The organism is Streptomyces cyslabdanicus (assembly GCF_052663305.1).
The window spans coordinates 1-40,542 of record NZ_JBQRUW010000011.1 but is presented as its reverse complement, the minus strand read 5'-3'; the positions used below and the strand labels follow the sequence as shown (position 1 = coordinate 40,542).

Annotated in this window: 29 protein-coding genes and 1 rRNA gene; 11 read left to right on the top strand and 19 right to left on the bottom strand. The window is 73.4% G+C overall.

Annotated elements, in window-relative coordinates; genetic code table 11:
- Positions 1-61 (bottom strand): 16S ribosomal RNA (locus tag ACTYVM_RS08435); the annotation flags it as partial.
- Positions 62-623: 562 nt separating this feature from the next.
- Here ACTYVM_RS08435 and ACTYVM_RS08430 point away from each other — a divergent pair.
- Positions 624-1,073 carry a PTS sugar transporter subunit IIA gene (locus tag ACTYVM_RS08430; RefSeq protein WP_445525292.1) on the top strand — a complete coding sequence of 150 codons (450 nt, stop codon included), beginning with the start codon at positions 624-626 and terminating at the stop codon, positions 1,071-1,073.
- 91 nt (positions 1,074-1,164) lie between these two features.
- Positions 1,165-2,835, top strand: coding sequence for a phosphoenolpyruvate--protein phosphotransferase (gene ptsP, locus ACTYVM_RS08425; protein WP_445525291.1), 1,671 nt, complete (start codon positions 1,165-1,167; stop codon positions 2,833-2,835).
- A gap of 70 nt (positions 2,836-2,905) precedes the next feature.
- Here ptsP and ACTYVM_RS08420 read toward each other — a convergent pair whose 3' ends face one another.
- Together ACTYVM_RS08420 and ACTYVM_RS08415 are read right to left on the bottom strand one after the other, a co-directional pair.
- Positions 2,906-3,814 carry a DUF8829 domain-containing protein gene (locus tag ACTYVM_RS08420; protein WP_445525290.1) on the bottom strand — a complete coding sequence of 303 codons (909 nt, stop codon included), beginning with the start codon at positions 3,812-3,814 and terminating at the stop codon, positions 2,906-2,908.
- A 128-nt stretch (positions 3,815-3,942) separates the two neighbouring features.
- Complete coding sequence (locus ACTYVM_RS08415) at positions 3,943-5,919, bottom strand: acetoacetate--CoA ligase (RefSeq protein ID WP_445525289.1); 1,977 nt, start codon at positions 5,917-5,919, stop codon at positions 3,943-3,945.
- Between the two features lie 214 nt (positions 5,920-6,133).
- Here ACTYVM_RS08415 and ACTYVM_RS08410 point away from each other — a divergent pair, with 214 nt between their 5' ends.
- Positions 6,134-8,500, top strand: coding sequence for a glycoside hydrolase family 31 protein (locus ACTYVM_RS08410; protein ID WP_445525288.1), 2,367 nt, complete (start codon positions 6,134-6,136; stop codon positions 8,498-8,500).
- A 68-nt stretch (positions 8,501-8,568) separates the two neighbouring features.
- Here ACTYVM_RS08410 and ACTYVM_RS08405 read toward each other — a convergent pair whose 3' ends face one another.
- Positions 8,569-9,105: an NUDIX domain-containing protein gene (locus tag ACTYVM_RS08405; RefSeq protein ID WP_400031397.1), complete on the bottom strand. Its 537-nt coding sequence runs from the start codon at positions 9,103-9,105 to the stop codon at positions 8,569-8,571.
- Between the two features lie 144 nt (positions 9,106-9,249).
- On the opposite strand from ACTYVM_RS08405, the gene glpK reads away from it, so the two are divergent.
- Positions 9,250-10,779 (top strand): glycerol kinase GlpK, encoded by a 1,530-nt coding sequence (glpK, locus tag ACTYVM_RS08400; RefSeq protein WP_445525287.1) that lies wholly within the window; start codon positions 9,250-9,252, stop codon positions 10,777-10,779.
- A gap of 66 nt (positions 10,780-10,845) precedes the next feature.
- On the opposite strand, the gene ACTYVM_RS08395 is transcribed toward glpK, so the two are convergent.
- The 5 genes from ACTYVM_RS08395 to ACTYVM_RS08375 are packed head-to-tail and all read right to left on the bottom strand — an operon-like array spanning position 10,846 to position 18,801.
- Entirely contained in the window at positions 10,846-11,451 is a 606-nt protein-coding gene (locus tag ACTYVM_RS08395; RefSeq protein WP_445525286.1) for a GTP-binding protein, read from the bottom strand.
- Positions 11,432-15,079: a hydantoinase B/oxoprolinase family protein gene (locus tag ACTYVM_RS08390; RefSeq protein ID WP_445525285.1), complete on the bottom strand. Its 3,648-nt coding sequence runs from the start codon at positions 15,077-15,079 to the stop codon at positions 11,432-11,434. The genes ACTYVM_RS08395 and ACTYVM_RS08390 overlap by 20 nt, the downstream gene beginning before the upstream one ends.
- A 24-nt stretch (positions 15,080-15,103) precedes the next feature.
- A complete protein-coding gene (locus ACTYVM_RS08385) occupies positions 15,104-15,496 on the bottom strand; it encodes a DUF742 domain-containing protein (RefSeq protein WP_445525284.1) in 393 nt (130 codons plus the stop codon).
- 18 nt (positions 15,497-15,514) lie between these two features.
- Positions 15,515-15,958: a roadblock/LC7 domain-containing protein gene (locus ACTYVM_RS08380; RefSeq protein ID WP_400031405.1), complete on the bottom strand. Its 444-nt coding sequence runs from the start codon at positions 15,956-15,958 to the stop codon at positions 15,515-15,517.
- Positions 15,955-18,801, bottom strand: a complete 2,847-nt coding sequence (locus tag ACTYVM_RS08375) for a sensor histidine kinase (protein WP_445525283.1) — start codon at positions 18,799-18,801, stop codon at positions 15,955-15,957. The genes ACTYVM_RS08380 and ACTYVM_RS08375 overlap by 4 nt, the downstream gene beginning before the upstream one ends.
- A 422-nt stretch (positions 18,802-19,223) precedes the next feature.
- On the opposite strand from ACTYVM_RS08375, the gene ACTYVM_RS08370 reads away from it, so the two are divergent.
- A complete protein-coding gene (locus ACTYVM_RS08370; RefSeq protein WP_445525282.1) occupies positions 19,224-19,685 on the top strand; it encodes a hypothetical protein in 462 nt (153 codons plus the stop codon).
- A gap of 44 nt (positions 19,686-19,729) precedes the next feature.
- On the opposite strand, the gene ACTYVM_RS08365 is transcribed toward ACTYVM_RS08370, so the two are convergent.
- The 9 genes from ACTYVM_RS08365 to ACTYVM_RS08325 form a co-directional block, all read right to left on the bottom strand.
- The gene (locus ACTYVM_RS08365; RefSeq protein ID WP_445525281.1) at positions 19,730-24,409 is read right to left on the bottom strand and encodes a hypothetical protein; all 4,680 of its coding nucleotides are present in this window, start codon (positions 24,407-24,409) and stop codon (positions 19,730-19,732) included.
- Between the two features lie 83 nt (positions 24,410-24,492).
- On the bottom strand, positions 24,493-25,371 hold the full coding sequence (locus ACTYVM_RS08360; protein WP_445525280.1) for a hypothetical protein: 879 nt from the start codon (positions 25,369-25,371) through the stop codon (positions 24,493-24,495).
- Positions 25,372-25,437: 66 nt separating this feature from the next.
- Positions 25,438-26,964, bottom strand: coding sequence for a hypothetical protein (locus ACTYVM_RS08355; RefSeq protein ID WP_445525279.1), 1,527 nt, complete (start codon positions 26,962-26,964; stop codon positions 25,438-25,440).
- Between the two features lie 512 nt (positions 26,965-27,476).
- Positions 27,477-28,337, bottom strand: coding sequence for an SGNH/GDSL hydrolase family protein (locus tag ACTYVM_RS08350; protein ID WP_445525278.1), 861 nt, complete (start codon positions 28,335-28,337; stop codon positions 27,477-27,479).
- Positions 28,334-29,497, bottom strand: a complete 1,164-nt coding sequence (locus tag ACTYVM_RS08345; RefSeq protein WP_445525277.1) for a glycosyltransferase — start codon at positions 29,495-29,497, stop codon at positions 28,334-28,336. Before ACTYVM_RS08345 ends, ACTYVM_RS08350 begins: the two co-directional genes overlap by 4 nt.
- On the bottom strand, positions 29,494-30,621 hold the full coding sequence (locus tag ACTYVM_RS08340; protein WP_445525276.1) for a glycosyltransferase family 4 protein: 1,128 nt from the start codon (positions 30,619-30,621) through the stop codon (positions 29,494-29,496). The genes ACTYVM_RS08345 and ACTYVM_RS08340 overlap by 4 nt, the downstream gene beginning before the upstream one ends.
- Before the next feature lie 128 nt (positions 30,622-30,749).
- Positions 30,750-30,974: a hypothetical protein gene (locus tag ACTYVM_RS08335; RefSeq protein WP_445525275.1), complete on the bottom strand. Its 225-nt coding sequence runs from the start codon at positions 30,972-30,974 to the stop codon at positions 30,750-30,752.
- Positions 30,971-32,389 carry a HEAT repeat domain-containing protein gene (locus ACTYVM_RS08330; protein ID WP_445525274.1) on the bottom strand — a complete coding sequence of 473 codons (1,419 nt, stop codon included), beginning with the start codon at positions 32,387-32,389 and terminating at the stop codon, positions 30,971-30,973. The genes ACTYVM_RS08335 and ACTYVM_RS08330 overlap by 4 nt, the downstream gene beginning before the upstream one ends.
- Positions 32,390-32,712: 323 nt before the next feature.
- Positions 32,713-33,105 (bottom strand): ankyrin repeat domain-containing protein, encoded by a 393-nt coding sequence (locus ACTYVM_RS08325; RefSeq protein WP_445525273.1) that lies wholly within the window; start codon positions 33,103-33,105, stop codon positions 32,713-32,715.
- A gap of 311 nt (positions 33,106-33,416) precedes the next feature.
- On the opposite strand from ACTYVM_RS08325, the gene ACTYVM_RS08320 reads away from it, so the two are divergent.
- Both ACTYVM_RS08320 and ACTYVM_RS08315 read left to right on the top strand, forming a co-directional pair.
- Positions 33,417-33,611, top strand: a complete 195-nt coding sequence (locus ACTYVM_RS08320) for a hypothetical protein (RefSeq protein ID WP_400031427.1) — start codon at positions 33,417-33,419, stop codon at positions 33,609-33,611.
- A 49-nt stretch (positions 33,612-33,660) separates the two neighbouring features.
- The gene (locus ACTYVM_RS08315; protein ID WP_445525272.1) at positions 33,661-35,238 is read left to right on the top strand and encodes a P-loop NTPase family protein; all 1,578 of its coding nucleotides are present in this window, start codon (positions 33,661-33,663) and stop codon (positions 35,236-35,238) included.
- Between the two features lie 91 nt (positions 35,239-35,329).
- On the opposite strand, the gene ACTYVM_RS08310 is transcribed toward ACTYVM_RS08315, so the two are convergent.
- Positions 35,330-36,829: an SCO1417 family PLP biosynthesis transcription factor gene (locus tag ACTYVM_RS08310; RefSeq protein WP_445525271.1), complete on the bottom strand. Its 1,500-nt coding sequence runs from the start codon at positions 36,827-36,829 to the stop codon at positions 35,330-35,332.
- Positions 36,830-36,929: 100 nt separating this feature from the next.
- Here ACTYVM_RS08310 and yczE point away from each other — a divergent pair, with 100 nt between their 5' ends.
- From yczE to ACTYVM_RS08290, 4 genes are all read left to right on the top strand, one after another.
- Entirely contained in the window at positions 36,930-37,580 is a 651-nt protein-coding gene (yczE, locus tag ACTYVM_RS08305; protein ID WP_445525270.1) for a membrane protein YczE, read from the top strand.
- Positions 37,577-38,344 (top strand): glycerophosphodiester phosphodiesterase family protein, encoded by a 768-nt coding sequence (locus tag ACTYVM_RS08300; protein WP_445525269.1) that lies wholly within the window; start codon positions 37,577-37,579, stop codon positions 38,342-38,344. Before yczE ends, ACTYVM_RS08300 begins: the two co-directional genes overlap by 4 nt.
- A 73-nt stretch (positions 38,345-38,417) precedes the next feature.
- Positions 38,418-39,767: an MFS transporter gene (locus ACTYVM_RS08295; protein ID WP_445525268.1), complete on the top strand. Its 1,350-nt coding sequence runs from the start codon at positions 38,418-38,420 to the stop codon at positions 39,765-39,767.
- Between the two features lie 279 nt (positions 39,768-40,046).
- Positions 40,047-40,421, top strand: coding sequence for an RNA polymerase-binding protein RbpA (locus ACTYVM_RS08290; RefSeq protein ID WP_003977404.1), 375 nt, complete (start codon positions 40,047-40,049; stop codon positions 40,419-40,421).
- Positions 40,422-40,542 lie beyond the last annotated feature (121 nt).

Here is a 40,542-nt window from a genome sequence, read left to right as displayed (position 1 = left end):
CTTGCATGTGTTAAGCACGCCGCCAGCGTTCGTCCTGAGCCAGGATCAAACTCTCCGTGAATGTTTTCCCGTGATCGGGATGAACACCACGAGAGCGGAACCGGGAGGAGGAATAGTCCTCTCGGTTCACAGCGTCCTCGCTGTGTTTTTCAAAGGAACCTCGTCCCAGCAGATGCTGGAGACGGGGTATCAACTAATCTGGCGTTGATTTTTGGCACGCTGTTGAGTTCTCAAGGAACGGACGCTTCCTTCGTACTCACCCTCTCGGGCTTTCCTCCGGGCGCTTCCCTTCGGTGATCCACACTCTATCAGGCTTTTCCGGTCTCTCTGACCACCATCCTGCGGGCATGCAGAAGATGATCCCGAGATAGGATCTGACAAGTATGGGTGCTGCCCGGGCAAAGACGCCTGGTGACGTCACTCGCCCCGAGCAGGGGTACGACTGTACATGGCACCGCGGAGCGGGTGCAAATCGTTTCGATTGGTGGTCTAGACCACCAACGTGAGCTGTGTAAGCTCTCGCCCGTAACCGGTACGTACCGTGACACAGCCTGCCGCACACTGCGCCGTCTCCGGCCTGGCAGTGACGGCGCACACGAATCTCCACCCCCGGGAGGCTTCCCATGACCACCGTGACGTCACCCGTCGCAGGACGCGCCATCGGACTGGCGGCCGTGCCGGATCCGGTCTTCGCCGGAGCCATGGTCGGTCCCGGAACGGCGCTCGACCCGGTACGTGAGCCCGCCGAGGCCGTGGCCCCCGTGGACGGAGTCATCGTCTCGCTGCACCCGCACGCCTTCGTCGTCGTCGACGAGCACGGGCGCGGGGTGCTCACGCATCTCGGCATCGACACCGTGCAGCTCAACGGCGAGGGCTTCGAGCTGCTGGTGAAGAAGGGCGACACGGTGGTGCGCGGCCAGGCGGTGGTGCGCTGGAACCCCGCGGCCGTCGAAGCCGCCGGCAAGTCCCCCGTGTGCCCGGTCGTGGCCCTGGAGGCCACCGCAGACTGCCTCTCCGAGCTGCGTGACAGCGGAGAGGTGAAGACCGGCGACAGCCTCTTCACCTGGAAGTGACATCCCTGCCCCCCGGGGACGTCCTCCCGAGGGGCGGCGCGCAACAACCACCGCGGCGGTGGGACCCGCCGCACTAACGGAGACGGGTGAGATGGAGACAACCCTGCGAGGCGTCGGCGTGAGCCACGGTGTGGCGATCGGCGAGGTTCGCCACATGGGCACGGCGGTGCTGGAGCCGCCCGCCAAACAGATCCCCGCGGAAGAGGCGGAGCGTGAACAGGGGCGCGCCCGTCAGGCGGTGGAGGCCGTGGCGGCCGATCTGATGGCGCGCGGCAATCTGGCCGGAGGTGAGGCGCAGGCGGTGCTCGAGGCACAGGCCCTGATGGCGCAGGACCCCGAGCTGATCGCGGACGTGGAGCGGCGCATCGCGGTCGGCAGCACGGCCGAGCGCGCGGTGTACGACGCGTTCGCCGCCTACCGGGACCTGCTCGCCGGCGCCGGTGAGTACTTCGCGGGCCGGGTGGCCGACCTGGACGACGTGCGGAACCGTATCGTCGCCCGTCTGCTCGGTGTGCCGATGCCGGGTGTTCCGGACAGCGACGAGCCGTACGTACTCGTCGCCCGTGACCTGGCGCCCGCGGACACGGCTCTGCTGGACCCGGCGCTGGTCCTCGGCTTCGTCACGGAGGAGGGCGGGCCGACGAGTCACAGCGCGATTCTGGCGCGGGCGCTCGGCGTGCCGGCCGTCGTGGCACTGCCCGGCGCCGTCGAGCTGGCCGAGGGCACGGTGATCGCCGTCGACGGCAGCACCGGCGAGATCTTCGTGAACCCCGGTGAGGAGAGGAAGGCGCAGCTGGAGGCCTCGGCCGCCGAGCGCAGGGCCGCGCTGGCCTCGGCGACCGGTCCCGGTGCCACGTCGGACGGCCACAAGGTGCCGCTGCTCGCGAACATCGGCGGTCCTGCGGACGTGCCGGCGGCGCTCGAGGCCGGTGCCGAGGGTGTCGGTCTGTTCCGGACCGAGTTCCTGTTCCTGGACGACAGCAAGAACGCGCCGTCCGAGGAGAAGCAGGTCGCGTCCTACCGGCAGGTGCTGGAGGCCTTCCCCGAGGGCCGGGTCGTGGTGCGGGTGCTGGACGCGGGCGCGGACAAGCCGCTGGACTTCCTGACGCCGGCCGACGAGCCGAACCCGGCTCTCGGTGTGCGGGGGCTGCGGACCCTGCTCGAACACCCCGAGGTACTGCGCACCCAGCTGACGGCGCTCGCCAAGGCCGCCGAGGGCCTGCCGATCTACCTCGAGGTGATGGCCCCGATGGTCGCGGACCGGACGGACGCCAAGGCGTTCGCCGACGCGTGCCGTGACGCGGGGCTGCGGGCGAAGTTCGGTGCCATGGTCGAGATCCCGTCGGCCGCGCTGCGGGCGCGCTCGATCCTTCAGGAGGTCGAGTTCCTGTCGCTGGGGACCAACGACCTCGCGCAGTACACCTTCGCCGCCGACCGGCAGGTGGGCGCGGTGTCGCGCTTGCAGGACCCGTGGCAGCCCGCGCTGCTCGACCTGGTCGCGACCGCCGCCGAGGCGGCGAGGGCCGAGGGCAAGAGCTGCGGGGTCTGCGGTGAGGCCGCGTCCGACCCGCTGCTCGCCTGTGTGCTGACCGGTCTGGGGGTCACCTCCCTCTCCATGGGTGCGGCGTCGCTTCCCTACGTACGCGCGACGCTGGCGAAGTACACGCTGGCGCAGTGCGAGCGTGCGGCGGCGGCGGCGCGTGCCGCGGACAACGCGGACGAGGCGCGCGACGCGGCGCGGGCGGTGCTGTCCGGCGAGTGACCCGGACTCGCCGTCGCCGGCTGGTCTTCGAGGGGCGCTCCACCTGTGTGGTGGGGCGCCCCTCGGGTGTTCAGCAGTGCTGCGCGGCCGGTCCTTCTTCTCCGAGGTCGGGCGGAACTCCGTAGTCGACGCCGGATTCCGGGGAGATCAGGTCGCCGGACTCGATGTCGGTGCAGTAGGCGTCGAAGACCTCGCCGGCGGTGAGGGGTTCGAGGCCGCCGCCGCGCAGGCGCCAGCCGTAGACGCGGTCGGCGGTGCCGCGTGCGGTGGTGCGCATGACGAGTCCGCCGGGTCCGTCGGTGGCGATGCCGAGAGCGAGGACCGTGGTGAACTCCAGGGCTTCGGCCTCGTCGAGCTGTGTGGTCCCGCCGTCCTCCCCGTCCAGGTGGCGGTCGTCGTCGGCGTGCAGGACGGCGACGAGGCTCTCGGGTGTGCCGGTGACACTGCACACCAGGTGCCGGTTGCCGGGCGGGGCCGTGTCGAGGATGCGGACGAGGAGGTCCGCGGCGCGGGCGAAGGCGGCGCGGCCGATGTTCTCGCCGCAGGAGGCGCAGGGGCCGAGTCGGGCCAGCAGGGTGGAGGCGTACTCCCAGGTGGCCTGGCGGACGGCCGTGTCGACGAGGTCGGGGACGAGTTCGGCCAGGGGCCGGCCGTCGTAGGGAAGGCTGGGGCCCGTTCCGGCGAGTTCGGCGGTGAAGCGGGCGCGGCTGGACGGGATGTCGGGGTCGAGGCCCGTCGCCGCGCAGTATTCGGCGTACTCCTCGGGGTCGAAGAGGGCCACCGTGGTGTGGCCGCCCTGAGCGGCCACGAGTCGGAGGAGTTTCTCGACCTGTTGGAGGTAGGTGGTGTGGTCGTCGAAGGTGAAGCTGCGGTAGCGCCGCATGGCGCGGAAGTCCTGTTCGTCGGTGAGCAGGCCGATGGTGCCGGCGATCTCCCGGCGCAGGACGCGCCGCATGGTCAGGTGGTCGGTGTGCGCCATGTTTCCCCCTGTGAGCGCAGTCGATCTGTGCTCACTCACCGTAACCGGGGCCACTGACAACGGGGCCGGGCAGGCGTTCAGGGAGCCCGCGGGTCCCCCACGCCGTGGGTGGTGGGGGACCCGGGCGCTCAGGCGCGCTTGCGGGCCAGTTCCTCGTAGAAGCGCAGCAGGCCGATGTCGTCGACCGAGCCGGGGTTGACCGCCTTGTCCAGCGGCGCGCCCTGGAGGAGGCGTTTGACCGGGACCTCGATGCGCTTGCCGGTGAGCGTGTGCGGGATGCCCGGCACCTCGACGACCTCGTCGGGGACGTGGCGTGGGGAGAGCTGTTCGCGGAGCGTCCGCTTGATGCGGCCGAGCAGCGCGTCGTCGAGGGTGGCTCCGGGGGCCAGGTGCACGAAGAGGGGCATCCAGTAGCCGCCGTCGGGCTGTTCGACGCCGATGACGAGGGATTCCTTGATCTCGGGAAGCCGTTCGACGACTTCGTAGATGTCGGCGGAGCCCATCCGCACGCCCTGGCGGTTGAGGGTGGAGTCGGAGCGGCCGTGGATGATCACCGAGCCGCGGGAGGTGAGCGTGATCCAGTCGCCGTGCCGCCACACGCCGGGGTACATGGCGAAGTAGCTGTCGTGGTAGCGGCTGCCGTCGGGGTCGTTCCAGAAGCGGATCGGCATGGACGGCATGGGGTTGGTGACCACGAGTTCGCCGACCTCGTCGACCAGCGGTGTGCCGTGCGGGTCCCAGGACTGGAGGTCGGTGCCCAGGCACGGGGCCTGGAGCTCGCCGATGTGGACCGGGAGGGTCGGTACGGCTCCGGCGAAGCAGGAGCACACGTCGGTGCCGCCGCTGACGGAGGCGATCCACAGGTCCGCCCCGCTCTCGGCGAACTCGTCGTGCAGCCAGCGGAATCCGTCGGGTGGCAGCGGTGATCCGGTCGTCGCGACGCAGCGCACCGTCGAGAGGTCGAAGGCGCGCGCGGGGTGCACTCCCGCCTTGCGGCAGGCCATGACATAGGCGGCGGAGGTGCCGAACAGGGTGGCTCCGGTGCGTTCGGCGATACGCCACTGGGCGCCGGTGTCGGGGTACCCGGGGCTGCCGTCGTACAGGACGATCGTCGTGCCGGTCAGGAGTCCGGAGACGAGGAAGTTCCACATCATCCAGCCGGTCGACGTGTACCAGAAGAAGCGGTCCTCGGGACCGAGGTCGCAGTGCAGGCCGAGCTGCTTGAGATGCTCGACGAGGATGCCGCCCTGGGACTGCACGATCGCCTTGGGCAGGCCGGTGGTGCCCGAGGAGTACAGCACCCACAGGGGGTGGTCGAAGGGCACCGGTTCGAAGACGGGGTCGACGTCGGCGGACGTCAGGTCGGACCACTCCAGGGCGCCCTCGGGGGCTTCGGTGCCGAGGAGCGGGATGTGAACGACCGCGCGCAGGGTGGGCAGTTCGCGGCGCAGTTCGGCGACGGCGTCGCGGCGGTCGTGCTCCTTGCCGCCGTAGCGGTAGCCGTCGACGGTGAACAGGACGACCGGTTCCACCTGCTGGAAGCGGTCGAGGACGCTGCGGGCGCCGAAGTCGGGGGCGCAGGACGTCCAGACGGCGCCGACCGCGGCCGTGGCGAGGAGGGCGACGACCGCCTGGGGGATGTTGGGCAGATAGCCGCTGACCCTGTCCCCCGGGCGTACGCCGCGGGCGCGCAGCTCGGCGGCCAGGGAGCCCACCTGGCGCCGCAGCTCGGACCAGGTCACCGGGCGCGGTTCGTGGGTCTCGTCGACGTGGAGGAGGGCGGGTTCGTCCGCGCGCGTGGCGGCCGCGCGCAGGGCGTGTTCGGCGTAGTTGAGGGTGGCGCCTGGGAACCACTCGGCGCCGGGCATCGTCCGGTCGCCGAGGACGCGCGCGTAAGGGCTGGTGAACCGCACGTCGAACCACTGCGTCACGGCTTTCCAGAAGGTCTCCAGCTCCTCCACGGACCAGCGGTGCAGGGCCGGGTAACCGCCCAGGGCCGGAGCGCCGTGGTGCTCGGCCGCCCAGGCCTGGAACTCCGTGATCTGCGCCTCGGCGATCCGCTGCGGATCGGGCTGCCAGAGCGGCTGGGGCTTCGCGGTCGACATGGGGCGGCTCCCGGACTGTGCGCGTCGTGTGCGTCGGTCCGCGCACGTGCTGGGGTGTGCGCGTGACGCGGCTGACACGGACGATGCCATGTGATCGACTTCTGCACCAGGGTGCACCGCACATAGTCCGCATCGTGAAGATGTGGTCGCGGCATGGATGAACGGCAGTTGAACGCGACACGCGCTCACCGCCGGCGATGGCAGGGTGAGCAGCATGGACGGTCGTGACCTGGTGCGTTCGGTGAAGGCGGTCGGCTCGGCGGGGGTGGCCCAGGGGCTGCGCACCGTGCGGGCCGCGTGGCGCCGGCGGCTTGCGGACGCCGGCGGCCTGCCGTCGCGCGGGGCCGAACGCGCGCGGGTGCCCGGTGCGGTGCTGGACGTGGAGCCCGGGCCCGGGGGCGGGGTCGTCCGCTTCGCCCGCTCGGAGCTCCGTATCGCCGTGGCCGGGAACGGGGCGGTCTTCTGGGGCTGGGACGGCGCCGGGCCCGAGCCGTCGTACGCGCTCGCCGGCCGGTGCCCGGAGCCGGACCCGCGCGCGGTGCTGGAGCCGGACAAGGACGGTGGCTGGCGGGTCGTGGCCGAGCGGGTCACCGTCGGCATCTCGCGGCACGGCGCGATCGAGGTCCGTACGCCCGGGGGCGTGCCGTTGCGCCGTGATCTGCCGCCCCGGTGGTGGGAGCCGGTCGGCGGGGGGCCCGCACGGTGGTCGCAGCGGTCGGAGGTGGCGGCCGACGCGCGGTTCTTCGGTCTCGGCGGCCGAGCGGGTGGTCCCCGGCTGCGCGAGGGCACCTATCGCCTGTGGAACACCGATCCCGGCCGTGCGTTCGGTCCCGGTGACGATCCGCTCTACGTCACCATGCCGGTCCAGTGGGTCGTGGCCGACGCGGGCACGCACCTGGTCTTCCACGACAACTCCTGGGACGGCACGGTCGCGCTGCGGGAGGGTGCGGAGGGCGCCGGCTCGGGCCACGACCGGGCCGGGGCGAGCGAGCTACGGATGGAGGGCGGTCCGCTGCGCTGCTGGGTGATCGTCGGCACGCCCGCGCGCGTGGCGCACGTCTGGTCCCTGCTCACCGGGCCGGCCGCGCTGCCGCCCGCGTGGGCCCTGGGGCATCATCACGCGCGGTGGGGCTTCGGCAGTGAACAGGAAGTGCGGCGGATCGTCGCGGGCTACCACGAACACGGGCTGCCCCTGGACGCCGTGCACCTGGACATCGACCACTACGACGCGCACCAGGTGTTCACCGTCGACGAGGACCGCTTCCCCAAACTTCCGGTGCTGGCACAGGAGCTGCGGCGGGACGGGATCCGGCTGGTGTCCATCGTCGACCCGGCGGTGAAGGCCGCGCCGGGCAACGCCGTGTACGACGGCGGAACGGCCGAGGACGCCTTCGTGCGGGACGCCTCGAAGCGGGTGGTGCGGGGCGTCGTCTGGCCCGGTGAGGCGGTTTTCCCGGACTTCACGCACGCGCGCGTGCGGCAGTGGTGGGGCGGCCTGTACCGGGAGCGGCTCGCTCAGGGGTTCGCCGGTTTCTGGCACGACATGAACGAGCCGACCTCCTTCGCCGCGTTCGGTGAGACGACCCTGCCCCGGTCGGCCCGGCATGCCCTGGAGGGCCGGGGCGGCGACCATCGCCAGGCGCACAACGTGTACGCCCTGTGCATGGCCGAGGCGGCGTACGAAGGGCTGCGCGATCTGCTGCCCGAGGAGCGGCCGTTCCTCTTCTCGCGCTCGGGGTGGGCCGGGATGCAGCGCTACGGCGGCACCTGGTCGGGGGATGTGGCCACCGGGTGGCCGGGGCTGCGGGCGTCGCTGTCGCTGGTTCTGGGACTGGGTCTGTGCGGAGTGCCGTACTCCGGGCCGGACGTGGGCGGGTTCGACGGCAGTCCCTCGCCTGAGCTGTATCTGCGCTGGTTCCAACTGGGTTCCTGCCTGCCGCTGTTCCGCACGCACGCGAGCCTGCGGGCGGGGCGCAGGGAGCCGTGGGAGTTCGGACCGGAGGTCCTGGAGCACGCGCGCGTGGCGCTCGCCGAGCGCCGGCGTCTGCTGCCGTACTTCGTGACGCTCGCGCATCTGGCGCGGCGCACCGGGGCGCCCTATGTGCGGCCGCTGTGGTGGAGCGCGCCGGAGGACCGGGCTCTGCGGGACTGCGAGGACGCCTTCCTGCTCGGCGACGGCCTTCTGGTGGCGCCCGTGCTCGACCCCGGTACGGACCGGCGGGCGGTGCGGCTGCCGCGGGGCCGCTGGTACGACACAGCGACGGGACAGGCGTACGAGGGGCCGGGGCAGGTGCTGGTCGACGCGCCGCTCGCGCGGGTCCCGGTGCTCGCGCGCGCGGGCGCCGTGATCCCCGTGCGGGGTGAGGGCGGCGGCCTGGAGCTGGAGGTGTGGGCGCCCGCCCGGGGGCGTACCGGGGGCGGGCTGGTGGTGCCGGACGCGGGCGACGGCTGGGCCGAGCCGGAGATCGAGCGCTACGCGACCCGTTGGCAGGATGGGGAGGTCGTCGTCGAGCGCGAGCGGGAGGGCAGTGCCGGCGAGCCGCCCCACCCGGTGCGCGTACGGGGGCTCCGCACGTCCTGAGTCCGGGACGTCCTGAGTCCGGGCGGGCACCTGGTTCGGGCACACCCGTTTCCAGGCGTGCGGCCGTTTCAGAGGTAGCGGCCGTCGAACCAGGCCCGGACGGCTCGCGTGTGCAGCGGGAAGGCCAGCTCGGCGGGCCCGCGCAGCAGGTGGCGGCCCGCCGTCTCGTCGGTGACGGTGAACTGCGGCAGGCCCTCGACGGGGCGCCGAGGAAGCAGTCCGAAGAGCAGCAGGTGCCCGTCGGGGGAGCTCATCGCGTCGGCCAGGCGCACCTCGCGCGCGGCCGCCTCGATCCCGGTCTCCTCCCGGAGCTCGCGTACGACCGCGTGGCGCCAGTCCTCGCGGTCGTCGATGTAGCCGCCCGGCAGGGCCGTGCCCCCGCGCGCGGGCGCGATGGTGCGGGTGATGACGACCAGGGCGGTGCCCCGGGTGTCGTACACGGGCTGCAGTGCCACCGCGACCGGCAACGGGTTGCGGTAGGCCACGGTGCCGCAGGCCGGGCAGGTGCGGGGCCAGCCGCTGACGCGCTCGCCGTAGGGCGCTCCGCAGCTCGAACAGTGGGAGTGCGGTGCGGAGTTGACGACCGGTTGCGAGGCTTCGGGCACGCGCGGACTGTATCCGATCAGTGGGCGGACGTCTTCCGTCGGGCGGGCTGTTTCCATCAACGTAGGACAAACTGGTACGAGTGAGGGCTCAGGGGATGGATCACCCCGGCCCTCGGCCGCTTCTCCACCTCCCAAGGGACAGCCATGACGGACAACGCCGAGAGGTTCGTGGCCGCCATCGACCAGGGCACCACCTCGAGCCGCTGCATCGTCTTCGACCACCGTGGCGCCGTCGTCGCCGTCGACCAGCGCGAGCACCGCCAGATCTTCCCCAAGCCGGGCTGGGTGGAGCACGACGCCACCGAGATCTGGTCCAAGGTGCAGGCGGTGGTCGCGGGTGCGGTCGCCAAGGCGGGGCTGCGGGCCGACCAGCTCGCCGCGCTCGGCATCACCAACCAGCGCGAGACGACCGTCCTGTGGGACCGGGCCACCGGCAAGCCGGTGCACAACGCGATCGTCTGGCAGGACACACGGACCGCGGGGCTGTGCGACGACCTGGGCGGCTCCGCAGGACAGGATCGTTTCCGCGAGCAGACGGGCCTGCCGCTCGCCAGCTACTTCTCCGGCCCCAAGGCCGCCTGGCTGCTGGACAACGTGCCCGGCCTGCGCGAGCGCGCGGAGCGCGGTGAGATCGCCTTCGGCACGATCGACACCTGGCTGATCTGGAACCTCACCGGTGGCGTCGACGGCGGCCGGCACGTCACCGACGTCACCAACGCCGGCCGCACCATGCTGATGAACCTCAAGACCCTCCAGTGGGACCCGTCGATCCTGTCCGCGATAAACGTCCCCGAGGCGGTGCTGCCCGAGATCAGATCCTCCTCCGAGGTGTACGGGACCGCCGTCGGCCAGCTCGCCGGGGTGCCCGTGGCATCCGCCCTCGGCGACCAGCAGGCGGCCGTGTTCGGGCAGGCCTGCTATGACGTGGGCGACGCCAAGAACACGTACGGCACCGGCAGCTTCCTGCTGCTGAACACGGGCAACCGGCCCGTGCCGTCCACGAGCGGCCTGCTCACCACCATGGGCTACAAGATCGGCGAGGAGGCCCCGGTGTACTGCCTGGAGGGCGCCATCGCCGTCACGGGCGCGCTGGTGCAGTGGTTCCGCGACCAGCTCGGCATCATCCGCACCGCGGACGAGATCGAGCCGCTGGCGGCGAGCGTGGAGAACAACGGCGGCGCGTACATCGTGCCCGCCTTCTCCGGCCTGTTCGCGCCCTACTGGCGCTCCGACGCGCGCGGGGTAATCACCGGCCTGACCCGCTACGTCACCAAGGCGCACCTCGCGCGGGCGGTGCTGGAGGCGACCAGTTGGCAGACGCGCGAGGTCGTGGACGCCATGTACCAGGACTCCGGGGTCCGGCTGACGTCCCTGAAGGTCGACGGCGGCATGACGAAGAACAACCTGCTCATGCAGCACCAGGCGGACGTGCTCGACGTGCCGGTGATCCGGCCCAGGATCTCCGAGACCACCTGCCTGGGTGCCGCGTACGCGGCCGGGCTGGCCACGGGCGTGTGGAACGACCTCGACGAACTCAGGTCGCACTGGCAGAAGGACGCCGAGTGGACTCCGTCCATGGACGCCTCGGTCCGTGACCGCGAGTACCGCAACTGGCGCAAGGCCGTGGAGAGGAGCTTCGGCTGGCTGGAGGACGGCGAGGGCTACGGGGGCTAGCAGTGCCAAGGGCCGCGTACACGGTCCGTGTCCCGGCCGGCCGGGGCACGGATCGTGTACGCGGCGTCAGATGGCGGCGGCCCGGCGGCGGTCCGCGGCGTGGGCCATCGCGTGCTGGACGACCGCGATGAGGACCTCCTTCACCGACTCGCGTTCGCGGGCGTCGCACAGCAGCAGCGGGACGTCGTCGTCGAGGTCCAGGGCCTGCCGGACGGTGTCCGCGGGATGGCGGGCGGCGCCCTCGAAGCAGTTGACGGCGACGAGGAAGGGGATGGAGCGCCGCTCGAAGTAGTCCACGGCGGCGAAGCAGTCCTCGAGGCGGCGGGTGTCGGCCAGCACGACCGCGCCGAGCGCGCCCTCGGACAGCTCGTCCCACATGAACCAGAACCGCTCCTGCCCGGGCGTCCCGAAGAGGTACAGCACCAGGTCCTCGCGCAGCGTGATGCGGCCGAAGTCCATGGCCACCGTGGTGGTGTGCTTGCCCGCCACGCCGCTGACGTCGTCGACCGGCCGCCCGGCCTCGGTCAGCGGTTCCTCGGTGCGCAGCGGCCTGATCTCGCTGACCGCGCCGACGAGGGTCGTCTTGCCCACGCCGAAGCCGCCGGCTACCAGGATCTTGAGCGTGACGGGCTCGACCGGGGGCTTGCCGCGCTCAGAACGGCCGAAGATCATCGCTCTCTTCTCCTGCTCGGTGTGGGTCTGGCGACGGCGGGCCGTACCCTCCGCCGCCGGGGGTCTCGACGACGAGCACGTCACCGGCGGCGACGTCCGTGACGTCGGCTCCGCCGAGTTCGGCGACCGTGCCGTCCGCGCGTTCCACCCGGTTGGCGCCGAGGGCACCGGGCTCGCCGCCCGCCATGCCGTAGGGCCGCACCCTGCGGTGCTGGCAGAGCGTGGAGACGGTCATGGGCTCCAGGAAGCGGATGCGGCGCACCGCGCCGTCCCCGCCCCGCCACTGGCCGGCGCCGCCGCTGCCGCGCCGGACCGCGAACTCCTCCAGCCGTACGGGCAGCCGCCATTCGAGGACTTCGGGGTCGGTGAGCCGGGAGTTGGTCATGTGCGTCTGGACGACGCCGGCGCCGGGGAAGCCGTCGCCCGCGCCCGAGCCGGAGGCCACGGTCTCGTAGTACTGGTGGTGCTCGTTGCCGAAGGTGATGTTGTTCATCGTGCCGGAGCCCTCCGCCTGGACGCCGAGCGCCGCGTAGAGGGCGCCGGTGATCGCCTGGGAGGTCTCGACGTTGCCCGCGACGACGGCGGCCGGGTGCTGCGGGGAGAGCATGGAGCCGGGCGGCACGATGATCTCCAGGGGGCGCAGACAGCCGTCGTTGAGCGGGATGTCGTCGGCGACCAGCGTGCGGAAGACGTACAGGACGGCCGCGTTGACCACGGAGAAGGGGGCGTTGAAGTTGGTGGTGAGCTGGGCGGAGGTACCGGTGAAGTCGATCGTCGCCGACCGCTGCTCGCGGTCCACGCGCACCTGGACCCGGATGTCCGCGCCCGAGTCGGTCTCGTAGGCGTACTCCCCGTCGTCCAGGGCTCCGACGACCCGGCGGACGGCCTCCTCCGCGTTGTCCTGGACGTGCCGCATGTAGGCCTGGACGACATCGAGGCCGAAGTCCTCGATCATGCGGGCGACCTCGTCGACGCCCTTCTGGTTGGCGGCGATCTGGGCGCGCAGGTCGGCGAGGTTGGTCTCCGGGTTGCGGGAGGGGTACCGCGCGCCGGTCAGCAGGCGGCGGGTCTCCTCCTCGCGCAGGCGGCCGTCCTCGGCGAGCAGCCAGTTGTCGAAGAGGACGCCCTCCTCCTCGATGGTGCAGCTGTCGGCCGGCATGGAGCCCGGCGCGATCCCGCCGATCTCGGCGTGGTGGCCGCGCGAGGCGACGTAGAAGAGGATGCGGTCACCCTGTGTGCCGGCGGTGTCGAACACCGGGGTGATGACGGTGACGTCCGGCAGGTGCGTGCCGCCGTGGTACGGGTCGTTGACCGCGTAGGTGTCGCCCGGCCTCATCCGGGGGCCGCGGCGCCGGATGACCTCCTTGACGCTGGTGCCCATAGAGCCCAGGTGCACGGGGATGTGCGGGGCGTTGGCCACCAGGTTTCCGTCCGGGTCGAACAGGGCGCAGGAGAAGTCGAGGCGTTCCTTGATGTTGACCGACTGGGCCGTGGACTCCAGCCGGGCGCCCATCTGCTCGGCGATGGACATGAAGAGGTTGTTGAACACCTCCAGCAGCACCGGGTCGGCTTCCGTACCGAGATCGGAACTCTGCGTGACCGCCACGCGTTCCAGGAGCAGATGCCCGTCGTCGTTCGCCGCGGCCCGCCAGCCGTCGTCGACGACGGTGGTCGCACTGGCCTCCGTGACGATCGCGGGGCCGGTGACGGGATCGCCGGGGACCAGGTCCTCACGGCGGTGGAGGGGTACGTCGCGCCAGGCGCCGCCGGTGTGGAGGCGGACGGTCTCCGGGTCGCCGCGGCGGCCCGCGCGGGCGTGCGCGTTCGGGGCGAGGGCGGACAGGTCGGGGGGTTCGGTGACGCCGGTGGCTTCCACGGAGAGGGATTCGACGACGATCGGACGGTCGAGGGTGAAGGAGTACGTGGCGCGATGACGTTCTTCGAAGGCGCGCCGCATGGTGGCGGGTTCGGTCAGCTCGACGGTGAGGGTGGTGTCGGTGCCGTCGTAGCGGAGCTGGGCGCGGCGGGTGACACGTACGCGTTCCTCGGGGACGTCCTCGGCGCGCAGTTCCGTGCGGGCCGCGCTCTCCAGATCGTCGGCGGTCTTGCGCACACCCGGCATGGCGGCGGGGTCCAGGGGCACCTCGACGGACTGCTCGCGCATAGCCGTGGTGTCGGCGAGGCCGATGCCGAGCGCGGACAGGACGCCCGCCATCGGCGGGACGAGCACGGTGCGGATACCGAGCGAGTCGGCGACCATGCAGGCGTGCTGTCCGCCCGCGCCGCCGAAGGTGGTGAGGGCGTAGCGGGTGACGTCGTGGCCCTTCTGCACGGAGATCCGCTTGACGGCGTTGGCGATATTGGCGACGGCGATGCGGAGGTAGCCCTCGGCGACCTGCTCGGGGGTGCGGTCGTCGCCCGTCCGCTCGCGGATCTCACGGGCGAGGGCGGTGAAGCGTTCGCGGACGAGTGCCTCGTCGAGGGGCTGGTCGCCGTCGGGGCCGAACACCTCGGGGAAGTGGGCGGGCTGGATGCGGCCGAGCATGACGTTGGCGTCGGTGACGGCGAGCGGGCCGCCGCCCCGGTAGCAGGCGGGTCCCGGGTCGGCGCCCGCCGAGTCGGGGCCGACCCGGTAGCGGGAGCCGTCGAAGTGCAGGACCGAGCCGCCGCCGGCGGCCACGGTGTGGATGTCGAGCATGGGGGCACGCAGCCGGACGCCGGCGATCTGCGTGGTGAGGACGCGTTCGTACGCGCCCGCGTAGTGGGAGACGTCGGTGGAGGTGCCACCCATGTCGAAGCCGATGACGCGGTCGAAGCCGGCGAGCCGGGACATGCGGGCCATGCCGACGATGCCGCCGGCGGGCCCGGACAGGACGGCGTCCTTGCCGCGGAACTGTCCGGCCTCGGCGAGTCCGCCGTTGGACTGCATGAACATCAGCCGTACGCCGTCCAGTTCGTCGGAGACGTGCTGGACGTAGCGGCGCAGTCCGGGCGACAGGTAGGCGTCGACGACGGCGGTGTCGCCGCGGGGGACGATTTTCATCAGCGGGCTGACCTCGCTGGACAGCGAGATCTGCGGGAAGCCGACGCGGGCGGCCAGCTCGCCGACGGCCCGCTCGTGCGCGGGGTGCAGATGGCTGTGCAGGCAGAGCACGGCGACGGCACGGATCCCGTCCTCGTAGGCCTGCCGGAGGGGGCCCGCCAGCGCGTCCAGGTCGGGGGCGCGCAGCACGGTGCCGTCGACCGCGACGCGCTCGTCGACCTCGATGACGCGCTCGTACAGCAGCTCGGGCAGCTCGATGCGGCGGGCGAAGATGTGCGGGCGGTTCTGGTAGGCGATGCGCAGGGCGTCCCGGAAGCCGCGGGTGACGACGAGGACGGTCCGCTCACCCGTGCGCTCCAGCAGGGCGTTGGTGGCCACGGTGGTGCCCATGCGGACCGCCTCGATGGTTTGGGCGGAGCCGTCGAGGAGTTCGCGGATGCCCGCGACGGCCGCGTCGGCGTACCGCGCGGGGTTGTCGGACAGCAGCTTGTGCGTGACCAGACGCCCGTCCGGGCGCCTGGCGACGATGTCGGTGAACGTGCCGCCCCGGTCGACCCAGAACTGCCAGCCCGTCGTGCCCGTCATGTCAGTACCCCGCTTCCCGACCGCTCACAGTGCCCGCAGGCCGTTGATCACGTCCCGCAGGACGCTCTCGTCCGGCAGTTCCGCGGGCGGCACCGGACGCGTCACATGGACGTACTCCTCGACCACGAGGTCACCGACGAGCACGCGCACCACGCCGACGGGCAGATCCAGCTCGGCGGCGAGTTCGGCGACCGACTGCGGGGAGCGGCACAGCTCGACGATGCCGACGTGTTCCGGGGACAGCGTGACGTCCGCCTCCGGATCGTCCACGTGGGCCTCCGTGACGACCATCGCGATCAGGTCGAGACGGTGCTGGACCGCATGACTGGTGCGGCCCCGCGTCATGGCGTACGGGCGGACCACCGGTCCGGCGTCGTCGTCGAACCAGTGGCTTCGTGCCTGACCGTCTCCGCTCATGTCATCCCACTACCCGCCTCAGGGCACATCGGTGCGCGGGGCGGTACCCAGATGCGCGCCGACCCGCTTGACCAGCAGGGTCATCTCGTAGGCCACCTGGCCGACGTCGGAGTCGGCGTCCGCCAGGACGGCGAGGCAGCTGCCGTCGCCGGCCGCGGTCACGAACAGGAAGGCGTCGTCGAGTTCGACGACCGTCTGCCGGACGCCGCCCGCGTCGAAGTGCCGGCCCACGCCCTTGGCGAGGCTGTGGAAGCCTGAGGCGACGGCGGCCAGGTGCTCGCTGTCCTCCCGGGTCAGGTCCTTGGACACGCCGGTGGCCAGTCCGTCCCCGGACAGGATGATGGCCTTGCGGATGCCGGCGATCCGGTCCACGAGTTCGTCGAGGAGCCAGTTCAGCTCCGCCTTGTCGGTCGTTGCGCGCTTGTCGGTCGTTGTGCGGCCGGTCGCCTTCGGTGCGGTCATCGACCGTCCCCCTTTGTCGTTCCTTGTGCTGTGCTGTGTGCGGTGCCGCCGTCCGCGGCCTGGTCGTCCGCGGCGTTCTCCTCGCGGCCGCGCTGCCAGCCGCGCTGGAGCGAGGCCATACGGCTGCGTACCTCGTCGGCGTCCCGTTCGACGGGGTCGGGGCGGTCCCCGGCGGGCCGGCCGGGTCTCTGCTTGAGCTGCGGGGCGAGGCTGGCCTGCCGTACGCGCCGGGGCAGCGGCCCCGCGTCGGTTCCCGGACCGCCGGGTGCCTCATCCGGTTCGCGCCCTCCGCCGGCGGGGCCGGGCCGGCCGGCGCGCCGCGGCGGGGCCGCAGCCGGCCGCGACCCGCTGCCGCTCGCCGGGGACTCGTCGGTTCCGCCGCGTTGCCCGCTGCTGTCGGCCTCGGGCGGTCCGAGCGGCGACTCGCCGCGACGCCGGGTCGGCAGCGGGGCCGCCTGGTGGCGCTCCGAGTCGCCGGGGCCCGTCGGGTCCGCCGGGTCCTCCGCGTGGTCCGCCTCGGGCCGGGACCTGTGCTCGGTGACCGGGCGTCCGTGGGAGCTGACCAGCTTGGGTGTCCGGCGCCGGGGCAGCGGGACCGCGCGCCCCGTCTCCTCCTCGCCGGTCTCCTGCGCCGCGCCGCGCCGGCCCGTGCTCTGCCGGTGCTCTGCGAGGCTGCGGGGCAACGCGTCGAGTGCCGTCTGCCGTGCCGGGGAGGGGAGGGGGCCGAACAGCCGGCCGTGTTCGCCCGACTCCTCGTCGAGGACGTCCGGGAAGTCCTCGACGGCGTCCAGGTCGACGGGTGCCTCCAGCTCCACCGGCCCGTCCAGGACCGAGGCGGGCAGTCCGGGCAGCCGCACGGGTGCCTGGGCGAGAGCGGCCCCGCGGCCCCCCTCGCGGTCGGCCTTCCCGGTGGGCCGGTCGAGGCGGAAGCCGAGGCCGTTGGTGTCCGGGACGTCGTCCGTCAGCAGCGTGTCGGGGATGAGGACGACCGCGGTGGTGCCGCCGTACGGGGACGGCTGCAGCGAGACCCGGACGTTCTGCCGGCGAGCGAGCCGGCTGACCACGAACAGTCCGAGCCGGTCGGTGTCGGAGAGTTCGAACTCCGGTGTCTCGGCGAGCCGGAGGTTGGCGTCGAGCAGCGCCTCGGCGGCCATGCCGAGGCCCCGGTCGTGGATCTCCAGGGTGAAGCCGTTGACGACGCGTTCGCCGACGACCTGGACCGCGGTGTGCGGCGGCGAGAACACCGTGGCGTTCTCCAGGAGTTCCGCCACGAGATGGGTGAGGTCGGCGACGGCGGGGCCGATGACCGCGGTGCGCGGCAGCCGCCGCACCTCGATGCGTTCGTAGTCCTCGACCTCGGCGACGGCGGCGCGCACGATGTCCATCAGCTGGACGGGTTTGCGCCACTGCCGGGACGGGGCGGCGCCGGAGAGGATCACCAGGCCTTCGGCGTGCCGGCGCATCCGGGTGGTCAGGTGGTCCAGCCGGAACAGGTCGGCGAGTTCGTCGGTGTCCTCGGTGCGTCGTTCCATCGTGTCGAGGAGGGTGAGCTGCTTGTGCAGCAGGACCTGGCTGCGACGGGCGAGGTTGACGAAGACCTCGGAGACGCCGGCGCGGAGTTCGGCCTGTTTGACGGCGGCCTCGACGGCGGCCCGCTGCAAGGTGTTGAGGGCCTGGCCGACCTCGCCGATCTCGTTCCTGTCGTACTCGAGGCGCGGGACCTCGGTCTCGACGTCGACCTGTTCACCGGCGGACAGGCGGCGCATCACACTGGGCAGCCGGACACCGGAGGCCTCGTGGGCCTCCAGGCGCAGTTGTCTGAGATCGCGGATGAGGCCGCGGCCGATGCGCACGGACAGCACGAGCGAGACCAGTACGGCGATCAGGCCGAGGACACCCGCGACGGCGGCCTCCAGGATGACGTCCATCGCGACCGGGCGGACACGGTCCTGGAAGCGGTCGTTCGCCTCGTCGTTGAGGGTGCCCAGCTCGTCGAGGACGTCTCCGGCCACGGTGTCCCAGCTCTGCGCGCTCACTTTCCGCGGCATGCCGGACGTGCCGGAGACGGCGGCCTGTTCGGCCGTCCGCAGTGGTGCGGAGGAGGCGTTCTGCCAGAAGCGGTCGTAGCGGCCGCGTTCGGAGGAGGGCAGCAGGGGCAGGTCCACGTCGTACAGCAGGGAGCGCTGGGCGACGAGGTCGGAGACGGCGCGGGTCTCGTCGCGGGTGAGACGGCCGACCATCAGCGAGGAGCCGAGCAACGCGTCCTCGCGGGCGAGGAGTTCGCGGGCCTGGGCGAGACCGACCAGGGCGCGGTACTGCTTGGCCAGGTCGACGTCGTCGACGACGTGGAGGTTGGTGAGCAGGGCGTAGCAGGGGTCGATGAGCCGGCTGTAGAGGTCGAGTGCCTCGGCGCGTCCGACGGTGCGGTCCTCGACGCTCCGGCGCAGCGAGCCGATGCCGTCGAAGGTGTCCAGGGCGACGCTCAGGCGTCCCGCGTCGTCCGGGCCGAGCGCTTCACGGACGTCGGGGTTCTTCGCGGCCCTGCGGATCCTGGCGATGGCCTCGTCCGTGGCGCTCCTGCTGCGCCGCAGTGCGGCGAGGCCGTCGGAAGCGCGGGGGTCGGCGAGGTGGACGAGGGTCTGGCGGCGTTCCTGCTGGAGGACCCGGACCGTGTCCTCGGCGGGGTAGGCGACCTCCTCCACCACGGAGGACGCGTTGAACAGCTGGGCCACCTGCCGCCCGGTGATCAGCGTGGCGAAGGCCCAGATCACCGTGAGCGAGAGCAGCGGCACGAGAAGCAGCGCCACGATCTTCCGGCGGATGGACTTCCCGCGAAAGCGCATGGCCTCCCCCAGCTCGTCCCCCAAGGGCCCCGGGGGTACACATGTGCGTCAACAAACGGCGCGAGCCTACTACCGACACGCAGTCAACTCGAAGAGTCTTCCGGAGCCCGTACTTCCGTATGGGTGCCGGAAGCGGGCGAGTTGTCGGGGCATTGCGGGAGATGCCGGTCCACGGGGCCGAGTCGGCGGGTGTGCCGGAACGGGTCGTCCGGCCTGGTCGGTTGACCGATTCTTTTCGCCGGCCGGGAATCTTCGTGACGTCTCGTTCGTCCTTGTCCATAGGGGATGGGGGCGGAATCGGCCACAGGAGGCGCACTCCGTGTCCGGGCCGCGTAAAACAGCGCAAGCCGGGCAGCCACTGGGAAGCCGGTTCTTCGGACACCGGGCAGGGCGGTCTGCCGGTGGTGGGGAGGGACGCAGTGATGGGGACAGCGGAGCGACCGACGGCGTACGCGCCTTCGGCACGCACAGGCGGGGAGGCTGGGCGGCCGTCCTACAGGCCGTTGTGGGTCGAGGAGCCCGCGCGGCGGCGCAGGATGCCCGATCCGGTGCGAACGGCCGCGGTGCGGGCGGTGCTGATCGCCTCGGTGACGCTGATACAGGCCGTGGTGGCGTTCCTGTTCAGCGTGTCCGAGTCCTGGCTGGCGTTCCCGATGCTTCTGAGCAGTGTGGCCGGCACGGTGGTAACCACCTGGGCGGCGCTCGACGTGTGGGTGACCCGCCAGGTGTGGAACCAGCGCAACGGCGTGGTGTCGGTGCCGAGCAGCACCGCGCGGGCCCTGCGGCGCGAGCGGCGCCAGGCCCGGCGGGAGGCGCGGGCCGCCGAGCGGGCGCGGAAGCGGATGGGCGGACGGGGCGGCGCGGGGCGGCTGTCGCATCCGTAGGAGCAGTGGCCGCCCGGCCCGGTCGAGCCGGGCCGGGCGAGCCGTCACGCCGGGCGCTTGAACATCCGGGTCGCCGTGATCTCGCTGTGCACCGCCTCCTCCGCGGCAGCCTGCTGCGGCAGCCCCGGCCTCAGGTGCTCCTCCACGCTGATGTACTTCAGCCCGGCCCGGAGGTCGGCGTCGTTGCGCAGCCTGATGACCAGGGGGAACTCGGCGAGCGCCGTCGTGTCGAACAGGCCGGTGGTGTAGAGGAGCTGCACCCCGAGGGCGTCCGAGACGGCCCGCTGGAGTTCCAGCAGGTAGGTGGCGTTGGCGCGGCCGATCGGGTTGTCCAGGAAGAGCGTGCCCGCGTGGCGGTGCTTGTCGCGGCCGCGGTCGTTCGACCTCAGGGCGGCCATCGTGCAGTACAGGGCGATGGCCGCGGTGAGCAGCTGGCCGCCGGAGAACACGTCGCCCATCTGCCCGACGGGGACCCGCTCGGCGCGCAGCACGGCGTCCGGCTTGAGGATCTCCACGGCGACGCCCTTGGGCTGGAGCGCCGCGCCGACTCCGCGCAGCAGCAGGGACATGCCGTCGCGCCGCAGGTCGGAGTTCTTCTTCACGGCGGCGCGGGTCGCCTCGTCGACGACCTCGCCGAGCCGCTCGGTGAGCGTGGCCTGGTCGGGCTCGTCGAAGCGGATGCGCAGGAACTCCTGCCCGGACCACTCGCCGAGCCCTTCCGGGAGGCGGGACAGGCGCTGGGCCGACCTGAGTGTGGCGAGCGCCGACTCGACCAGTCCGCGCAGCCGGTCCACGATCGAGTCCCGGTTGCGTTCCAGTTGGGCCAGCTCGTCGGTGAGCACCCGGAGCCGGGGCGCGAAGGCCTCCGCCCACTTCTGGGCGTGCTCGGGCAGGGCGGCGGCGGGCAGTTCGCGGATCTGCTGCCGGGCGGGGGTGCGCACCTGCTCGTAGCGGGTGGAGTTGGCGTGCCGGACGAGGACGTCGCTCGCCTCGCGGACGGCGGCCTCCGCGGCGGACAGGTCGGCGGCACAGCCGCGCAGTGACCTGCGGGCCTCCGCGGCCGCCTGCCGGGCGCCCTCCGGGTTGCCCGGGTACGGCTCGGGTTCCTCCTGCTCCTCGTCGCTCGCCTGCTCGCGCAGCAGATCGCGCAGCATGCCGGCGATCTCGTCGAAGCCGCCGGCCGCGTCCTCGGCGGCGCGGTGGGCCTCCAGCAGTTCGGCGTGCGCCTCACGGGCCTGGGCCAGTGCCTCGGTCCGGGAGGCGAGTTCGCCGGTGGCGGTGCGCAGCAGGGCCTGTGCGTGCTCGGCGTCGCGCGGGAGGAGTTCCTCGGGGAGAACGGTGTGTGCCTCGCCGTCCTCGGGCGCGTGCCGCTCGGCCTCGCCGCGCAGCCGGCCGAGCTGTTCGCTCGCAAAGGACAGCCGGGTCTCCAGGAGCTGCACCAGCTCCTCGGCGCGGGCGGCGGCGGCCTGCCGGGACGGCCCGTCGGAGCCCTCGAAGGACTCCAGGAGTTGCGCCGCGCGGGTGCGGACCTTGTTGCTGAGCCGGTCGAGTTCGGCGCGGGCGGCGCTCTCGTCGCTCTCCGCCCGGGCCTGCTCGGCCCGCAGGTCCGCGCCCACACCGACCTTCTCGTACACCTGGGAGGCGGCGCGGTAGGCCTCGCGCAGGGCGGGCAGGGACACCTTGGGTGCGTCCTCGTCGCTCTCCGGGACGTCGTCGGGGGCACCGGCGATCTCGGAGCGCTCGGCGCGCAGTGCCCGTGCGGTGCGGCGGGTGTCGTCGGCGGCACGCTGAGCGGCGCGCCGGTCCTCGTCGGCGGCGCGGGCGCGTTCCAGGCAGACCTGGGCGCGGGCCTCCGACTCGGCGGCCTCCTCGGCGAGTTCGCGCAGTCGGGACTGCCAGCCGGCCCGCTCGCGCAGCCGGAAGGCGAGCCCGGCGAGCGCGTCGGCGGCGCGCCGCGCCCGCTGGGCGGCCTCCTGCCGTTCGTCGCGTTCCTGGGTGGCCTCGGCGGCGGCCTCGTCCGCCTCCGCCCGCAGGCTCCGCGCCTCGGCCAGCTCGGCCTCGGCCTCCTCGGCGAACACGCGCGTGTCCCGGGCGGCCCGGGCCAGCTCCAGCAGCCGACCGGCGGGGCAGCCGGTGCGCCAGGAGGCGAGCCGCGCCGCCAGCTCCCGGTCCTTGCCGAGCCGGGCGGCGAGCCGGCGGATCTCCTCGTCCCGTTCGGTGGCCCGCGCGCGCAGCGCCTGCCGTTCCTCGTCGGCGGCGTACTCGTCGTGCATGGCCGGGTTCGGCGGGACGAGGAAGACGTCGCCCTGGGGACCGCCGTCGGCCGGGGTGGGGGCGAGCAGGGCGGCCGCGGTGCCGACAGCCACGGTGGACCGGGGCAGCAGGGCCGCCGCCGCGAGCGCCTCGCGGGCCCGCGCGTGCGTGTCCGGGTCGGTGATGATCACGCCGTCGACCAGCTCGGGCCGGGCGGCCAGTACGCGCGCGTGGTCGGCGGGGTCGACGGCCTGGGCGAGGTAGCGCCAGCCGGGCAGCGCGGGGATGCCGCGCTCGCCGAGGAACTCCACGGTGGCCAGGACGTCCGGGCCGGGCGGCAGCAGCCCGCCGTCGCCGAGCGCGCCGAGGATGCGGGAGTCGTCGGCGGCGGCGGTACGCAGTTCGAACAGGTGCCGCTCGGCGGAGGAGACGGCGTCGTCGAGCAGTTCGCGCAGCTCGTCGGCGAAGCGGTCCAGGTCCTCGGGGGTGAGCGCGCCCCCGGCCCCGGCCGGATCCCCGACCCCGCCTGCGGTGCGGTGGGCCGCCTCGGCGCCCGTCGCCGTGCCGCCCGCGTCGTCCGAGCCGGTCCGGGGCGCCGGCACTCCGGCCCGCGCGGCCGCGGTGGCGCCCGGCAGGCTCAGCAGTTCCGCGAGCCGCCCCTCGGCCGCCAGCGCCTCGGCGACGCGGCGCTCGGACTCGTGGGCGCGCTGGGCCGCCGTCGCCGCGTCGGCGGCGCGGGCCGCGGTGAGTTCCGCGCGGGATTCCGCCGAGGCGGCCTCGCGTGCGTGTTCCGTGGCTTTCCGGGCGGCCTCGCGGACCTGTTCCCAGGCGGCGACCGCCGTCTTCTCCGCGTCGCTGGCGGCCAGGGCCGCACGGGCCGGATCGGCGTCGGGGGCGCTGTCGTCCAGCCAGCCCGCGCGGACCGCCTCGGCGGTCTCCTGCTCGACCTCGGCGAGGCGCTGGCGCAGATGCCCGGCCTCGCTGCGGGCGCGCTGCGCCTCGGTCGCGGCGGCGGTCTGGTCCCGGTAGGCGGACTCGCCGACCTCCTGGAGCCGCGCGGACCGCTCCTCCTCCTCGTTGGCGAGGGTCTCGGCGCTCTCGGCGGCCGCGTGCAGGGCCCGCACGAGATCGGTGGCGGCCTTGGCGCGCGCGGCCAGCGCCGGGGCCGCGTCCCGCTCGGCCTCCTGGATCGCGGCGGAGACCCGGGCCACGCGGTCGGCGGCGGCGCGGTGGCGCAGCACGGACTCGGCGGCCTGCCATGCCGCGTACAGGGTGCGCGCGTCGGCGAGCTCCCGCTTCTGCGCGGACGCGGACTTCTCGGCGGCGGCGAGGGCCAGTGACGCGTGCCGGTAGGCGAGCTCGGCGGCGATCAGCGCGCTGCGCTCGCGGGCGCCCTCGGCGTGCGTGACGGCGTGGGCGGCGCCCGTGACGCATTGGGCGAGGTCGGCGGCCCGGACCCGCTCCCGTACCGCCCGGGCGGACAGCCGGCGCGCCAGCGTCCGGGTGCGCCGCTCGGCGGCGGCATGGATGTCACGCGCGTGTGTGCGGGCCTCGGCGGCCTCGACGATCCGGCCGAGCAGGTCGACGGAGCCGGCGGTGAAGTCCCGTTCGGCGATCAGTTCGGCACGCCGGCCCAGCTTGTTGCCGAACCCGCTGACCAGATCGGCGAGCCCGTCGGTGTCACGGGTGTCGGTGACCGCGCGCAGCAGCAGGTCGGTGAAGTCGGAGTCCTTCTTCACCGCGAACAAGCCGGCCGCCTCGCCCTCGTCGGCGTTCATCTCCCGCTGGTAGCGGAAGAGTTCGGGGTCGAGGCCGAGGTCGCCCAGGTGCTCGGTCCAGCGCTCGTGGATCTCCTCGAAGTGGACCTCCAGATGCGGGTAGGTCTTCCCCGCCTCGGTGATGGCGTCCCGGAAGCCCTTCATGGTGCGGCGGCGGCCCCGCGCACCCGAGTGGCCTTCGGCGGACGGCCGTACGGACGTGGCCTCGGCGACCGGGAGGTTGTCCAGGGTGAGTCCGGGTCCGGGCCGGAAGGAGTACCAGGCCTCGGCGAACTTCCGCGGGTCGTTGGATACTTGGCGTCCGCGCCACTCGCTGACCTTGCCGACGACCACGCACTCGCCGGTCTGCACGTGCTGCCACTCCAGCGCCACGTGTCCGCAGTCGTCGGCGAGCAGGAACTTGCGCAGCACACCGGAGCTGGCGCCGCCGAGGGTGTTGCGGTGGCCGGGCAGCATCACCGAGAAGATCAGCTTGAGCAGCACGGACTTGCCGCCGCCGTTCTCCAGGAACAGCACACCGGCGGGGGCGGGCCGGCGCGGCGGGCCGACCGGCTCCTCCTCGAAGAACTCCGCCTGGATGGGCGCGGGGTCGGGCACCGGCTCGCCCACACCCCGCAGGTCAAGCACGGTGTCGGCGTAGCGCGCACCGGCGGGCCCGATGGAGTAGAGGCGGACCCGGGACAGCTCGTACATGGCGGACTCTCGTCAGTCTTCTTGCAGTTGGGGGGCGTGCTTCGTGCGGACGGGGGTGGCGGGAGGCGTCGGGGCCTTGGGCCTCAGGAGTGGAACGGCAGCCCCGCGTCGGCCACCAGGTCCAGGTCGTCGGTGTCGTCGGCGGGCAGCAGGCTCGGTGTGCCGCCGGTCACCGGGACGACGCCCAGTTCGAGGAGTTCGGCCATGGCCGCGCTGCCCGCCATGTCGCGCACCTGGAGCTGGTAGCGGGCCGTCGTGCGGTACGTGCCGCCGCTCTCGTCCCCGGTGCGCTGGAGGAACCCGGAGTCGGTCAGGAACGCGAGCGCCTTGGCCACGATGCCCGTGGTCGAGGCGGCCGGCCGGCGCGCGTCCTTGGTGGCCCCGGTCGCGCTGCGTCTGGACCAGATCCGCCAGGCGGCCTCGAGGCCGGGCGCGTCGGTGGCCGGGTCGGTGGTCTCGCCCTGCTGCTCGGCGCGTTCCTCCAGGCGGCGGCAGGCCTGGCGGACGAACGCGTCGACGCCGTTGACGGTGACCCGCCCGATGTAGGCGTCGTCGGCGAGGTCCTCGGGGCGCGGGAACGCCAGGGCGGCCACCGCGAGGTGGGCCAGTCCGTGCAGGAAGCGGTCGCCGGAGTCGGCGGCGGTACGGCGCGCGTAGTCGCTCATGCGGACGGCGAACACCGAGTCCTCGGCGGCGGTGACCGCCATCCCGGCGCGCGGGGACACCTCGAGGACGACAAGGCCGAGTCCGGCGGCCACGGCGTCCGCGAGCCGCGCGAACGCCGGGTCCTCGCGGTGGCGGCGCAGCAGTTCGGCGTACTCCTGGTCGCGGGCGGGCTGGAGCTTGGGCTGGAGCCCGAAGGCGACGAGCCGGGCCGCGTCGGCGGCGTCGGCGGGTGTGACGGCGACCGCCGTGGGCGTACCTGCGGCTTCCGGCTCACTCCGGTCGACGTGCTCGGTCACGGTTGGTGCTCCTTGCTGGGGTGTCGCTGCTGGGGTGTCACTCGTGCGTACGGCGGCCGGCGGGGCTCACGCCGCCTCCGTCCGGTCGGCCGCCATGCCCGCCGCGTCCAGCAGTGCCGTGCCGACGACGAGGTCGGCGCCGCCGAACTCCGGATCGTCCAGTTCGGTCCCGTCGTCCACCGCGAACACCAGCTTCTCCTCGCCCTGCCGGTAGGCGGTGCCGACCGGGGGGCTGGCCGCGTGGACGGCCAGCAGGGCGACCAGGTACGGCAGGTCGGGGTCCTTGTCGCGGGCCTCGGCGAGCAGGCCCGACAGCCGTCGCGGCGCGTCGGCCGGCAGGTCCAGCAGCCCCATGGCGGCCGCGAGCTGCTCCTCGCTGAACCGGCTGTCGTCCGGGGTGGCGATCAGGTCGGGCTCGGGCATCTCGGCGCCCAGGTGCTCCCGCTCGACGGGCGGTGTCAGCAGGATGTCCACGAGGTCGGCGACGCGGACCGACACCGAGGTGCGCAGCCCGGTCCCGCGCGCGAAGAAGGCGTCCGTGACCCGGATCGCCTGCTCCACCGGCAGCGGGAGGGTGGGCGCGAGCAGATGGCCGTAGAGGTCGGTCCCGGAGGTGGTCAGGGGGGTGGCGAAGGCCTGCCGGTCCTGCTCGGCGCGGAACAGGGGGCCGGCCTCGAGCAGCCGGGACTGCAGCTGGGTGTGCCTGCGGATGCAGTCCTTGACGATGTCGACCAGCTCGGCGGCGCGCCGCTTGTGCTCGGGGTCCTCCGACTCGTCGCGCGCCTTGCGGATGTTGGTCAGGATCGCGTTCTCGTGGCGGTAGCGGTCGGCGACGTGGTCCAGGGCCTCGGCGATCATGTCGGGGACGGCGCTGAGCCAGTCCACCGCCCGGACGTTGCGCCGGGTCGCGTCCAGGGCCCTGCGCAGGGTCTCCGAGTACTGCACGGTCCGGTAGCGGGCCTGTTCGGCGGCGAGCTGGGCGTCCGCGAGACGGCCGCGGCTGATGAGCACCTCCAGCTTGACCTCGGCGGCGATCTGGGCGCTGGTGACGTCGGTGTCCAGGGCACCGACGAGGACGTTGACCGCCTCGTCCGTCGTGCGCAGGTAGACGCTGCCGCCGGGGCCGGGGACCTCCTCGATCAGCTTGAAGTCGTAGTCGCGGCGCACGTACGTGCCGTCCGGCGCGAAGGTGCCGTACACCGCGCGGAAGCCGCGGTCGACGCTGCCGACGTTGATCAGGTTCTCCAGGACCCAGCGGGCCACGCGCTCGTGCTCGCCGGCCGGGCGCCGCGGGGCCTGCGCGGCGACGCGCGGGACGAGCCGGGCCACGACCTGGTCGTGGTCGGCGCCGGTGTCGAAGTCCATGTTGAGGGTGACGAGGTCGATGGCGGCGAGCGCGACCTCCGACATGCCGTACACCGAGTACTCGCCGGCGAGGTTGGCCTTGCGCGCGTCCAGGTCGTGCAGCGGCGCGGTGCAGGCGAGCGCGCGCAGCCGCCGCGCCAGCCCCTCGTCGGCGGCCGGCCCCTGGGCGGGGCGCGGCCCCGCGCTGAGCTGGGGCGGAACGCTGTCCGTCGATGCAGGCGAAGTCACGGTGCACAGATTAGGTCCTCGGCCTCACAACGACCCAAACGGCACGGACACCGTCGGCGCGATGGGGCGCCCCGCCCACCCGCGGGCAGGGTGCGGAGGATCCGCTGGTCGCGGGTGCGGAACGGCCCGTCAGCGCCGCCGGTCGTGCGCGGCGTGGCCGGCGGGACCACGGTTGACGGCGGTCGAAGGCGCCGCGCCGTCCCTGCGGGGACGTGGCAGGAGCGGTGGCACGCGGCCCCCGGCCCGGCTCGCATGCTCGCCTCGGCACGCCGGGGCCACTTCGGCCTGGCACCGCTCCGGGCTCCGCCCGCTTCCGGCCGGGGCCGGTTCCGGACCGAGGGACTTCCGGCCGGAGCCGCTTCCGATCCGAGGGACTTCCGGCCGGGGCCGCTTCCCACCTGAGGGACTTCCGGCCGGGGCCCTTTCCGGACCAGGCCCGCTGCCAGATCAGACCCATTGCCGGATCAGGCCGCTGCCGGATCAGGCGCCTTCCAGGTCAGGCCGCTTCCGGATCAGGCCACTTCCGGCTCCGGTCGTTCCGGTGACGACAGGGCTGCCAGGGCCGCCGACACCGACGCCGACGAGCGCAGGTCGAGGCGGGCGCTCGTGCCGCGGGCGTGGTGGCGGAGTTCGTCGGCGGCCAGGGTGAGCAGTTGCGGCAGCAGGTCGGTGCAGCGGCGGGCCACCCAGCCGGTGCCCGCCGTGGCCAGCCACCACAGGCTCGCCGACCTGGTGGGGGCGGGGAACTCCGGCTCGGGTGAGGGCGCGGGCCCGCCCGCCACGCCCGCCTGCGCGAGCAACGCGTGGAAGCGGACGGCGAGTTGGCGGTGCCCGCGCTCCCCCGGGTGCAGCCGGTCCGCGCTCCACATCGCGCGGTCGGTCAGCCACTGGCCCGCATCGGCGTGCAGGTGCAGGGCCCCGTACCGCTCCGACAGCGCGTGCACCACCGCGTTGACCGCCCGCTGCCGCCGGGCCAGCGGGCGGGCCAGCGCACCGGGCAGGCCGAGCATCGCGCCGGGGTCGGGCAGACAGGCCGTCAGCAGGACCGCTCCCCGGATGGTGAAGGCCGCGTAGACCCGGTCGAGCCGGGCCGCCACGGCGTGGATGTCGAAGGTGCGGCGCAGGGTGTCGTTGACGCCGACGACGACCGCCACGACATCCGGGCGCAGCTCCAGGCCGGTCGGGGTCTGCCGCTCCAGCACGTCGCGGGTCTGCGCCCCACTGACGGCGAGGTTGGTGAACTCCACGGCCGAGGGCTGCTCGGCGAGGCCGCCGGCGAGCAGTGCGGCCCAGCCCCGCCATCCGTCACCCGCGGGATCGCCGACACCCTCGGTCAGCGAGTCACCGAGGGCGACGAAGCGCAGGGGTTTCATGCCGCACCCTCCGGCAGCGGGCGTCGCACGGGTGCCGGGGCGTCGTGCGCGGCGAGGAACGCCTCCACGGAGGCGGACCACCCGAAGCACTCCGCACGCGCGCGTGCGGCCTCGCGCCGCTCCCGTTCGGGGCGTGCCAGCAGGCCCTCCACGGCGTCGGCGAACGCCTCGCCGTGGTCCGCCGCGCTGTCACCGGCGGAGCCGATCACCTCCGGCAGCGCGGAGGAGGCGCTGGCCACCACGGGGGTGCCGCAGGCCATCGCCTCCAGCGCGGCGAGCCCGAAGGTCTCCGCCGGCCCGGGTGCCAGGCACACGTCGGCGGAGGCCTGGAGCCCGGCGAGCCGGCCGCGGTCGCGGACGTGCCCGAGGAACGTGGCCGGCAGCGCGCGCTCGCGGGCCCGCTGCTCCAGTCGCGCCCGCAGCGGACCGTCCCCGGCCACCACCAGCACCGCCCGCCGCCCGCGCCGCAACAGGGCATCCAGCGCGTCCAGTGCGTTGCCGGGCCGCTTCTCCACGGACAGCCGGGAGCACATCACCAGCAGCGCCTCGCCGTCGGGTGCGTACCCGGCGCGCAGTCCCGCCTCGCGCAGCGCGGGGTGCCGCTCCACCAGGTCGACCCCCAGGGGCGCGCGCACGACGTTGTGCGCGCCGACCCGCACGAACTCGCGCTCGGCGAACTCGGTGGTGCACACCACGCGCGCGTAGGTGTGCGCGGTACGGACGTTGAGGGCGTCGGCGGCACGCAGGGACAGGGCCTGCGGCACGCCCCAGGTGCGCAGCACACCGTCGGCGGTCTCGTGGGACACCATCACGGCCGGAATCCGGGCCCGCCTGGCCCACTTGCCGGTCCACCGCAGCGTCGTGCGGTCGGAGACCTCCAGGCGGTCCGGTGCCAGCTCCTCCAGGAGGGCGGCCACCCGCCGTTTGTCGGTGAGGACGCGGTAGCCGCCGGTGCCCGGCAGCAGCGGCCCGGGCAGGGTGATCACGCGGCCCTGCTCGGTCTCCTGGTCGGTGTGGCGCTCGCCGGGGATGATCAGCACCGGCGTGTGGCCGGCGGCCTGGTATCCCTTGCCGAGTTCGCGCAGCGCGGTGCGCAGTCCGCCGGAGGCGGGGGCGACGAAGTTCGCGAGCCGTACGAGGGTGAGCGGCGTGGCGGTCATGCGGCCACCGCCGTCCGGCGCGCGGCGAGCACGTCCTCGTAGTGATCGAGGAGCTGGTCGCCGACCGCCGCCCAGGTGCGCCCCTCGACCGCGGAGCGGCCGGCCGCCGCGAACGCCGCCCGCCGTGACGGGTCGGCGGCCAGTGCCCCGACGGCGTCGCGCACGGCGGCCGCGTCGCGCGGCGGGACGAGCAGCCCGGTGCGGCCGTGGGCCACCAGGTCGAGCGGGCCGCCCGCGGCGGGCGCGACGACGGGCACCCCGGAGGCCATGGCCTCCTGCACGGTCTGGCAGAACGTCTCGAAGGGTCCGGTGTGCACGAAGACGTCCAACGAGGCGAAGATCCGGGCGAGTTCGTCGCCGGTGCGGCGGCCCAGGAAGACCGCGCCGGGCAGGGACTCGGTCAGCTGGGGGCGGCTGGGCCCGTCGCCCACCACCACGACCCGCACGCCGTCCAGACCGCAGACGCCGGCGAGCAGTTCGACCTGCTTCTCGGGGGCGAGCCGGCCGACATAGCCGACGATCAGCTCGCCGTTCGGGGCGAGTTCGCGGCGCAGTGCCTCGTCGCGGTGCTCGGGGCGGAAACGTACGGTGTCCACTCCGCGGCCCCAGAGCCTGACCCGGGGCACGCCGTGTGCCTCCAGGTCGTGCAGAGCGGCGCTGGAGGGGGCGAGGGTGAGGTCGGCGGCGGCGTGTACGGAGCGGATGCGCCGCCAGGCGGCGGCCTCGCCGGCGCCCATGTAGGTGCGGGCGTAGCCGGCGAGGTCGGTCTGGTAGACGGCGACGGCGGGGATGCCGAGCCGGGTGGCGGCCGCCATGCCGCGGACGCCGAGGACGAAGGGGCCGGCCAGGTGGACGAGGTCGGCGCGGTGCTCGGCGAGCGCCGTCGCGACGCGCCGGCTGGGCAGGGCGACGCGGACCTGGGGATAGCCCGGGAGCGGTAGGGAGGGGACACGGACGACGGGGCACGGCGCGGGGGCGCCGGGCCCGGTCGAGGCGGCGGTGGCGGGGGCCACGACGAGGGGGGCGTGACCGCGATCGACGAGGTGCCGGGCGGTCTGGAGCGCGCAGTGGGCCACGCCGTTCACATCGGGGGGAAAGGATTCGGTCACGATGACGACACGCATACCCGTGTTGTCGCCGTGCTGGACGTGCCCGCGTCAACGTGGATCTTTCCGTACGAGGAACGTCCCATGAGCGTTGGGCTGTGCGGCCGGACCGGACGACCCCCGGCCACACGCTCCTGTCCCCCGGGTCACCGGCTGTTCACGTGGTGGGCGATGTCCGGCCCGGCGTTCACGCGGTGGGCGATGTCCGGCCCGGCGTTCACGCGGTGGGCGACGTCCGGCCCGGCGTTCACGCGGTGGGCGACGTCCGGCCCGGCGTTCACGCGGTGGGCGACGTCCGGCCCGGCGTTCACGCGGTGGGCGACGTCCGGCCCGGCGTTCACGCGGTGGGCACGTCCGGGTCCGGCGTTCACGCGGTGGGCGCGTCCGGTCCGATCCGGCTGCGTACGGCGGTCTGGACCTCGTCCTCCTCGGCCGGGTCGGCGGCGAGCCTGCGTAGTCGCTCGACGACGCGCGTGTCGCCGGTCTCGGCGTGCCGGGCGGCGATCTCGCGGGTGGTCTCCTCGCAGTCCCACAGGCATTCGACGGCGAATCCGGTGGGGAAGGAGGGGTCGGTGGCGGCGAGGGCGCGGGCGGCGCGGCCACGCAGATGGGAGGAGGCCGTCTCGCGGTAGACGTGGCGCAGGACGGGCGCGGCGCAGGTGATGCCGAGCCGGCCGGCACCGTCGACCAGGGTCCACAGGGTGGGGGCGTCGGGGCCTTCGCCCCGGACCGCCTCCCGCAGGGCGGCGAGGACGAGGTCGCGGTCCCGGACCGCGCCGCGGCAGGCGAGCACGCGTCCGGCGGCGGCGCCCAGCGGGTCGGGGCGCCGGGCCCAGCCGCGCGCCCGCTCGACGGCGGCGGCACCGCGCATGCGTTCGAACGCGTGGACGGCGGCCTCCACCACGGTGGCCGAGCCGTCGGACACCGCCGACTCGACCAGGTCCAGGGCGTCGGGGTCGTCGCCGTCGGCAAGGTAGCGCAGGGCGGTACAGCGGGCCGCGTCGGTGCCCGCGCGGGCGACGCGGAGGATCTCGGGCCGGTCCTCGGGGCCCGCGACGGCGGTGAGGCAGCGGGCGGCCGGGACATGGCGGGCCGTGCCGCGTTCAGCGCCTTGCTCGGCCCACTCGAACACCGCCTGCACGCTCCAGCCGGGCCGGGGTCCGGTGGGACGCAGTTGCCGCTGCCAGAGGTCGAAGCAGCCGGCCTCGTGCGCGGCACGCACGCGCGTGGCGACCGACTCGCGCGGGTCGTCGGCCCACAGCCGCCACGGCCGGGGCTCGAAGGCGTCGCGCACTGCGGCGGCCAGCTCGGCCTCGCCCTCGGCGTCGGTGGCGAAGCGCGCGAGGACCGGCCCTGCGAGGGCGCGCAGCCCCGCGTCGTCGTCCCTGAGCGCCAGTTCGTCCAGGGCCCAGGCCCAGTTGGCGCCCGTGGCGGCGTACCTGCGCAGCAGCGCGAGCGCGTCCCTCCTGCCGTAGGAGGCGAGGTGCCCGAGCACGGCGAGAGCGAGTCCGGTGCGGGACTCGTCGGTGTCGAGGGCGTCCTCGGGGTCGAAGAGGTGCGCCTCGATCCGGTCCAGTTCGCCGTCGAGGTCGAGGAAGAGCCGGGCGTAGTAGAGGGAGCGGTTCTCCAGCTGCCAGTCGTGGCGGGGGTCGTGCAGCACGCAGTGGTCCAGTGCCGCCAGCGCCTCGGCGCGGGGGGCGGTGAGCGCGTGCAGCGTGCCGTCGCCGCGGCCCCGCTGGAGCAGGCCGAGCAGCGTACCGCTGGGCGCTATGACCGGATCGAACATGGGAAACAGCCTCACATCAAGCGTCGACGCAACCGGGGATCTCGCACTACCTGGCCGTGCGACAACACGTCGGGGCGCCCGCCGTCCGCTGCTTGCTGTAGACCATGTTCCTCTGCCTCTCGTCGGTGGCCCATGCGGGCCGGCTCACGGCCCGCGCGGTGCGGCAACACCTGCCCAGCCATCGCGTCCGTGAATCACGACGTCATGATGACCCGGCGTCCGCGCTGCCGCGACCGAAATATCCGGCGGCCCTGTACCGCCTCCCCCGTTGTTTGTGTCGTTCCTGGTCAGAAGGGCCGAAGCCACTGCTCCGGCCCCGTGGATCAGCTCTCGCCGAACCTCTCCAGCAGCTCCGTCCTGCCGAACATCCGGGCCGTGTCGACGGCCGAGGGGGTGCCGAGGGACGGGTCCGCGCCGCCCTCCAGGAGTGCCTCGATCACTTCCTGCTCGCCCTTGAAGACCGCTCCGGCGAGGGGGGTCTGGCCCCGGTCGTTGACGCGGTCGGCGTCGGCGCCCCGGGCCAGCAGCGCGCGGACCGCCGCCGCGTGGCCGTGGTAGGCGGCGAGCATCACCAGGGAGTCACCGCGGTCGTTGGTGAGGTCGGCCGGGACGCCCGCGTCGACGTACGCCACGAGGACCTCGGTCCGCCCCTGCCGGGCCAGATCGAAGATCTTGGTCGCCAGCTCCACGACCTCGGGGTCGGGGGCTTCACTCATCGGCGGGACCGCCTCTCACTGCGAACGTTCGGTACTGCGGGGAGCAAGCGTACGGCGGTCCGCGCTGGTCGGCCGTACGGGTGAATCGCCAGCGTACTGGCTCGCGGGCCACATGACCGGATGCGCCCGAGGTCAAAGATCACCGGGGACGCGGTCGGACGCCACAGTTCAGCTCAGGCACCCAAGGGGACTCCGCCACCCGATGGAAATCAAATGAAATTCACCCAGTTGCACCTTTTGTCATATGGATACATGCTGTGATGCTGGAAGAACTCAGGGTGACTGTCCCACTCGACACCAGGAGACCTCCCATGATCCTCTCCGTCTCAGGCGTAATCCTGTTCGGCTTCGTCGTTGTCATCTTCTTCCGCAAGGACGGGCTGAAGCCGTCGCACGCGTGCGTGTCGGCGCTGTTCGGCTTCTACCTCTCGAGCACGGCCATCGCCCCGAGCATCAAGGCCGGCGGCGAGGGTCTGGCGAGCCTTCTGGGCGGCATGAGGTTCTGACGACGTCCCTCCCTCCCGTACGCACCGTACGCACTTCCAGGAGGCAGCAGTGGCCCGGCGCCCCCTCCCCCGCATTCTGAGCACAGGCAGCGCGCAGCTCACCCGGAGCCGGGAGCTGGCGCGCACGGCGGCGGACAGCGCCACCGACGTCCTCCACCCGCTGATCACCATCACGCGTGGTCTGCGCAGGCTGGCCTCGGCCGGACGGCGCAAGTGGTCGGACACGCCGAAGGACCGGCGCGGCCCGCTGCTGTTCCTCGTGGCCTCGCTGTTCCTGGTCGTGACGCTGGTGCCGTACGGCCCGCTGCTCGCCGCCGTCGTGCTGATGGCGGCGGCCGCCTGGCACGGCCGCGACCGCACCCCGCCGCGGCCCAAGGGCCCCGAGGAGTCGCGCGTCCGACGGCTGGCCTCCCTCTACGAGGCCCTGGTCCCCTACTTCTCGGCGACCGAGGACCCGGCACCGCTGTACACGCACGGCGGCGCGTGGGAGAAGGCGTTCCCCACCCACGAGTTCGACGACTCGGGGCGCGTACGCCACCTGGTGATCCGGTACCCCGCGTACTTCACCGACGGCGAGACCGAGTCCCGCGCGCGGATCGAGCACCTGCTCACCGCCAAGGCCGGCCGCGGCCGCGAGTACCTCTTCTCCTGGGACGAGGAGAGCAACCAGCTCACCGTCACCGCGCTCGCCCCGCTGCCCACGGACATCGCCGCGCAGCGCTTCGTCACGGCGCCGGGCGAGACCGTGCTCGGCTTCACCGACCCCTCCGAGGTCCAGCGCACGCTCCCCCTCGGCCACGGCGCCGAGCAGCGCGACGTGCCGCCGGTCGTCTGGCGCACGGGCCTGCGCTCCACCGAGCCGCACCTGCTGGCCCTGGGCCAGGCCGGCAGCGGCACCTCGACGCTGCTGCGCTCCATCGCGCTCCAGGCTCTCCAGCACGGTGACGTGCTGATCGTCGACGGCGGCGGCACCGGCGAGTTCGCCTGCCTGACCGGCCGGGACGGCGTGCTCGCGGTCGAGTGCGGGCTGGCCGGGGTGCTCGCGAGCCTGGAGTGGGCGGCCACCGAGACCGAGCGCCGGCTGATCGCCGTCAACCACGCGCGGCAGGCGGGCCACCCACCGCCGGAGGACACCAAGCGGCCGCTGTGGCTGCTGCTCGACCGGCCGACCGCGTTCACGCACCTGGCCGCCGCGGACGGCCGCAAGGACCCGCAGGCGCTGCTCCAGGTGCCGCTGCGGCACGGACGCGCGGTCGGCGTGGCGGTCGTCGTGGCCGAGCAGTTCGACACCGCGGAGGCGCTGAGCGACGCGGTGCGGCAGCACACACGCGCGCGCGTCGTCCTGGGGCCGGCGACGGCGGAGCAGCTCAAGGCGGTGCTGGGGGCGCCGCCGCACACCACACCGCTGCCCGTCGTCCCGGCCGGACGCGGGTACGCCCGGCTGGGGACGAAGCCGGTCCACCGGCTCCAGGTGCCGGCCACGCCCGACCCCTACGACGAGGCGACGAGCGACGCGCATCGGCAGGCCGTGCTCGATCTTCTGCCGCCGAAGACCACGCCGGCCGACGGCGAGCGGGTGCCGGAGCCCACGGAGGCCGTGACGGAAGCGGTCGTGGAGCCCTCGTGAGCGCCCACGTGCGAGCCCGCGCGGGCCGCGAGGCCGCGACGGGAGGCGCGACGCGCCGCCCCGCGACGGTGGACCGCGCTCCGGGCGGGGCTCAGGCGACGAAGGTGCGAGGGGACTCGCTCCCCCCGGAGGCCGCGGTCTCCACCAGCCGGACCGCCGCAGCCAGCCGCGTCGCCGCCTCCTCCGCCACCGCCCCCGCGACCGTGAACGGGAGCCGGACATAGCCCTCGAAGGCCCCGTCGACACCGAAGCGCGGGCCGGAGGGGACACGGACGCCCACCCGCTCGCCGGCCTCGGCGATACGGGAGCCCGACAGGCCGCCGGTGCGCACCCACAGCGTGAGGCCGCCGCCGGGAACCTCGAACTCCCAGCCGGGCAGCTCGCGCCGGACCGCCGCAACCAGGGCGTCCCGGTTGTCGCGGGCCTGGACCCGCCGGACCTCCACGGCCTCCTCCCACCCTCCGGTGCTGAACAGCCAGTTCACGGCCAGCTGCTCCAGCACGGGGGTGCCCAGGTCGGCGTAGGCCCGTGCGGCGACCAGGCTGCGGATCACGTCGGGGGCGGCCCGCACCCAGCCGATCCGCATCCCGGCCCAGAAGGCCTTGCTGGCCGAGCCGACGGTGATCACCGTGGATCCGGCCGGGTCGAAGGCGCAGACCCGCCGCGGCATCTTCAGCCCCGGCTCCAGGTACAGCTCGCTCATCGTCTCGTCGACGACGAGCACGGTTCCCGCCGAGCGGGCCGCCTCCACCAGCCTGCGCCGCTGCTCCTCGTCGGCGAGCGCGCCGGTCGGGTTGTGGAAGTCGGCGACGACGTAGGCGATCCGGGGCGCGGCCTCGCGCAGCACCTGGCGCCAGCGGTCCAGGTCCCACCCGGTGAGTCCCTCGGCCATGGCGACGGGCACGAGCCGGGCGCCCGCCTCCCGCATCAGCTGGAGGATGTTCGCGTAGGACGGCGACTCGACGGCGATGCGCTCGCCGCGGCCCCCGAAGAGGTGGCAGATGGCGTCGATGGCGCCCATGGCGCCGGTCGTCACCATGATCTGCTCGGGCATGGTGGGGATCCCGCGGGCCGTGTACCGCTCGGCGATCATCGACCGCAGCGCGGGCAGCCCGGCCGGATAGTCGCCGTGGGTGTGGGCGTACGGCGGCAGTTCCTCCAGCGCGCCCCGCACGGCGCGGGTGAGCCACGGCTCCGGGGCCGGCAGGGCCGCGGTGCCCAGGTCGATCACCGACCCCAGCGCCTCCGGAGGCAGGGGCTCGAGCCCCCGCGCCGGCAGCGGGTTCCCGGCCGGCACCGCGGTCCAGCTGCCCGCGCCCCGCCGGGACTCCAGGAAGCCCTCGGTGCGCAGGGCCTCGTAGGCGGCGGCGACCGTGGTGCGGCTGACGGACAGGGACAGGGCGAGTTCGCGCTCGGCGGGCAGCCGGGCGGCGACCGGTACGCGCCCTTCGAGCACCAGCAGCCGGATGCCGTCGGCGAGCGCGCGGTAGGCGGGCGGGCGGCGTGAGTTCGGGCCCGCCGGGCGGTCCTGCTGGGACTTGAGCAGCCGAGCGAGCTGCGCGGCTCCCACCGCCGAGGTCCACTGCGCCATGACGACCAGTCCACCTTCCTCGAATTGGCCATGGATGGATGTTCTCCCCCTGCCACAGAGTGTCATCCACCAGGCCACTTCCACCACCAGGGGGGACGCTTTGTCCATACCGGCCCGACTGGGGCGACGACTGATCCAGCTCTACATCGGCCTCGCGCTGTACGGCGCGAGCTCCGCACTCCTCGTCCGGGCGGGCCTCGGCCTGGAACCGTGGAACGTGCTCCACCAAGGGCTGTCCGAACTGACGGGCCTGACCATCGGCATGGTGTCGATCGTCGTCGGCGCGGTGGTGCTGCTCCTGTGGCTCCCGCTGCGCCAGCGGCCCGGCCTGGGCACCGTCTCCAACGTCTTCGTCGTCGGCCTCGCCCTGGACGGCTCCCTCGCCCTGCTGCCCGACGTCCACACCCTGGCCGTCCGCGTTCCCCTGCTCCTGGCGGGCATCGTGCTCAACGGAGTGGCCACCGGCCTCTACATCGCCGCCCGCTTCGGACCCGGCCCCCGCGACGGACTGATGACGGGGCTGCACCAGCGCACCGGCCGCTCGATCCGCCTGACGCGGACGGCCGTGGAGGTGGCGGTCGTCGTCACCGGCTTCGCCCTCGGCGGCACGGTCGGCGTCGGCACGGTGCTCTACGCGGTGTCCATCGGGCCACTGGCCCAGCTCTTCCTGCGGGTGTTCGCCGTGCCGGCGCCGGCCGGAGACGGACTCGTTGCCGCCGGGACACCCGAACGGGCGATACTGCGTCCGTGACCACGCCCGCGCACCACCCGTACCTCGACCATCCGGGGCCCATCCCGTTCGCGCACCGCGGCGGGGCGGCCGACGGGCTGGAGAACACGGTGGCTCAGTTCCGGCAGGCGGCCGGTCTTGGCTACCGCTACATGGAGACCGACGTCCACGCCACGGCGGACGGCCGCCTCGTCGCCTTCCACGACGCGACCCTGGACCGGGTGACCGATGGCGCGGGCCGGATCGCGGACCTGCCCTGGGACGAGGTGCGCCAGGCGCGTGTGGCGGGCCGGGAGCCGGTGCCGCTCTTCGCGGAACTGCTGGAGACCTTCCCCGAGGTCCGCTGGAACGTCGACGTCAAGGCGGAGCCCGCCCTGCGACCTCTGCTGGACCTGATCGAGCGGACGAACGCCTGGGACCGCGTCTGCGTCGGCTCGTTCTCCGAGGCACGCGTGATCCGGGCGCTGCGGCTGGCCGGGCCGCGCCTCGCGACCTCGTACGGCACCCGCGGGGTGCTGGCCCTGCGGCTGCGCTCCTGGGGTCTGCCGGCGGTGCCGCGCCGGTCCGCGGTGGCCGCGCAGGTGCCCGTCTCCCAGTACGGCATCCCGGTGGTCGACCGGCGGTTCGTCCGCACCGCCCACGCGCGCGGGGTGCGGGTGCACGTGTGGACGATCAACGAACCCGCGCTGATGCACCGGCTCCTGGACCTCGGCGTCGATGGCATCATGACCGATCACATCGACACGTTGCGCACGGTCATGGAGGACCGGGGTGTCTGGGCCTGAGGCCCGGTGCACCCCCGTTCCCCTTCAGGGGCCGTCGGCAGCAGGGGAAACAGCGGGGAAGCGAGGGCACGGGGTGGGCAGTGACACCGTGCGGGCAGGGCAGGCCGGCGACGAGGCCGCCGACCGGCGCCGCGAGCAGCGCGGCTGGTACTTCTACGACTGGGCGTGCTCCGTGTACTCCACGAGCGTGCTCACCGTGTTCCTCGGCCCCTATCTCACGGCCGTCGCCGAGTCGGCGGCGGACGCGGACGGGTTCGTGCACCCGCTGGGCCTGCCGGTGCGGGCCGGGTCGTTCTTCGCGTACTGCGTCTCCGCGTCCGTCATCGTGGCGATCGTGCTGATGCCGGTCGCCGGCGCGGCGGCCGACCGCACCGGTCGCAAGAAGCCGCTGCTCGCGGCCGCCGCCTATGTCGGCGCCGGGGCCACGACGGGCCTGTTCTTCCTGGACGGCCACCGCTATCTGCTGGGTGGTCTGCTGCTGGTCGTCGCCAACGCCTCGGTGGCCGTCTCGATGGTCGTCTACAACTCCTACCTGCCGCAGATCGCCCCGCCCGAGGAGCGCGACGCGGTCTCCTCGCGCGGCTGGGCCTTCGGCTACGCGGCCGGCTCACTGGTGCTGGTGGCGAACCTCGTCCTGTTCACCGCCCACGACTCCTTCGGCGTCTCCGAGTCGACGGCCGTGCGCATCTGCCTGGCCTCGGCCGGCCTGTGGTGGGGTCTGTTCACGCTCGTCCCGCTGAAGCGGCTGCGCGACCGCCGCACCGCCCCCGCCGCGGCGCGGGTCCACGGCTGGCGCCAACTCGCCGCCACCGTCCGGGACATGCGGGCCACCCCGCTCACCCTGTCCTTCCTGCTCGCCTACCTCGTCTACAACGACGGCATCCAGACGGTGATCTCACAGGCCTCGGTGTACGGCTCCCGGGAGCTGGGCCTGAGCCAGTCGACGCTCATCACGGCGGTACTGATGGTGCAGGTGCTGGCGGTGGCGGGTGCCCTCGGCATGGGGCGGCTGGCCCGCAGGTACGGGGCCAAGCGCACGATCCTCGGGTCGCTGGCCGCGTGGACGGTCATCCTGGCGGCCGGGTACTTCCTGCCGGCCGGGGCGCCGATGTGGTTCTTCGTGCTGGCCGCCGGGATCGGCATGGTCCTCGGCGGGAGCCAGGCGCTGTCCCGGTCGCTGTTCTCGCACCTGGTCCCGCCCGGCAAGGAGGCCGAGTACTTCTCGGCTTACGAGATGAGCGACCGGGGCATGAGCTGGCTCGGCCCGCTGCTGTTCGGGATCACCTACCAGCTGACCGGCAGCTACCGGGACGCGATCATCTCGCTGGTGGCGTTCTTCGCGATCGGGTTCGTGCTGCTCGCCCGGGTTCCGGTGCGCCGTGCGATCGGCGACGCGGGCAATCCGGTTCCCGACCGGATTTAGCGCTCAAGGCGAAAGGGCGGTAGTGTACGCGTTTGGCCTGCCAGGCGTACCGTTACTGCGTGTCAAAGATGCCGAAACGCTGGGTGACATCTCCTAACAGATGTGACAAACCGGGCGTCGGTGGGTACTGCACTGGTTGACAAGGCTGCGGCTACGACGGCGACGCATGACCCGGAACGGGAGATCGGAACGGGAATCTTTACCGCCGACCGGACGTTGACCGGATGACGACGACAGCGACACCTGTCCTGTGGGCGACAAGCCCGGGAGGCACGATTCATGAGTGAGCGAGCTCTTCGCGGCACGCGCCTCGTGGTGACCAGCTACGAGACGGACCGCGGTATCGACCTGGCCCCGCGCCAGGCCGTGGAGTACGCATGCGAGAAGGGGCATCGGTTCGAGATGCCCTTCTCGGTCGAGGCGGAGATCCCGCCGGAGTGGGAGTGCAAGGTCTGCGGGGCCCAGGCACTCCTGGTGGACGGCGACGGGCCGGAGGAGAAGAAGGCGAAGCCGGCGCGTACGCACTGGGACATGCTGATGGAGCGGCGTACCCGCGAGGAACTCGAAGAGGTCCTCGAGGAGCGTCTCGCCGTGCTGCGGTCCGGTGCGATGAACATCGCCGTCCATCCCCGGGACAGCCGCAAGAGCGCGTAGTCCCCGCCGGGGGCCGGGCCGGTTCGCAGCGCACGCCGCGCATGCCTGTGGCAGCGGGGGGGGGGGGGGGGGGTGAGGGGTATGTTTGTTCTTTTTTTTTTTTTTTTTTTTTGCTGCTTTT

Bases quoted from the DNA above. Each gene is read 5' to 3' on its own strand.
- ACTYVM_RS08430 (WP_445525292.1), top strand. From the start codon at position 624: ATGACCACCGTGACGTCACCCGTCGCAGGACGCGCCATCGGACTGGCG.
- ptsP (WP_445525291.1), top strand. From the start codon at position 1,165: ATGGAGACAACCCTGCGAGGCGTCGGCGTGAGCCACGGTGTGGCGATC.
- ACTYVM_RS08420 (WP_445525290.1), bottom strand. From the start codon at position 3,814: ATGGCGCACACCGACCACCTGACCATGCGGCGCGTCCTGCGCCGGGAG.
- ACTYVM_RS08415 (WP_445525289.1), bottom strand. From the start codon at position 5,919: ATGTCGACCGCGAAGCCCCAGCCGCTCTGGCAGCCCGATCCGCAGCGG.
- ACTYVM_RS08410 (WP_445525288.1), top strand. From the start codon at position 6,134: ATGGACGGTCGTGACCTGGTGCGTTCGGTGAAGGCGGTCGGCTCGGCG.
- glpK (WP_445525287.1), top strand. From the start codon at position 9,250: ATGACGGACAACGCCGAGAGGTTCGTGGCCGCCATCGACCAGGGCACC.
- ACTYVM_RS08395 (WP_445525286.1), bottom strand. From the start codon at position 11,451: ATGATCTTCGGCCGTTCTGAGCGCGGCAAGCCCCCGGTCGAGCCCGTC.
- ACTYVM_RS08390 (WP_445525285.1), bottom strand. From the start codon at position 15,079: ATGACGGGCACGACGGGCTGGCAGTTCTGGGTCGACCGGGGCGGCACG.
- ACTYVM_RS08385 (WP_445525284.1), bottom strand. From the start codon at position 15,496: ATGAGCGGAGACGGTCAGGCACGAAGCCACTGGTTCGACGACGACGCC.
- ACTYVM_RS08380 (WP_400031405.1), bottom strand. From the start codon at position 15,958: ATGACCGCACCGAAGGCGACCGGCCGCACAACGACCGACAAGCGCGCA.
- ACTYVM_RS08375 (WP_445525283.1), bottom strand. From the start codon at position 18,801: ATGCGCTTTCGCGGGAAGTCCATCCGCCGGAAGATCGTGGCGCTGCTT.
- ACTYVM_RS08370 (WP_445525282.1), top strand. From the start codon at position 19,224: ATGGGGACAGCGGAGCGACCGACGGCGTACGCGCCTTCGGCACGCACA.
- ACTYVM_RS08365 (WP_445525281.1), bottom strand. From the start codon at position 24,409: ATGTACGAGCTGTCCCGGGTCCGCCTCTACTCCATCGGGCCCGCCGGT.
- ACTYVM_RS08350 (WP_445525278.1), bottom strand. From the start codon at position 28,337: ATGAAACCCCTGCGCTTCGTCGCCCTCGGTGACTCGCTGACCGAGGGT.
- ACTYVM_RS08345 (WP_445525277.1), bottom strand. From the start codon at position 29,497: ATGACCGCCACGCCGCTCACCCTCGTACGGCTCGCGAACTTCGTCGCC.
- ACTYVM_RS08340 (WP_445525276.1), bottom strand. From the start codon at position 30,621: ATGCGTGTCGTCATCGTGACCGAATCCTTTCCCCCCGATGTGAACGGC.
- ACTYVM_RS08330 (WP_445525274.1), bottom strand. From the start codon at position 32,389: ATGTTCGATCCGGTCATAGCGCCCAGCGGTACGCTGCTCGGCCTGCTC.
- ACTYVM_RS08325 (WP_445525273.1), bottom strand. From the start codon at position 33,105: ATGAGTGAAGCCCCCGACCCCGAGGTCGTGGAGCTGGCGACCAAGATC.
- ACTYVM_RS08320 (WP_400031427.1), top strand. From the start codon at position 33,417: ATGATCCTCTCCGTCTCAGGCGTAATCCTGTTCGGCTTCGTCGTTGTC.
- ACTYVM_RS08310 (WP_445525271.1), bottom strand. From the start codon at position 36,829: ATGGCGCAGTGGACCTCGGCGGTGGGAGCCGCGCAGCTCGCTCGGCTG.
- ACTYVM_RS08290 (WP_003977404.1), top strand. From the start codon at position 40,047: ATGAGTGAGCGAGCTCTTCGCGGCACGCGCCTCGTGGTGACCAGCTAC.